Annotated in this window: 49 protein-coding genes and 1 tRNA gene (2 of these 50 only partly in view); 19 read left to right on the plus strand and 31 right to left on the minus strand. The window is 68.0% G+C overall.

Features of this window, described 5'->3' with window-relative positions:
* From tmk to AUCHE_RS02880, 6 genes are all read right to left on the minus strand, one after another.
* A protein-coding gene (gene tmk / locus AUCHE_RS02855; protein ID WP_006501761.1) for a dTMP kinase crosses the window boundary here: on the minus strand, positions 1–576 show its 5' portion. The gene continues 129 nt to the left of window position 1, outside the view; 576 of the gene's 705 nt are visible here — the first part of the coding sequence; it begins with the start codon at positions 574–576; its stop codon lies off the left edge, out of view.
* 45 nt (positions 577–621) lie between these two features.
* Positions 622–813 carry a putative motility protein gene (locus tag AUCHE_RS02860; RefSeq protein ID WP_006501762.1) on the minus strand — a complete coding sequence of 64 codons (192 nt, stop codon included), beginning with the start codon at positions 811–813 and terminating at the stop codon, positions 622–624.
* A 118-nt stretch (positions 814–931) separates the two neighbouring features.
* Positions 932–3,745 (minus strand): type I DNA topoisomerase, encoded by a 2,814-nt coding sequence (gene topA, locus AUCHE_RS02865; protein ID WP_040321351.1) that lies wholly within the window; start codon positions 3,743–3,745, stop codon positions 932–934.
* A gap of 478 nt (positions 3,746–4,223) precedes the next feature.
* A complete protein-coding gene (locus AUCHE_RS02870) occupies positions 4,224–5,738 on the minus strand; it encodes a DUF7059 domain-containing protein (RefSeq protein WP_006501764.1) in 1,515 nt (504 codons plus the stop codon).
* Positions 5,739–5,832: 94 nt separating this feature from the next.
* Positions 5,833–6,639, minus strand: coding sequence for a sigma-70 family RNA polymerase sigma factor (locus AUCHE_RS02875; RefSeq protein WP_006501766.1), 807 nt, complete (start codon positions 6,637–6,639; stop codon positions 5,833–5,835).
* 170 nt (positions 6,640–6,809) lie between these two features.
* Complete coding sequence (locus AUCHE_RS02880) at positions 6,810–7,169, minus strand: STAS domain-containing protein (RefSeq protein ID WP_006501767.1); 360 nt, start codon at positions 7,167–7,169, stop codon at positions 6,810–6,812.
* Positions 7,170–7,319: 150 nt separating this feature from the next.
* Here AUCHE_RS02880 and AUCHE_RS02885 point away from each other — a divergent pair, with 150 nt between their 5' ends.
* A complete protein-coding gene (locus AUCHE_RS02885) occupies positions 7,320–9,137 on the plus strand; it encodes a DEAD/DEAH box helicase (protein WP_006501768.1) in 1,818 nt (605 codons plus the stop codon).
* Between the two features lie 192 nt (positions 9,138–9,329).
* The gene (locus AUCHE_RS17235; protein ID WP_245706898.1) at positions 9,330–9,668 is read left to right on the plus strand and encodes a Zn-binding domain-containing protein; all 339 of its coding nucleotides are present in this window, start codon (positions 9,330–9,332) and stop codon (positions 9,666–9,668) included.
* On the opposite strand, the gene AUCHE_RS02890 is transcribed toward AUCHE_RS17235, so the two are convergent.
* The 13 genes from AUCHE_RS02890 to AUCHE_RS02955 all read right to left on the minus strand — a co-directional run bounded on the left by AUCHE_RS02890 (position 9,623) and on the right by AUCHE_RS02955 (position 22,547).
* The gene (locus AUCHE_RS02890; protein WP_006501770.1) at positions 9,623–10,090 is read right to left on the minus strand and encodes an Rv3654c family TadE-like protein; all 468 of its coding nucleotides are present in this window, start codon (positions 10,088–10,090) and stop codon (positions 9,623–9,625) included. The genes AUCHE_RS17235 and AUCHE_RS02890 overlap by 46 nt on opposite strands.
* Positions 10,087–10,494: a TadE family type IV pilus minor pilin gene (locus AUCHE_RS02895; RefSeq protein WP_006501771.1), complete on the minus strand. Its 408-nt coding sequence runs from the start codon at positions 10,492–10,494 to the stop codon at positions 10,087–10,089. The genes AUCHE_RS02890 and AUCHE_RS02895 overlap by 4 nt, the downstream gene beginning before the upstream one ends.
* Positions 10,491–10,706, minus strand: a complete 216-nt coding sequence (locus tag AUCHE_RS02900; RefSeq protein WP_006501772.1) for a DUF4244 domain-containing protein — start codon at positions 10,704–10,706, stop codon at positions 10,491–10,493. The genes AUCHE_RS02895 and AUCHE_RS02900 overlap by 4 nt, the downstream gene beginning before the upstream one ends.
* Before the next feature lie 154 nt (positions 10,707–10,860).
* A complete protein-coding gene (locus AUCHE_RS02905) occupies positions 10,861–11,913 on the minus strand; it encodes a YdcF family protein (protein WP_006501773.1) in 1,053 nt (350 codons plus the stop codon).
* Between the two features lie 59 nt (positions 11,914–11,972).
* Positions 11,973–12,650: a TetR/AcrR family transcriptional regulator gene (locus tag AUCHE_RS02910; RefSeq protein ID WP_006501774.1), complete on the minus strand. Its 678-nt coding sequence runs from the start codon at positions 12,648–12,650 to the stop codon at positions 11,973–11,975.
* 34 nt (positions 12,651–12,684) lie between these two features.
* Positions 12,685–14,454: an ABC transporter ATP-binding protein gene (locus AUCHE_RS02915; RefSeq protein ID WP_006501775.1), complete on the minus strand. Its 1,770-nt coding sequence runs from the start codon at positions 14,452–14,454 to the stop codon at positions 12,685–12,687.
* On the minus strand, positions 14,451–16,301 hold the full coding sequence (locus AUCHE_RS02920; protein WP_143115136.1) for an ABC transporter ATP-binding protein: 1,851 nt from the start codon (positions 16,299–16,301) through the stop codon (positions 14,451–14,453). Before AUCHE_RS02920 ends, AUCHE_RS02915 begins: the two co-directional genes overlap by 4 nt.
* An 84-nt stretch (positions 16,302–16,385) precedes the next feature.
* On the minus strand, positions 16,386–17,030 hold the full coding sequence (locus tag AUCHE_RS02925) for a type II secretion system F family protein (RefSeq protein WP_006501777.1): 645 nt from the start codon (positions 17,028–17,030) through the stop codon (positions 16,386–16,388).
* The gene (locus AUCHE_RS15455; protein WP_006501778.1) at positions 17,027–17,749 is read right to left on the minus strand and encodes a type II secretion system F family protein; all 723 of its coding nucleotides are present in this window, start codon (positions 17,747–17,749) and stop codon (positions 17,027–17,029) included. Before AUCHE_RS15455 ends, AUCHE_RS02925 begins: the two co-directional genes overlap by 4 nt.
* Positions 17,746–18,918, minus strand: a complete 1,173-nt coding sequence (locus tag AUCHE_RS02940) for a TadA family conjugal transfer-associated ATPase (RefSeq protein WP_006501779.1) — start codon at positions 18,916–18,918, stop codon at positions 17,746–17,748. Before AUCHE_RS02940 ends, AUCHE_RS15455 begins: the two co-directional genes overlap by 4 nt.
* Positions 18,915–19,694 (minus strand): hypothetical protein, encoded by a 780-nt coding sequence (locus AUCHE_RS15460; protein WP_052024784.1) that lies wholly within the window; start codon positions 19,692–19,694, stop codon positions 18,915–18,917. Before AUCHE_RS15460 ends, AUCHE_RS02940 begins: the two co-directional genes overlap by 4 nt.
* A gap of 116 nt (positions 19,695–19,810) precedes the next feature.
* A complete protein-coding gene (locus tag AUCHE_RS02950; RefSeq protein WP_006501781.1) occupies positions 19,811–21,049 on the minus strand; it encodes an alpha-amylase family protein in 1,239 nt (412 codons plus the stop codon).
* A gap of 646 nt (positions 21,050–21,695) precedes the next feature.
* Positions 21,696–22,547 (minus strand): Fic family protein, encoded by an 852-nt coding sequence (locus AUCHE_RS02955; protein ID WP_006501782.1) that lies wholly within the window; start codon positions 22,545–22,547, stop codon positions 21,696–21,698.
* 23 nt (positions 22,548–22,570) lie between these two features.
* Here AUCHE_RS02955 and AUCHE_RS02960 point away from each other — a divergent pair, with 23 nt between their 5' ends.
* The 6 genes from AUCHE_RS02960 (at position 22,571) to acs (ending at position 30,144) form a co-directional block, all read left to right on the plus strand.
* A complete protein-coding gene (locus tag AUCHE_RS02960; RefSeq protein ID WP_006501783.1) occupies positions 22,571–23,794 on the plus strand; it encodes a histidine kinase in 1,224 nt (407 codons plus the stop codon).
* A 25-nt stretch (positions 23,795–23,819) separates the two neighbouring features.
* Positions 23,820–24,593, plus strand: a complete 774-nt coding sequence (locus AUCHE_RS02965) for a LytR/AlgR family response regulator transcription factor (protein ID WP_006501784.1) — start codon at positions 23,820–23,822, stop codon at positions 24,591–24,593.
* A gap of 53 nt (positions 24,594–24,646) precedes the next feature.
* Positions 24,647–25,012, plus strand: coding sequence for a hypothetical protein (locus tag AUCHE_RS02970; RefSeq protein ID WP_217994340.1), 366 nt, complete (start codon positions 24,647–24,649; stop codon positions 25,010–25,012).
* The gene (locus AUCHE_RS02975; protein ID WP_006501786.1) at positions 25,009–26,547 is read left to right on the plus strand and encodes a sodium/solute symporter; all 1,539 of its coding nucleotides are present in this window, start codon (positions 25,009–25,011) and stop codon (positions 26,545–26,547) included. Before AUCHE_RS02970 ends, AUCHE_RS02975 begins: the two co-directional genes overlap by 4 nt.
* A gap of 563 nt (positions 26,548–27,110) precedes the next feature.
* Entirely contained in the window at positions 27,111–28,028 is a 918-nt protein-coding gene (locus AUCHE_RS02980; protein WP_006501787.1) for a hypothetical protein, read from the plus strand.
* 157 nt (positions 28,029–28,185) lie between these two features.
* Positions 28,186–30,144, plus strand: a complete 1,959-nt coding sequence (acs, locus tag AUCHE_RS02985) for an acetate--CoA ligase (protein ID WP_006501788.1) — start codon at positions 28,186–28,188, stop codon at positions 30,142–30,144.
* Between the two features lie 45 nt (positions 30,145–30,189).
* Here acs and AUCHE_RS02990 read toward each other — a convergent pair whose 3' ends face one another.
* Positions 30,190–31,683, minus strand: coding sequence for a purine-cytosine permease family protein (locus tag AUCHE_RS02990; protein ID WP_006501789.1), 1,494 nt, complete (start codon positions 31,681–31,683; stop codon positions 30,190–30,192).
* 55 nt (positions 31,684–31,738) lie between these two features.
* Here AUCHE_RS02990 and AUCHE_RS02995 point away from each other — a divergent pair, with 55 nt between their 5' ends.
* The gene (locus tag AUCHE_RS02995; RefSeq protein WP_245706850.1) at positions 31,739–32,869 is read left to right on the plus strand and encodes an NADP-dependent oxidoreductase; all 1,131 of its coding nucleotides are present in this window, start codon (positions 31,739–31,741) and stop codon (positions 32,867–32,869) included.
* A gap of 97 nt (positions 32,870–32,966) precedes the next feature.
* Here the strand turns inward: AUCHE_RS02995 and AUCHE_RS03000 are convergent, their stop codons facing one another.
* Positions 32,967–34,706 (minus strand): hypothetical protein, encoded by a 1,740-nt coding sequence (locus AUCHE_RS03000; protein WP_006501791.1) that lies wholly within the window; start codon positions 34,704–34,706, stop codon positions 32,967–32,969.
* An 86-nt stretch (positions 34,707–34,792) separates the two neighbouring features.
* A complete protein-coding gene (locus AUCHE_RS03005; protein WP_006501792.1) occupies positions 34,793–37,141 on the minus strand; it encodes a 6-phosphofructokinase in 2,349 nt (782 codons plus the stop codon).
* Positions 37,142–37,472: 331 nt separating this feature from the next.
* Here AUCHE_RS03005 and AUCHE_RS03010 point away from each other — a divergent pair, with 331 nt between their 5' ends.
* Together AUCHE_RS03010 and AUCHE_RS03015 are read left to right on the plus strand one after the other, a co-directional pair.
* Positions 37,473–37,931 (plus strand): phage holin family protein, encoded by a 459-nt coding sequence (locus AUCHE_RS03010; protein ID WP_006501793.1) that lies wholly within the window; start codon positions 37,473–37,475, stop codon positions 37,929–37,931.
* A 43-nt stretch (positions 37,932–37,974) separates the two neighbouring features.
* Positions 37,975–38,940, plus strand: coding sequence for an alpha/beta fold hydrolase (locus tag AUCHE_RS03015; RefSeq protein ID WP_006501794.1), 966 nt, complete (start codon positions 37,975–37,977; stop codon positions 38,938–38,940).
* 28 nt (positions 38,941–38,968) lie between these two features.
* Here the strand turns inward: AUCHE_RS03015 and AUCHE_RS03020 are convergent, their stop codons facing one another.
* From AUCHE_RS03020 to nth, 3 genes are read right to left on the minus strand one after another with little or no spacing between them, the layout of a single operon-like run.
* Complete coding sequence (locus AUCHE_RS03020) at positions 38,969–40,174, minus strand: MarP family serine protease (protein WP_006501795.1); 1,206 nt, start codon at positions 40,172–40,174, stop codon at positions 38,969–38,971.
* Positions 40,171–40,860 (minus strand): NUDIX hydrolase, encoded by a 690-nt coding sequence (locus AUCHE_RS03025; RefSeq protein ID WP_006501796.1) that lies wholly within the window; start codon positions 40,858–40,860, stop codon positions 40,171–40,173. Before AUCHE_RS03025 ends, AUCHE_RS03020 begins: the two co-directional genes overlap by 4 nt.
* The gene (gene nth / locus AUCHE_RS03030) at positions 40,857–41,603 is read right to left on the minus strand and encodes an endonuclease III (protein WP_006501797.1); all 747 of its coding nucleotides are present in this window, start codon (positions 41,601–41,603) and stop codon (positions 40,857–40,859) included. The genes AUCHE_RS03025 and nth overlap by 4 nt, the downstream gene beginning before the upstream one ends.
* A gap of 249 nt (positions 41,604–41,852) precedes the next feature.
* On the opposite strand from nth, the gene AUCHE_RS03035 reads away from it, so the two are divergent.
* Positions 41,853–42,530 (plus strand): Crp/Fnr family transcriptional regulator, encoded by a 678-nt coding sequence (locus AUCHE_RS03035; protein WP_006501798.1) that lies wholly within the window; start codon positions 41,853–41,855, stop codon positions 42,528–42,530.
* An 85-nt stretch (positions 42,531–42,615) separates the two neighbouring features.
* On the opposite strand, the gene AUCHE_RS03040 is transcribed toward AUCHE_RS03035, so the two are convergent.
* The 4 genes from AUCHE_RS03040 to AUCHE_RS16465 are packed head-to-tail and all read right to left on the minus strand — an operon-like array spanning position 42,616 to position 45,005.
* Positions 42,616–43,452, minus strand: a complete 837-nt coding sequence (locus tag AUCHE_RS03040; protein WP_006501799.1) for an MBL fold metallo-hydrolase — start codon at positions 43,450–43,452, stop codon at positions 42,616–42,618.
* Positions 43,424–44,374 carry an NUDIX hydrolase gene (locus AUCHE_RS03045; protein WP_006501800.1) on the minus strand — a complete coding sequence of 317 codons (951 nt, stop codon included), beginning with the start codon at positions 44,372–44,374 and terminating at the stop codon, positions 43,424–43,426. The genes AUCHE_RS03040 and AUCHE_RS03045 overlap by 29 nt, the downstream gene beginning before the upstream one ends.
* A 4-nt stretch (positions 44,375–44,378) precedes the next feature.
* On the minus strand, positions 44,379–44,846 hold the full coding sequence (locus AUCHE_RS03050) for a RidA family protein (protein ID WP_006501801.1): 468 nt from the start codon (positions 44,844–44,846) through the stop codon (positions 44,379–44,381).
* A gap of 3 nt (positions 44,847–44,849) precedes the next feature.
* A complete protein-coding gene (locus tag AUCHE_RS16465; protein WP_006501802.1) occupies positions 44,850–45,005 on the minus strand; it encodes a DUF4177 domain-containing protein in 156 nt (51 codons plus the stop codon).
* Positions 45,006–45,124: 119 nt separating this feature from the next.
* On the opposite strand from AUCHE_RS16465, the gene AUCHE_RS03055 reads away from it, so the two are divergent.
* Both AUCHE_RS03055 and AUCHE_RS03060 read left to right on the plus strand, forming a co-directional pair.
* Positions 45,125–46,204 (plus strand): ArsA-related P-loop ATPase, encoded by a 1,080-nt coding sequence (locus AUCHE_RS03055; RefSeq protein ID WP_052024786.1) that lies wholly within the window; start codon positions 45,125–45,127, stop codon positions 46,202–46,204.
* A 16-nt stretch (positions 46,205–46,220) separates the two neighbouring features.
* The gene (locus tag AUCHE_RS03060) at positions 46,221–47,465 is read left to right on the plus strand and encodes an ArsA family ATPase (protein ID WP_081578110.1); all 1,245 of its coding nucleotides are present in this window, start codon (positions 46,221–46,223) and stop codon (positions 47,463–47,465) included.
* Positions 47,466–47,486: 21 nt separating this feature from the next.
* Here the strand turns inward: AUCHE_RS03060 and AUCHE_RS17380 are convergent, their stop codons facing one another.
* Positions 47,487–47,804, minus strand: a complete 318-nt coding sequence (locus tag AUCHE_RS17380) for a WhiB family transcriptional regulator (RefSeq protein ID WP_006501805.1) — start codon at positions 47,802–47,804, stop codon at positions 47,487–47,489.
* Between the two features lie 402 nt (positions 47,805–48,206).
* On the opposite strand from AUCHE_RS17380, the gene AUCHE_RS03070 reads away from it, so the two are divergent.
* The 3 genes from AUCHE_RS03070 to AUCHE_RS03080 all read left to right on the plus strand — a co-directional run bounded on the left by AUCHE_RS03070 (position 48,207) and on the right by AUCHE_RS03080 (position 51,956).
* Positions 48,207–50,702: a penicillin-binding protein gene (locus tag AUCHE_RS03070; protein ID WP_006501806.1), complete on the plus strand. Its 2,496-nt coding sequence runs from the start codon at positions 48,207–48,209 to the stop codon at positions 50,700–50,702.
* Positions 50,703–50,832: 130 nt separating this feature from the next.
* The gene (locus AUCHE_RS03075) at positions 50,833–51,762 is read left to right on the plus strand and encodes a metallophosphoesterase (RefSeq protein ID WP_006501807.1); all 930 of its coding nucleotides are present in this window, start codon (positions 50,833–50,835) and stop codon (positions 51,760–51,762) included.
* 117 nt (positions 51,763–51,879) lie between these two features.
* A tRNA-Pro gene (locus AUCHE_RS03080) sits at positions 51,880–51,956 on the plus strand.
* Between the two features lie 834 nt (positions 51,957–52,790).
* On the opposite strand, the gene AUCHE_RS03085 is transcribed toward AUCHE_RS03080, so the two are convergent.
* The gene (locus tag AUCHE_RS03085; RefSeq protein ID WP_006501808.1) at positions 52,791–54,332 is read right to left on the minus strand and encodes an ATP-dependent nuclease; all 1,542 of its coding nucleotides are present in this window, start codon (positions 54,330–54,332) and stop codon (positions 52,791–52,793) included.
* Positions 54,333–54,712: 380 nt separating this feature from the next.
* Between AUCHE_RS03085 and AUCHE_RS16470 the strand changes: the two genes are divergently transcribed.
* Together AUCHE_RS16470 and AUCHE_RS03095 are read left to right on the plus strand one after the other, a co-directional pair.
* Positions 54,713–55,375: a hypothetical protein gene (locus AUCHE_RS16470; RefSeq protein WP_006501809.1), complete on the plus strand. Its 663-nt coding sequence runs from the start codon at positions 54,713–54,715 to the stop codon at positions 55,373–55,375.
* A gap of 825 nt (positions 55,376–56,200) precedes the next feature.
* Positions 56,201–57,403 carry the 5' portion of an N-acetylmuramoyl-L-alanine amidase gene (locus AUCHE_RS03095; protein ID WP_040321373.1) on the plus strand. It continues 672 nt past the right edge of the window, so 1,203 of the gene's 1,875 nt are visible here — the first part of the coding sequence; it begins with the start codon at positions 56,201–56,203; its stop codon lies beyond the right edge, outside the window.

Genomic DNA, 57,403 nt, shown 5'->3' on the forward strand with positions numbered 1-57,403 from the left:
GAAGTGTCCGCGGACGGTCTCGTGGAAGCGGGTGGATTCGGCTTCCATCCGGTCGGGGGTGCGATGGCGGCGGGCCTGGGCGATGTCGACCGGGACGTCGAGGAGGACGGTGAGATCGGGCAGCAGTCCGCCGGTGGCCCACAGGGAGAGTTCTTTGACCTCTTGGGCGCCCAGGTCGCGTCCGGCGCCCTGGTAGGCGATGGAGGAGTCCATGAACCGGTCGGTGATGACGTCTTTGCCGGCGGTGAGCGCCGGTCGGATGACGGTGTCGACGTGGTGGGCGCGGTCGGCGGCGAAGAGGAGTGCTTCGGCGCGGGCGGAGACGGCTCCGCCGTGGAGGAGGACGTCCCGGACCTGGCGGCCGAGTTCGGTGCCGCCAGGTTCGCGGGTGACGACGAGTTCGCGCCCGCGGGCGTCGAGCCATCGGGTGAGCCGGGCTATCTGGGTGGATTTCCCGGCGCCGTCCCCGCCTTCGAAGGCGATGAGGACGCCTCGTGTGCGGGGGTCGGGCTGGTGGTCGGGCTGGTCCGCGTCGGTCACGTCGGCCAGCCTAGGGGAGCCTGCCGACATGTGCACGAAGTGTGGGGTGCGCGTGGTGGGTGTTCGCGCGGGTGGGCCGGGTCAGGCGTAGGTGTTGACGTTGCGGCCGAGGCTGCCCTCGGTGGCGAGGGGCAGGGCCAGGGCGTCGAGGAGTTTGGCCGCGGAGTGTTGTTCGGTGTTCAGTGCTTTCTTGAGCACGGATACCTGGGCGTCCTGGGTGGTGGCCTGGGTGCGTGCGTCGAGCACGGTGGCGGCCAGTGCGGCGACGTCCATGTCTTCTCCTGTTCCCCGATGGTCCGGGTGGCCGTTGGCGGCTCACCCGGTGTGCTCATCGGCCGGGGGTGGGACGGCCTTGAGCACACCGGTGAGAGTCGTTGCCGGCTTGTCGGGTTCAGGCGTCGCTGTCGGTTTTCTTGGTGGTGGTCTTCTTGGCGGCCGTCTTCTTCGTCGTGGTTTCCTTGGTGGTCGTTTTCCTGGCCGTGGTTTTCTTCGCCGTGGTCTTCTTGGTGGTGGTCTTCTTCGCGGCCCGTTTGCGGGTGCTGGGTCCCTTGGCCCGTTTCTCGGCGAGCAGTTCGTAGGCCCGTTCGGCGGTCAGGGTCTCGATGTCGTCGTCGCGGCGCAGCGTCGCATTGGTCTCGCCGTCGGTGACATAGGGGCCGAAGCGTCCGTCCTTGACGACGACGGGCTTGCCGCTGGCCGGGTCGGCGTCGAACTGGGCCAGCGGCGGTTTCGCGGCGGCTCGTCCTCGCTGTTTCGGCTGGGCGTAGATGGCCAGGGCCTCTTCGAGGGTGATCTCGAAGATCTGGTCCTCACCGGCGAGGGACCGGGAGTCGGTGCCCTTCTTCAGATAAGGGCCGTAGCGGCCGTTCTGGGCGGTGATCTCCACGCCTTCGGCATCGGTGCCGAGCACGCGGGGCAGGCTCATCAGCCGCAGCGCGGTGTCGAGGTCGACGGTCGCCAGGTCCATGCTCTTGAACAGGGAGGCGGTGCGCGGCTTCGGTTTGGCCTTGCCCTTGAGGGCCTCCTCCTCGGCGGTGAGCACCTCGGAGACATAGGGGCCGTACCGGCCGGCCTTGGCGACGACGGTGCGTCCGCTCTCCGGGTGGATGCCCAGTTCTCGGCCGTCGTCGGAGGCGACTTCCAACAGTTCCCGGGCCATGTCCGGGGTCATGTCCGCCGGTGGGACGTCGTCGTTGATGGTGGCCCGGCGGTTCTTCGCCGCCGCGCCCTCGCCCTCGGTGTCCTTCTCGGTCTCCGCCTCGGCCGGGTCCTGGCCGCCGCTCGGGGCGAGCTCTTCGACATAGGGGCCGTACCGGCCGACACGGACCACCATGCCGTCACCCAACGGGATGGTCGAGATCTCCCGGGCGTCGATCTCGCCCAGGTCGTCGACGAGATGACGCAGGCCTTCGGCGTGGGTGGCCTCGTCGCCGAAGTAGAAACGGTTCAACCAGTCGACCCGGCCCAACCCGCCGCCGGCGATCTCGTCGAGGTCGGCTTCCATCCGCGCGGTGAACTCGTAGTCGACCAGCACCGGGAAGTGCACTTCGAGCAGTTGGGTCACCGCGAAGGCCAGCCAGGTCGGGGCCAGGGCCGAGCCGCGTTTGGCGACATAGCCGCGGTCCTGGACGGTGGCGATGGTCGCCGCATAGGTCGAAGGCCGACCGATGCCCTTCTCCTCCATCGCCGCGACCAGCGAGGCCTCCGTGTACCGGGCAGGTGGAGTCGTCTCATGGCCTTCCGCGCGGCCGTCCTGCACCTGCGCGGTCACCCCGACGCCGACCTTCGGCAGGCGACGCTCCTGTTCCCGGCTCACCGCCCGGGCCGTCTCCTCCTCGTCGCGGCCCTCCTCGTAGGCGGCGAGGAAACCCCGGAAGGTGATGACGGTGCCGCTGACGCTGAACTCGGCCCGCGAGAACGGGGCCTCGGCCAGATCGACACCCAGACGGACCGTCGCCGTGGAACCGCGGGCGTCGGACATCTGGGAGGCCACGGTGCGTTTCCAGATCAGCTCGTACAGGTCGAACTCCTGGCCGCGCAGCTCCCCGGCGACCTGGGCGGGGGTGCGGAAACGGTCACCGGCCGGTCGGATCGCCTCGTGGGCCTCCTGGGCGTTCTTGACCTTCTTCTCGTAACGGCGGGGACTGTCCGGGACGTACTCGGCGCCGTACATGTCACGGGCCTGGGTGCGAGCCGCGGTGAGCGCCGACTCGGACAAGGTCGTGGAATCGGTACGCATATAGGTGATGAACCCGCCCTCGTAGAGGCGCTGGGCCACCGACATGCAGGTGCGGGCGGTCATCCGGAGCTTGCGCCCGGCCTCCTGCTGCAGGGTGGAGGTGGTGAACGGGGCGTACGGGCGGCGGGTGTACGGCTTCTCCGCGACCTCGGTGACCGTCGCGGACGAAGCGACCGCGGCCTGGGCCACCGCCGTCGCGGCCTGCTCGTCCAAGTGGACCAGGGCGGCATTCTTCACCTGGCCGAGATCGTCGAAATCACGTCCGCTGGCGACCCGGGCCCCGTCCAGGCTCGCCAGGCGGGCCTCGAAGACCTCCTTGCCGACGGCGAAGACCCCGTCGACATCCCAGTAGGACGCCGAACGGAAAGCCATCCGTTCGCGTTCACGTTCGACCACCATGCGGGTCACCACGGACTGCACCCGGCCGGCGCTCAGCCCCTGACGCACCTTGCGCCAGAGCACCGGGCTGACCTCGTAGCCATAGAGCCGGTCCAGGATCCGCCGGGTCTCCTGGGCGTCGACCAGGCGGGTGTCCAGATCGCGGGTCTCGTTGACGGCCCGCTGGATGGCCTCCTTGGTGATCTCGTGGAACACCATGCGCCGCACCGGGACCTTCGGCTTCAACACTTCCAGGAGATGCCAGGCGATGGCCTCGCCCTCCCGGTCCTCATCGGTGGCCAGGAGGAGTTCGTCCGACTCCTTCAACGCCTTCTTCAGCTCGCTGACCTGACGTTTCTTGTCGGCGTCGACGACATAGTAGGGGTCGAACCCGTTCTCGACGTCGACGGCGAAACGCCCGTAGGGGCCTTTCTTCATGTCGGCGGGCATCTCCGACGGATTGGGCAGGTCGCGGATATGACCGAAGGACGATTGGACCGTGTACCCCTCACCGAGGTACCCCGCGATCGACTTCACCTTGGTCGGCGACTCCACGATCACGAGCCGCCGAGCTGCACTACCTGCCACTGTGTATCCCTGTTCCTCTGCCACATAAGGCGGTTCGGCCCTCACCGCCGTGAGGGCCCCGGTCACGATATGACTCCGCGATCCGCGCCCGAGCGTAACGCTTCGTCGCATCACCCTTCGCACGCCGGCATGCAGGACATGACACGCTTCGAGGGCGATGCCGACAGCCTCATCGACGTGACGACCACGAACGTGACGTCCACCCGCCGGTGAACCGCTGTTCAGACCCTGTCAGGCGTTCATGTCTGCCAGTGCCATGAACGCACACCAACAGCGAAAAGGCCACCTGTGAAAAGCATCCGACGCCGAATTCGCCATCCACAGATGCACTGCGCCCACCATGACACATCCGCCCCGGCACCGACCCGCTGGCAGCACCGGGCCCACCCGGACGAACCGACCAGGAGTGACCTAACACACTCCCGCACGCCCGCCCCACGTCGGCGTGTCGCCCGGGGCACGCCCCGCCGGCACCGGCTCAGACCGGGAGCAACAAGCCGTCCAGGATCAACTGCTCCACCCCCGGCCACGTCCGATCGATCACCTCGTCCACCGGCAGATCCAACAACGCCGCGATGCCCCCCAACGCCTGACCGGCCGTCAGATCACCGTCACAGACCCCCACCAGGCCCGCCAACACCGTGTCCGCCCGCACCGAAACCCCCAGGCCGCCGCCCTGACGCAACAGGATCACACTCGGATCCGAAGCACCCGGACGCCCGTAACGCTCCTCGGTCACATCCGGGGCCATCCGCCACACCCGCGCCAACGCCTCCTCCCGGCTGTGCTGCTCCAACCACTCACGCGCGGCCAACCGCGCCAACACCGCCGGACCCATCGGCGCCGCCACCGGCCCGGCATGCTCCACCAGATCGACCCGCCCCGGCCGACCCGTCACCGGGCGACGCAAGGTGATCACCCCGAAACCGATCCGACCCACCCCACGCTGCCCGAAATCCTCCAACCAGGCACCCAACCAGGCGTCATGCTCCGGCGAACCCGGCCGAAGACCCGCATCCCGCGCCCACAACTCGGCATATTCCACCGGATCCTGCACATCACGCTGCACCACGAAGGCGTCCAAACCCGTCCCGGCCAGCCAGCCCTGCCACACCTCACGCCAGTCCTGCCCCGGCCGGGTCTCCCAGTTGCCCAACAGATGAGCCACCCCGCCAGGGGCCAGATGCTCCGCAGCCCCCCGCACCATCCGCGCGACGATCGCATCCCCCGCAGCACCCCCGTCGCGGTAATCGAACACCGGGACATCGGCGCCCCGCGGCGTGATCACGAACGGCGGATTGCTCACCACCAGGTCGAAGGACTCCCCCGCCAAGGGTTCCCACAGACTGCCCCGACGCACATCCCACGACAGACCGGCCAAGGCCGCATTGAACCGGGCATAGGCCAACGCCCGCTCCGAGACATCGGTCACCACCACCTCGTCGGCATGAGCCGACAGGTGCAGGGCCTGCACGCCGCACCCCGTCCCGATGTCCGCCGCCCGCGCCACCTTCGCCCGAGGAGTCCACGACGCCAAGGTCAACGACGCGCCACCGATCCCCAGGACGTGATCGGAACGCAACGGGCCACCGGTCACCATCCCGCCCAGATCAGAAGCCACCCACCAGGTGTGCTGCTCGTCGCCGTACGGACGCAGGTCGCAGCGGGCCCGCACCGCGTCCCCCTCCACCGGGGTCACCAGACCCAACCGGACCAGCCCCTCCACCCCCGTCCGGGTCAAAGCGCGACCGATCGACTCCGTCGACGTCCGCATCCCCACGGAGAACAGGCCCACCACGGCCGCCAACGGGTCACCGGCCAGCTCGGCGAGCCGCTGCCGGGCCGCGAACGGCTGCTCCCGGCCGAGGGCGTCCACGGCCTGAGCCCCCAGCAGGGCATCGACGGCGTCCACCCGGAAACCGATATCGGTCAAATCCTCCCGCAGGCGCAGGACGAGATCGGGGTCGTGCACAGGGGTGTCGCAGGTCGTCATGGGTCGAGTCTGCCCGAGATCACCGACGGACGTCTCGGCCGACCTGCACCATCACACCGCTGATCCGTCCGGAAAACTTGCGCCCCAAGATGATTCAGGCGACCGGCTCGTCCTTGAAGATGTCGGCGCGCAGATCCAGCAGGATCCGGTTCAACAACCGCGAGACCTGCATCTGACTGACCCCGATCTCCTGCCCGATCTGCTCCTGCGTCCACCCCCGGACGAAACGCAACAACAGGATCCGCCGATCCCGCTCACTGAGCCGCTGCAGAGCCGGACGCAGAGCCTCCATGTTCTCGACATGGTCGAAATGGTCCACCTCGTCGACCAACAGATCCGCCAACGCCGACACCGCGCCAGGACGTCCCGGCGAATCCAGACTCACCGCGCTGAAACACCCGTCCGCACGATCGGCCTCGTCGACCTCACCGCGAGCCACCCCCAGCCGGTCGGCCAGCTCCTCGGCTGTCGGCGGACGACCGTTCTCCTGCTGCAGATCCGACCGGGTCACCGCGACCTGACTACGCAGCTCCTGCAACCGGCGAGGAGGACGGACCACCCACCCGAAATCACGGAAATGACGTTTGATCTCCCCGGAGATCGTGGGCACCGCATAGGAGAGGAAAGACGGCCCCTCCCCCGACCGATACCCCTGCGACGCCTTCACCAACCCCAGATAGGCGACCTGCACCAGATCATCGGACTCGATACCCCGCTGGCGGTACCGCGCCGCGATCGACTCCGCGACCGGGCCGTTGAGCAGCACCACCTGGTCGAGATAGGCCTGCCGGTCGTCAGGGTCGTCGCAGTCGGCAGCGAGCGAGAGCAGTTCCTGACTGCGCTCGTCACGAGTAGTCGGCTCGAGATCGCCGATATGTCGGCCGTGAAGCCAGACCGGCAATTCGCCGGCTGCTTGAAAAAGACTGCGAGGCAAGCATTCACTCCCAAAGGCAGGTCACCGGAAGCTCAAAACCTGAGCCATTCCAGCACGCTAACCACCAACCGGGACGATGCGCAACGAAATAGCCACAATCATCCCATTACAGGTGAATCACGGGCCGTCCCGCGATATCAGGAAACATCCTCCGCAGGGAACGAACGCACGGCTTCCTCCACCGTCGCATACATCGGGAACACCGTATCCAGACCGGTGATCGACAACACCCGCAACATCCGCGGCTCCGCACACACCAGACGCATGGAACCACGCCGCGCCCGGACCACCTTCAACCGACCGATCAACACACCCAGACCGGTCGAATCCATGAACGGGACACCACTGAGATCAACGACCAGCCTCGACTGCCCGGTGACCAACACCTTGTCCAGTCCGTCGCGGAGCCGAACCGCATTGCTCACATCGACGTCCCCGGACACCGATACCACGGCAATGCCATCCTCTTCGCGGGTCGCTACTTCGAGATCCGCCATCCCGGCTCCTTCCGTCGGGGCACACGATATCCACTCCGGACAGGAGCGGGCGACGCCGTCGCACAGAACGGACCGGCAGAGAAAAATCCGCGACCGTCTTACGGACACAAGAACACACACCAGCACCCCGTGTCATACGTTGAGAAAATCATGACCGACGCCGGCCACCAGGACGGCCACCCCGGCGACCTGCTGGAGCTCCTCCTGACCTCCGCGCCGGGCTGCCTCCGCCACGTCCACCACCGACCCGCCCACCACGGCGACCACATCGCCCCACCCCACTGGGCCGATGCCGCCCTCGTCGACGCCCTCGCCCACCAAGGCATCACCACCCTGTGGCGGCACCAACACGAAACCGCCGACCTCCTCCACCACGGACGACACGTCGTCACCGCCACCGGCACCTCCTCCGGCAAGAGCCTGGGCTACCTCCTCCCCGCCCTGACCGCCATCACCCAAGGCGTACGCACCCTCGACCGGCGCGGAGCCACCGCCCTGTACCTCGCCCCCACCAAAGCCCTCACCGCCGACCAACAGACCCGGATCGACGCCCTCGACCTCCCCGGCATCCGCGCCGCCACCTACGACGGCGACACCCCCACCGAAGAACGCCGCCACCTACGCGCCCACACCAACTACCTCCTCACCAACCCCGACATGCTCCACCACACCCTGCTGCCCCGCCACGAGGAATGGGCACCCTTCCTCCGCGCACTGAACTACGTGATCATCGACGAATGCCACGTGTACCGAGGCATCTTCGGCACACACACCGCCGCCGTCCTACGACGACTACGCCGCCTCTGCGCCCGCTACGGCGCCGCCCCGACCTTCGCCCTCTCCTCGGCGACGGTCGCCGACCCCGCCGCCCAGGCCAGCACCCTCACCGGCCTCCCGGTCACCGCCGTCACCCGCGACGACACCCCCCGCGGAAGCCGACACATCCTGTTCTGGGAACCCCCCACGACACCCGGCGTCGACGGCACCCCCCGACGCCGCAGCACCCTCACCGAATCCGCCCGACTACTCACCGCCGCCGTCCGCACCGGCAAGCACACCGTCGCCTTCACCCGCTCCCGGGCCGCCGCCGAGATCCTGGCCGCCCAGGCCCGCCACCTCCTCACCCTGACCGACGGCCCCCACGCCGACACCCGAACCATCGCCGCCTACCGAGGCGGATATCTCCCCGAAGACAGACGCACCCTCGAACACGGCCTCCGCCACGGGACGATCCGCGGACTGGCCACCACCACCGCCCTCGAACTGGGGATCGACATCAGCGGACTCGACACCGTGATCGTCGCCGGCTGGCCCGGAACCCGCGCCTCCTGGTGGCAGCAGATCGGCCGCGCCGGACGCGACGGCACCCCCGCCCTCGGCATCTTCGTGGCCGACGACGACCCCCTGGACACCTACCTGCTGCACCACCCCGACGCCGTCCTCGGCGAACCCGTCGAAGCCGCCGTCCTCGACCCGGACAACCCCCACGTCCTCAGCCGACACCTCCTCGCCGCCGCCGCCGAAACCCCCCTGACCCCCGACGACAGCCACTACTTCGGCCCCGCGCTGCACCCCCTCGTCGACGCCCTCACAGAACACGGATCACTCCGACGACGCCCCCACGGCTGGTGCTGGACCGGACACGGACGCCCCACCGACCACTTCTCCCTACGCGGCACCACCCAGGTGGTACACATCACCGAACGGGACACCGGACGGGTGATCGGCACCGTCGACGCCGCCCGCGCCGATGCCACCGTGCACACCGGCGCCGTCCACCTCCACCAAGGAGAGACCTTCGTGGTCACCGACCTGGACCTCGACTCAGGAAGCGCACTGGTCGTCCCCGGCGACCCCGGATGGACCACCCAGGCACACACCCGCTCCACCTTCGACATCCGCACCGTCACCGCAGAACACCGCACCGGACCGGTCACCGTCGCCACCGGGGCCGTCGCCGTCCGTTGACAGGTCGTCTCCTTCCACCGCCGCACCCCCGCCGGAGAAACCCTCGGCCACCACCCCCTCGACCTGCCCGTACGCACCCTCGACACCCGAGGCGTCTGGTGGACGATCACCTCCGAAGCCCTCACCGCGGCCGGGATCACCCCGGCCCGGACAGCCGGCGCGACCCACGCCGTCGAACACGCCGCGATCGGACTGCTCCCCCTCGTCGCCACCGCGGATCGTTGGGACCTCGGCGGCGTCAGCACCGCCTGGCATCCGGACACCGGACTGCCCACGGTCATGGTGTACGACAGCCACCCCGGCGGCGCCGGATTCGCCGACCGCGGCTACCACCGGATCGACACCTGGCTGACGGCCACCCGCGACGCCGTCGCCGCATGTCCCTGCCCCCGCGGCTGCCCCCGCTGCGTCTACTCCCCCCGCTGCGGCAGTGGCAACCGCCCCCTGGACAAGTCCGGCGCGCACCTCCTCCTGGACCTGCTCCTTCACGCCCTCACCGGGCCGCCCCCGTCCCCTTCCGGCAACGGCTGATTCCCCCCGGACGGCTCCGGTGCCGGGCCGGCCTGCGCGCGCGCCCGTGCTTCGGGCAGCCCCGGCCAGGAGGGCGTCGACGTGGTCGTCACCGCCACGTCCTCGCCGACCACCGTGCAGGAGATCAGCCGGGCGGCGTTGGCGCGGGCGAGGGCGTCGGCCCGGGCGCAGGCGGTGCCGGCGTCCCCGGTGATCGCGTAGTTCGTCGCCCCGGCCAGCGCGGACAGGTCTGCTGCGGCGGCGGCACGGTGTCCGGCGGTCACCGCCGATGCCAGGGCTGCCGCGGCCGTCAACAGGACGACGAGGACTCCGATCAGCCCGAGTGCCAGCACACTCGCCGATCCTTCCTCACCCGGTGTCGCCGCGGCTGTCCCGGTGGGTGTCTCGCCAGGTGGTCGGGGCGGGGTGGGTGCTGTCGTCATCCGGTCGTCTCCGCGATGGCTTGTTCGTCCTCGGCCGTCGCGCTCGCCGACAGTCCGGGCAGTTCCGAGAGCGGCCACGGCCCGTGCGGTGTCGTGGTGACCCGTACGGTGATCACGCCGCCACCTCGGACGATCTCGACCTGTGCGCCGGTCGGGGCGCCGCGCTGTGTGATCTCCCCGACGGTGGCCGGGTTCTCCCCGCGGGCGGCGGCTCGGGCTCCGGCGCGTGCCGCGTCCACGCACCGGATCTGGTCGATGCCGTATCGGCCGGCGCCGAGGGTCACGGCGAGCACGAGGACGACGGCGGGCAGTGCGGTGGCGAATTCGGCGGTGACCATGCCTTCGTCGCCGGGGCGTCCGGGGCCGCCGCCGGCGAGGGGGGTTCGCCGGCGGCCGGCCTTCACTGGCCCAGGCCGAGTGCTCGCGTGATGATGCCGAGCAGGGCGGCCTTGATCTCCGGGGAGCGGACGACGGCGATGAGCAGGGCCGCGAAGGTGCAGGCGGCGACGGTGCCGATGGCGTACTCGGCGGTGGTCATCCCGGCTTCGCGTTCGCGTCGTCCGGGTCGGGATGTGGTGGGTGTCGATGTGCGGCGGCGCAGCAGACGTCGGGTCATGGTGGTCCTCGGCTTTCCTGAGGGGATGGGACCGGTCCAGCCTGCGTGGGGGGTGGTGATCCTGGGCGCCGGTGACGTCGTGCCTGTGGGTGGGCTTGTCGGGCGGGCAGGGTTGTGGACGTCCGCTGCGGGTGTCCGGTCTGCCGGGGCGGGGTCAGCTGAAGTAGAGGAGGAAGACGATCAGGGTGATCAGCGCGGACATCGTCAGGTGGCGTCGTCGGCGTTCGGCCAGCAGGGCGACGAATTCGCGGAGGAAGGCTGCCGGTCGGTAGTACCCGGCGGTGTGCGAGCCGACGACTTCCATGTCGGCTTTGAGTCGCCGGACGATGGCTGCGGTGCGTACGGCGTGGAAGTCGTTGGTGCAGACGACGACTTTCGCGTCTTCCAGTCCGTTCTCGTCGAGGACGAGGTAGGAGAATCTGATGTTCTCCTCCGTGGTCCGGGACAGGTCCTCCAGGAGGATCTTCTCCGGGGCGACTCCTCGTTCGTTCAGGTAGCGGCCCATGGCGACGGCTTCGCTGACGAGTTCGTCGGGTCCTTGTCCTCCGGAGGTCAACATGTAGACGGCTTCCGGGTCGGGGGTCAGGGCTCGTACGGCCAGGGCCTGGTCGAGTCGGGCGGCGAGCAGTGGGGTGACCCGGTCTCCGGCGAGTCCGGCGCCCAGGGCGATGACCACGTCGGCGTCGTTCGCGATGGGCAGGTTCGCGTGGGCCACCGCGTAGGCGATGTAGGCGAACAGGTGGGCGAGGATGTAGAACCCGATACAGAACAGGGCCACGGCGGGTACGGCGAGGGGCGCGAAGATCGATGTGGGGCTGCGGAGCACCGACCACACGGTGGCGACGGGCACGATGATCATCGCGGCGCCGAGGCTGAGTGGGAGGACCGTGGTCATCCCGATGCCTTCGCGGAACATGACCAGGACTCCGTTGGCGACGAGGACGCCGACCACGGCGAAGAAGATCAGGGGGATCGACAGGGCCATCAGGGCGACCACGATGGAGAAGGCGAGGCTTCCGCCGAGGAAGGCGGACCAGACAACGAGGGAGAAGGATCCGGTCCCGAGGGTGGCGATGAGGAGGAAGCCGTCGGTGACCCGTCCGGTGTCCTGGCGGAGCCGGTGGACGAAGGTCCAGGCCAGGACGACGGTGGCGATGGTGGGGGAGATCACGAAGCTCGCGATCAGCATGATCTGAATCTGATCCATCCGTGGTATCCCCGTCGAGCTCGTGCGTACGTTCATCCCCGGGGATGCCCAGGTGGTTTTCAGGTCAGACTACTCCCGGGTAGGTCGATCCGGGCGGTCAGCCCGGCAATGACGAATTCGACCTTTCGTTCGAGATCTCCCCGTGCCGTCCAGGATTCGTCGGGCGAGATGATCGTGGGCAGGCCGGTGCGGGCGGCTTCCTCGGCGAGCCGGTCCCGGGCGGCGTCCAGTCCGCTCTGTCCTTCCTGGTCGTGCCGGCGCATCGCGGTGACCCCGATGTGCGTGGCGATGACGGTGTCGCCGATGAAGTCGAGCGCGAACTCGGAGCGCTCACGGGACAGACCTGCGGCCTCCAGGTGTCGGAGGCAGGCGTGCAGGTTCTGTTGGATGTGGCTGTGCTGTCCGGGGGTGGTGAGCAGGACCAGCGCGACGCCGGGATATTCCTCGCAGAAACGCCATATGCCCTCGGCGTAGGAGCGCAACTGGTCGGGCCATCCGAGCTGGGGGTCGGGCCAGGCCAGGGTGCGGGCCGCGTACTCCAGGCAGGCGTGGACCAGGTCCTCCCGGGAGGGGAAGAGCCGGTAGAGCGCCGAGGTGCCCACTCCGACCCGTTCGGCGACACGGGCGAGAGTGAATTCGGCGATGCCGATGTCGAGTGCGGCGGTGACGACCTCGTCCCGGGTGAAGGAGGGTTTCGGCCCGGTCTTGCGGCCGAGTCGTCGGACGGGAGAGGGCATGCGCTCCATGGTACGAGTGGGCCGCGCCGGGGGTTCAGACCAGACGCCAGCCCACGGCACGGGTTCGTTCCTGCCAGAAGTCCCGGTACGGGCCGGGGGCGTCCACCAGTTCGGTGTGCGTGCCTTGTTGGGCGATGCGGCCCTCGGCGGTGAGCACGACGATGCGGTCTGCACGGCGGACGGTGTCGAGTCTGTGCGCGATGACCAGCAGGGTCGAACGGCAGCGCAGGTCCTCGATGGCGCGGACCACGTTGTCCTCGTTCTCGGGGTCGAGGGCCGAGGTGGCTTCGTCGAAAAGGACGATCGGGGCGTCCTTGAGCAGGGCGCGGGCGATGGACACGCGTTGCCGTTCGCCGCCGGAGAGCGCCCGACCGCCTTCACCGACCTGGGTGTGCCATCCGTCGGGGAGCCTGCGGACGATCTCGGTCACACCGGCGAGGTCGGCGGCCCGGTCGATCTCGGCGTCGGTGGCGTTCTCACGTCCGACGGCGATATTGGCGCGCAGGGTGTCGTCGAAGAGGTAGACGTCCTGGAAGACCAGGGACAACCGGGACATCAGGTCGGGGGTGGTGAGCTCACGGATGTCGGCGCCGTCGACGCGGACGGTTCCGCTGTCGACGTCGTGGAAGCGCCCGATCAGTCGGGTCACCGTGCTCTTCCCGCAACCGGAGGGTCCGACGAGGGCCGTCATGGTGCGGGCCGGGATCGTCAGGCTCAGGTCTTTCAGGACGGGCCGTTCCGGGAGGTAGCCGAAGGTCACCCGGTCCAGCTCGATGCTGCCGGGGGTGGGGGTCGGCGCCGAGGTGTCGGGTTCGGGCAGGGGTGAGGCGTCGAGGATGTGATCGATGTGGCACAGGGTGTCGCGTTGGACTTCGGTACCGATGATCTGCCCGCTGAGGCTTTCCAGATTGCCGGTGAACTTCAGGCAGATCCCGATGATGGCTACGGCGGTGATCGGGTCCAGGGCCCCGTCGGCGGAGAGGATCCCGCTCAGGACGATCAGGCTCACGATGATGCCTTGGGTCATGCCGCCGAGGAGGAGGTTCGCGAGGACGGACCACCACAGGTGGCGGACGGCCGCGGTCGCATTGGCCTGTTGGGCGGCGATCAGGGGCGCGTGGTCGGCGGAGCGGCCGGCCGCACGCAGAGCCCCCTGGCAACGTGCGAATTCAACGATCCGGTCGGCGAGTTCGACCTCGGTGGGGTCGAGGATCCGTTGACCCCGGTTGGAGCAGCGCCGGGCGACGGCCCCGATGAGCAGATAGACGGGCACCGACGTCGTGAGTGCTGCGCCGAGCAGCGGGTGCCAGGCCCAGGCGCCGATCAGCAGCACGGCGGAGACGGTCACGTCGATGGCGAGGACGGGGACGATGTGGGCCAAGGTCCCGGCGAGCATCATCATGCCTTCGGTGACCAGTCGAGAGGCATGGGCGGCGAAGGTGGAGGGGAACCAGCCCAACGGCAGGGTGGCGATCTGGGCGCCGAGTCCGTGGTGGACGGCACGCATGGCGTCGACGGCGCCGTGGTAGCTGTTCATCGCCAGGGCGTATCGGGCGACGAAGCTGACGACGGCGAGCCCGGCGAGGACGGTCAACCAGTGCTCGAGGCCCAACCCCCAGGAGGTGTCGCCGGTGGCCAGGGTGGTGGCGGCGGGCATCAGGGCCACCATCGCGGCGCCTTCGACGAGCCCGACCAGGAGGCAGAGCTGCAGGGCTCGCCGCATCCGGGTGCTGCCCTGCCAGGAGGTGACGCGCCGGTAGCCGGCGTAGAGGGTGCGGACAGTGGTCGGTGCGGCATCGCTCATGCCGGGTCTCCTGAGGTCGACGCCGGTTTCTTCCCCCACAGCGCGGCGTAGTGTTCCTGGCCGTCGAGATCGGTGTGGTTTCCTTCGGCGATGATCCGTCCCCGGTCGAGGACGACGATACGGTCTGCTCCGACGATGCTGTGCGGCCGATGGGCGATGACCAGCACGGTGCGTCCGACGACCAGGGCGTCCAGTGCCTGTTGGATCCGGGTGGTCGATTCGGGGTCGGTCAGCGCGGTGGCTTCGTCGAGGATCAGGACGGGGGCGTCGGCCAGGAGTGCTCGTGCGATGGCGATGCGTTGGCGTTGCCCGCCGGACAGGTCGGTGTATCCGCCCAGGACGGTGTCATAGCCGTCGGGCAGTGCGGTGATCTCCTCGTGGATGCAGGCGGCGACGGCGGCGGCTCTGACCTGTTCGTCGGTGGCTTCCGGGCGGGCGAGCGCGATGTTCTCCCGGACGGTGAGTCGGAGCAGTTGGGGGTCCTGCAGGACGAAGGCGACCTGACGGTAGAGCTGGGTGCTGCCGATCTCTCGCAGGTCGACACCGCCGAGTCGGATCGTGCCTTCGTCGGGGTCGGCGAAGCGGGCCACCAGGGTCGCCAGGGTGGATTTCCCCGACCCGGAGGGGCCGATGAGTGCGGTGACCGTGCCGGGTTCCAGGGTCAGGGTGACGTCGTCGACGGCGAGGGTCCGACCGTAGGAGTAGCTGACGTGGTCGATCTCGACCCGGTGGCCTTGCAGTGTCACCGGTTGTCCGGGTTCGGGCAGGGTCGGTTCCTGGGTGGCTTCGATGATCCGCAGGGCGGCGGCACCTGCCCGTTGGTGGTTCCACTGTCCGACGGCGAGGGTCTCGATGGAGGCCGGGAGGACGAGGGCGATGAGGGTGGTGGCCAGGACGTCTGCGACCCCGACCTGGCCGGCGTGGATCAGCAGGGATCCGACGCCGAGGTTGATCAGTAGCAGCAGGCCTGGCGCCACGGTGGATGTGCCGATCGCTCCGGCTCTCATCAACGGTCCGCACCAGGCGAGGTAGAAGTCGTGGAAGTCCTCGGCGGCGGTGGTGTACTGCTCGTGGGCGCGGCGGGTGTGTCCGAAGGTCTTGACGACGAGGAGTCCGGAGACGAATTCGATCATCCGGGCGGAGACGTCCGCCAGTCGTCGTTCCATCTCCGCGGTTTTGGCTCCCATGTCCTTGGTCTGGACGGCCATGAGGATCAGGTAGGCCGGGAAGGTCGCGATGCTCGTGAGTCCGAGCCGCCAGTCCACGACGAAGGCGTAGATCAGCAGGGCGGCGGGGGTGACGATGGCGGCGGTGGTCTCGACGGGGGCGTGGGCGACGAGGTTGTGCAGGGCGAGGGTGTCGTCCTGGACGGCTTTGCGGATGCGCCCGGAGGCGGTGGAGGTGAAGTGTGACAGCGGCATCGTTCCCAGGCAGTTCAGGATCCGGGAACGCAGGTGGTGGCGCAGGCGCAGGTCGGCGAGGTGCATCACGGTGAGGGCGAGGAAGTGCAGGCCCAGTCGTGCGGTGAAGGTGCCGGCCAGGACGAGGACGACGGTGGTGACCTGTTCTCTGTCGGGGCGTGCACCGTGGGAGTGTGCGGTGAGGAGGATCTCGCCGAGGTGGACCAGGGCGATGTAGGGGGCGACGGCCAGCACTGCGGACAGTGCGGCGAGCATTTTGGCGAGGGTGATCGTCGTGGCGACGGGGCGGAGGAGGTCCCGCAGCGCGGCTTGTCCGCGTTCGTTCTGCCCGGCGTGTCGGTGTGTGATGTCGGTGCGGGTCGTCGCGGTGGGCTCGTCCTGGAGGAGCGCGGTGGGCATCGGGGGTCCTGGGGTCTGGTGGGCCATGGGTCACCACCACCTTTGTTAGGCAACCCTAAGTCAATCCAGATGGTAATTCAGAATTAACGATCCAACAAGGGGCTCCCCCGATCAGGGCTGGGACAACCGCGCCGCCAACGCCAGGACCACCGGAACCACCGAGGTCAACACGAAAGCCGGCAGGAAACACAGACCCAACGGGAGGACGATCCTCACCCGAAGACGAGCCGTGGCCACCTCCAACCGATGGGTCCGCCCCACCCGCAGATCCGCAGCCGCCTGCCGGAGCGGACCCGACGGCGGGACACCCGCCGCCTCCGCCAGATGCAGGGCGCGCACCAACGGCGCCCACCGCTCCCCCGGGAAAGCCCAGACCTGCTCTTCCGGCAGACCCCAACGCCGACCGGCGACCACGGCCGCCAGCGCGCCCCGCACCTGCGGCGGAGCATCCCGGGCCACGGCCTCCAGGGCGTCACCGACCCCCGCCCCCGCCGACAGGGCCAGAGCGACCAGCTCACAGGTGGTGGCGACATCCTCCGAAGAAGGAGCTGACGACACCGAGGACGCCCGCCGCCACCGACGCGCCCGCCCCACCCCGGACCCGCCGGTCCGGTCGTCATGACCCGGATCCCCGTCGGGATCCTCACCGACTCCTCGTCCGGCACGTCCCGGACGGGTCGATTCCGGCCCCGCCGTCGGCCAACTCAGCAGAGCCCCGACGATCAGCAGGGCACACAGCACCGGATACCAGTTCATCGAAGTCCTCCTTCGTCGGCGACCGCCCCCACGAGCCGGTTCATCCACTGACGGCCGAGCACCAGCAGCACACCCCCGACAGCCACCGCGACGAGCGCCGGCGCCGACCGATAGAGCTGCCCCGGCGGAATCCCCACGGCGAGCGCGAACAGCGGCCCGGTCAACGGAAGGGCGATCAGGACGCGCACGGTGGTGCGGGCTTCGGTGACGGCGGTCTCCACCTGGCGGCGGGCGGCGCGGCGGGCGCGGAGGAGTTCGGCGACGGTCCGGGTGGTCCGGGCCAGCGGGGTGCCCAGCTGGTCGGCCAGGGCCCACGAGCGGGCCAGCAGGTCGGCGCCTTCGACGGTGCAGCCTTCGCCGGTGCGGCTGTCGAGCAGTTCACCCGGTGCTACGCCGTGCGCGGCGTGGGCGGCGACATCGGCGAAGAGTTCCTGCACGGTGGGTTCGGTGGCCGACCGTCCGGCCTCGGCCAGGGCCCAGGCCGGGGGCAGTCCGGCTTCGAGTGCCGGGGCGAGGGCGTCGATGACGGCCAGGAGCGATTCCTCCTGGCGGTCGCGGCGGCGACGGGTGGCCGGTGGCCGGGGTAGGCGGAGCCGCCGGCGCGGGCCGGCGGTGGGTGAGGAGCGGCGGACGCGTCCGGGGCCTTCGACGGTCGTGGGCCGGCGGGTCGGCCAGAGGAGGACGGCGGCGCAGATCAGGGCCGGCAGGGCGAGGTTCATGGCGTGTCGGCGGTTCCGGGCGCGGGGGATCCCGGCCGTCCGATCCGTTCGGCGAGCAGTGGCCAGCCCGGGCCGGGGAGTTCGCTGTCGGCGTGGAGTGCCGGGGTGACCTGCAGGTCGCTGCCCCGCCCGGTGAGGACGGCGATCGAGTCGAGTCGGCGGCCGGTGGCGGTGCGGCGCAGGTGCAGGGCGACTTCGACGGCGCTGGAGAGTTGGGCGCGGGTGGCTTCCGGGGTCATTCCGGCGAGGGCGCCGAGTGCTTCGAAGCGGGCGATGACGTCGCCGGCCCGGTTGGCGTGCAGGGTGCCTGCGCCGCCTTCGTGGCCGGTGTTCAGGGCGGTGAGCAGTTCGCGGACCTCGCCGCCGCGGACTTCACCGACGACGAGCCGGTCGGGGCGCATCCGTAACGATTGGCGGACCAGTGCCACGAGGTCGACGCCGCCGCGGCCCTCGACATTGGGAGCGCGGGCTTCGAGGCGCACGGTGTGAGGGTGGTCGACGGCGAGTTCACGGACGTCTTCGACGACGACGATGCGCTCGTCGGCGGGGACGGCGCCCAGGAGCGCGGCCAGCAGGGTGGTCTTGCCGCTGCCGGTGCCGCCGGTGACGACATAGGACAGTCGGTGGGTGACCACGGCGTGCAGGATCCCGGCCCAGGACGGGGGGATGCTCCCCCAGGTGACGAGGTCTTCCAGGGTGGGGGCGTGTCGGCGGGGGATGCGCAGGCTGATGTGGGCGGAGCCGTCGACGAGGGGTGGGAGGAGGGCGTGGAGTCGGATCCCGCCGGGGAGGCAGCCGTCGACATAGGGGCTGGCGTCGTCGAGGCGGCGTCCGGCTTGTCCGGCGAGGCGGACGGCGAGGCGGCGTAGCGCGGTGTCGTCGCCGAGGTCGCAGGGGATGCGGCGGAGGCCGTCGCCGTCGTCGATCCAGACGCCGCGGGTGCCGTTGACGAGGATGTCGGTGAGTCCGGGGAGGTCGAGCAGTGGTTGGAGGGGGCCGAGGCCGAGTGCTTGGGCGGTGAGTCGACGGCGGGCGTCCTGGAGTCCTTCGTCGCCGAGGAGGGGGGCGTGGGCGCTCAGGACGTGGTCGACGCCGTCGTGGGTGGGATGCCGTCCGTCGCGGGCGAGGGCGTGGATGCGGTCGTGGTAGAGGTGGTCGGGGTGGTTCATGCGGCGCGGGCCTGGTCGTGGAGGCGGTCGAGGATACGGTCGGCTGCGCGGGTGAGTCGGCTGCGGCGGCTTCCTGGGGTGATGCCGCGTCCCAGCGCATTGTCCAGGCCCGGGTCGTCGATGATCCCGGTGATGAGGGGCAGGTCGAGGTGGGTGGCGATCTCTTCGGGGAGGTCTGCGCGGCCGCGGGGTGCGCGTTGGGCCAGCCAGGTCCGGGTGGGGTCGTCGGTGGCGAGTCCGCGTTCGAGGGTGTCGGCGGCGTGGGCTGCGCGGGCGAGCGCGGGCACGGAGCAGCCGACGAGCAGGATGATGTCGTCGCAGAGTGCGGTGGCCTGTGGCGCGGGGTGGCCGACGACCCCCAGGTCGAGGACGAGGAGGTCGAGGTCTGTCCGGAGCGCGGTGAGGGTGGCGGCGATCGTCTCGGGGGCGATGTCGTGGGGGTCGCCGCCGGAGGAGAGCAGGAGGACGCCTTCGTCGGAGCGGGGCAGGAGCCGGGCGAGGGCGTCGCCGTCGAGTCGTCCGCGGGCGTGGACGAGGTCGGGCCAGCGGATGCCGGGGCGTCGTTCGCGGTCGAAGAGGACGTCGATGCCGCCTCGGTGGGGGTCGGCGTCGAGGCAGGCCACCCGGTGGTCCGTGGCGGCCCGGGTGGCGAGGGCTGCGGCCAGGCAGGAGGTGCCGATGCCGCCGGAGGCTCCGGCGATGCCGACGACCTGGGCTCGGCGCGGGGGGTGGCCGAGCCCGAGGTCGTGTGCCCAGGTGGGGGTGTTCGCGTCCATGGTTCCCACGGTGGCGGTCCGTGGCCGGTTCCGGGCGGTGGCGTGCGGCGGACTGTGGACGGTCGTCCGCCGTGGGGACGGTTGTGGACCGGGGCGGGCGGGGGGGTGCGTCGGGGTCAGTGCATGATGCGCAGCGGTGGTTCCCCATCGACGGTGACGGTGGCTCGCGGGTTCTCCTCCAGGGTGAGGTCGACGCGGAGCCGCTGCCCGTCCGTCCCGAGGGATTCGTAGGAGTACGAACGGTTCTCCAGGTGGATGCTGCGGGTCTTGGCGGTGGTGAGCCAGGGGTGGCGTCGCCGTAGTCCGATGAGGTCCTGGTGGAGTCGGAGCATCCATTCCCCGAGGGTGGACAGGTCGGCGGGGTTCTGCGGGTAGGGCGGGCGTATCTCGTCGTCTCCGCCGATCCGTTCGGTCTTCTCCCCGCGGAAGGCTTGTTCGTCGCCGTAGTACACGGCGGGGATCCCGCCGACGGTGAACAGGACGACTGCGGCGAGGGCGGCTTTGCTCTCTCCGACCCGGGTGGCGATCCGGGTGACGTCATGGTTGCCGACGAAGGTGTGCGGGACGAAGGTGTCGAGCAGTTCGCCGTGGCGGGTGAGGCTCCAGTCCAGTTCGTAGAAGTTCTCGTCGTGCAGGGAGCTCCAGACGGCTTTCCACAGTTCGTACTGGGTGAGGGAGTCCATGCCGGAGGTGGCGACGATCTGCGGGTAGTCGCCGTGGATGACTTCGCCCATGATCCACAGGTCGGGGTGTGTCTTCCGGACGGCGGGCAGGACCCGGGTCCAGAAGTGGGGCGGGACGGCGTAGGCGGCGTCGAGGCGCCAGGCGGTGACTCCGCGGTCGGACCAGTGGGTCATGACGTCGGTGACCAGGGTGGCGACGGCGTCCTCGGCGTGGTTGAGGCGGGCCAGGGAGCGGTGGCCTTCGAAGTCGGCGTAGCGGGGTCCGTCGGGGCCGTGGTCGATGTCGAAGTAGGGGTTGCCGTCGGGATGTTCCAGGGCTTGTCGGAAGAGCGGGTGGTCGGTGCCGACGTGGTTGAAGACGCCGTCCAGCATGAGGGCGATGCCCCGGTCGTGGCAGGCGGCGGCGAGGCGGTCGAAGTCGGCGTGGTCGCCCAGGCGGGGGTCGATGGTGAAGTGGTCGACGGTGTCGTACCCGTGGCTGGTGGCGGAGAAGATCGGCCCGAGAGCCAGTCCGTTGGCGCCCAGTTCGATCAGGTAGTCGAGCCAGGGAGTGATCCGGTCCAACCGTGATCGTCTTTCCTGCTCTTTTTCTGTCGGGCGGATGGGTGCATCGCAGAAACCGAGCGGATATATCTGCCACCAGATGGCATGGTCGGCCCAAGAAGAAGTCATTCCGGTCCTTGTCGATCGATGGCACTCACCGGGACGCCGGCGAGTCTACCCAGCGCTGTAGGGAACTCATCCGGCGTGAAGACCAGGGGAAAAACCCGGCTCGCTGCCGTGGAGAAGAAAAGCCCCGAAAAACGGGGCAGCCCCCGTTGGGGGGACAACGGGGGCTGCCAACGCGCCTAACTCCGGGGGGGAGGAGTCGGTGCGCCACGCTCAACCCGAAGGGAGCGCTGGGGAACAGTCTGCCTCGTCCAAGGGCTTGTGGCAAACCCGTTAAGCCTCGTCTTGCGATAACTCAGGGAGGTGATTTGAACGAACGACCACGACCAGGAATGACGCAAGAACATCTCACTTCGGCAACATCGTTCCCGCCGAGAGTTCTCCCCGCTTCCGCACTCCGCCCGACATGACGGTGGCACCTCGAATTCGAGGTGCCACCGAGGCGTGGAACGCCCGGGTTAACAAGCGTGCACCATCACCCCGACCAGGACGTACGTCCGAACGGAGATCCGTCCATCAGTGGACTGCCCGCGAGTGGGTACCCGTTTGCCCCACGTCGGGCGAAGCCCTTCGGGCATCGCCGTCACTTCCAGGTCTACCCCCCACCACATGAACAGACCAGAGCATCCGGGCGTTGCCAAGATCACACTTAAGATGAAACGGATTTATTCAACTTTCCCACCCGTACTTCGTCGGCGATTCGAACCCCTTCGGCCACAGCAACCGACATCGAATTGCTCCAATGAGCGAGCCACACTTCGAGCCCTTCCCGCGTCCCGGTGGCATAAGCGGCCGCAGCCCCCAGGTAAGCGGCATGACCGCCGTGCCCCTGCCCCAGCTCACACACCGCCACCCCCGTCGGATCCAATCCGCTCTCCTGCAGGTAAGCCCGCTCCAGAGCCCGCGCCACCAGACCGTTCCCCCTGACGAACGGACGAAGATGCAGGATCTCGGCGTGGATCAACGCCCCCGCCACGAAGGCCGGCGCCCCGGCCGCCGTCAACAACTCCCCGACCTGGTGCAAACGCACCGACAACTCCTCCGCCGCCGGCACCGGCCCCAGGTCCACCAACTCGTGGACCTCCTCCCCCGGCCGCCGCGGACGCCCCACCTGCTCCGGCGAGAGCAGACCGGCCGCCGCCGCCACGTGCAACCGGCCCAAGGCCTGCGCCGGGGAACGCCGCAGGAGCCGGGTGACGTACTCACTCTCCGCAGTGACCTGCACCGCCCCCTGCACGACCGCCGCGGACGCATCCTCACGGGTGCTCTCACCGGCCAGACCGCACCACCTCAACCGCACCGTGGCCGCGTCGATCCGGACCCCCTCCAGCTCGGCACTCGCCCAGGCGCCACGCACCCGGGACTCCGAAGCGGACTCGGGGATACGCCGACGCAGAGCCGGATGCCAACGCAACGCGGTACAGGCCTCACGGACCTCATCCATCGACGAGGCCACGGCAGGCCAACGGGCTATCAACTGCAGATCCGCCACCAAGGTCACCCCGCCAGCCTAGAGTTCTCGACGTGAGCGCAGTGTCGCCTTCGTCAGCTTTCGTCACGGTCGACGGACTCCCCGGATGGGTCCTGGTGGTGGCGATGTCGACGGCCGCCCTCCTCATCGTGATGGTGATCACGTACGTGCTGCGGCACCGCGGACGCCTCAGCTCCCCCGAGGCCCAGGCCACCTATCAGGCCCTGCACGTCGCCTCGGAAGCGGCACGACACCTCCGGGACGGGCTGACCCCGAAGGCGGCCGGACGAGCCGCCCGGAACCTGCGACCGCTGCTGCAGGTGTCCGCGGTCTCCCTGTGCGATCCCACGGACGTCCTCGCCTGGGAAGGCGCCGGGGAGCACCACCGGGACCAGGTCTTCGAACTCAGCCGGGCCGTCCTCGACAAGGGCATCACCGTCCGCTTGGGTGCGAAGGACCTGGAGTGCGCCGACCCGACCTGCCCGATCCGCAACGCGATCCTCGCCCCGGTCGTCAACGACGACCGCACCGTGGCGGTCCTCGCCTCCTATCACGACACCGTCAGCGCAGACCTGGTACGCGCCACCGAAGCGGTCGCCGACTGGATCTCCACCCAACTGGACCTGGCCGAGCTGTCCGTCGAACGCGAACGGGTCATGGAAGCCGAACTCCGGGCCCTCCGCGCCCAGATCAGTCCGCATTTCATCTACAACTCGTTGGCCGCCATCGCCAGTTTCGTCCGCACCGATCCGCCGCGGGCCCGGGAACTGCTCCTGGAATTCGCCGACTTCACCCGTTACGCACTGCGTAAATCCGGGCCGATGGCCACACTCTCCGAAGAATTGGAGAACATCCAGCGCTATCTGACCTTGGAGGAGGCCAGATTCGGCGATCGAATGGAAGTGAGCCTGATGTTGGCCCCCGAGGTGTTGGCCGTCCAGGTGCCCACATTGACGATTCAGCCCCTGGTCGAGAACGCCGTCAAACACGGCATCGAAACCTCGACCGGCGTCGGACATATCTCGATCACCGCACGCGACATGGGTGCCGATGCGGAGATCGCGATCGAGGACGACGGAGTGGGCGCCGACCCCGAGGAGATCAGGGCCATGTTGGCCGGACAACGCGGTGATCATGTGGGGTTGACCAATGTCGACGCCCGGCTACGGCAGACCTTCGGCGACGAATACGGTTTGGTCGTGGAGACCGCAATCGGCGCCGGCGCAAAGGTCTCTTTCCGAGTTCCGAAGTACGCGCGTCGAGTTCAGGACCGTTGAGCGCACCTGGCGGTACGCTCAACGCATGACTACGGAAGCCACCCGGACCGGAAAGGACGGCCTGTCGGTTCTCGTCGTCGACGACGAGATGCCGGCGCTGAATGAACTGGCGTGGCTGTTGAATCAAGACGAACGGATAGCCGACGTACGCACGGCACAAAGTGGCGCCGATGCTTTACGCGCCCTCGACGCAGCCACCGCAGACGTCGTTTTCTGCGATATCAGCATGCCCGGATTGGACGGGCTCGAACTGGCCCGCGTCCTCGGCCGTTTCGCCGAAAAACCACAAGTGGTCTTCGTCACCGCCTACGAGAAGCACGCCGTCGACGCCTTCGAGGTGTCCGCGACCGACTACCTGGTCAAACCGATCCGGGAAGAACGTCTCTCCGAAGCCGTACGCCGGGTCGTCGCCGCCCGGAGCAATGGCACCTCCTCCTCGTCCGTGCCGGCGCCCGAGGACGAGACCATCCCGGTCGAACTGGGCGGGGTCACCACCTTCGTCCAACGCAGCGACATCATCTACGTCCAGGCCCAGGGCGACTACGCCCGCCTGCACACGCGCACCACCAGCCACCTCATCCGCGTCTCCCTCACGACCCTGGAGGAACGGTGGGCCGCGGCAGGTTTCGTCCGCATCCACCGCAGCACCCTGGTCTCCCTGCCCGCCGTCACCCAGGTCCGTACCGAACGAGGACGCTGCGTCGTCGTCCTCGACGGCATCGAACTCCAGGTGAGCCGCCGGCACACCCGTGAACTGCGCGAGCGCCTGCTGCGCCTGCCCGGTCAGGAACGCCCCTGACCCCGCACTCGAGGGGTGGCCCCCGGCCGACGCACCAACTGTCCCGCGGGGATGTGTCCCGGCGGGTGCGGGTCACCTCGCCCCGCAGTCAGGCCCGTCGGCGCGCGCCGCGTCGTTCGTTGAGCAGCGAGATCGGTGAGCAGACCGACCTGGGTGAGGTCTATGTCACCTCGTTGGTGCGGGCGCAGCTGAGGCTGTCCCTGGTGGTGCTCGGTGGGGTGGTGGTCGCGGTGGGCATCCTGCCCGCGTTGCTGGCTCTCCTGCCGGGGCTCGCGCAGGTGCAGATCGGGCCGGTGCCCTTGCGTTGGGTGTTGGTCGGTGGGGTGCTCTACCCCTTCCTGCTGATGGTGGCCCGCTCGTACACCCGGGCTGCGGAGCGGGTCGAACAGGACTTCCACGATCTGGTGCGACGGCGGTGACCGGTTCGCTGTCGGTGGTGGCGGTCGTCGCGGTCTGTGTGGTGACCGTGGCGGTGGGGGGTTTCGGTCTGCGCTGGTCGCGGACCACCAGTGACTTCTATGTCGCCGGGCGGGCGGTGTCGAGTTCGTGGAATGCCGCCGCCATCGGCGGTGAGTATCTTTCCGCGGCATCTTTCCTGGGTGTGGCCGGGTTGGTCTTCCTGACCGGTCTGGACATGCTGTGGGTCCCGGTGGGGTACACGCTGGGCTTCTTGATGTTGTTGATCTTCGTGGCGGCCCCCTTGCGGCGCTCCGGGGCGTACACCCTGCCCGATTTCGCGGAGATCAGGTTGGGCAGTGCCCGGTTGCGTGCCCTGTGCACCGCGCTCGTGGTGATCACCGGTTGGGTCTATCTGTTGCCGCAGCTCCAGGGGGCGGGGCTGGCGTTACGGGCGTTGACCGGTGCCCCGGCGTGGTGCGGGGGCGCGGTGGTGTCGGTGGTGGTGGCGGCGAACGTGATGGCCGGGGGGATGCGTTCGTTGACCCTCATCCAGGCGGTGCACTACTGGGTGAAGTTGGTGGCCATCGCGGTGCCTGCGGTGGTCGTGGTGTGGCTGTGGATGCGGGGCGGTCAGCCGACCCCGCCGATGGGTTGGTCCTTCCAGGGGCGGATGCCGGGCCATCCCGATTCCACGGTGTCCTCCCTGTACCTGACGTACAGCAGTTTGTTGGCCCTATGTCTGGGGACGATGGGTCTGCCGCACATCGTGGTGCGTTTCTACACCAATCCCGACGGGCGTCAGGCGCGGCGGACGACCGTCGCGGTGATCGCGCTGTTGTCGGTCTTCTACCTGTTCCCTCCGATCTACGGGATGGTGGGGAGGATCCATCTGCCGACGTCCTCTGGGGAGTTCGTCTCCGACACGGTGGTGCTCCTGTTGCCCCAGGCGGCGGTGCCCGGCGCGGTGGGCGAGTTGTTGACGGCGGTGGTCGCCGCCGGTGCCTTCGCGGCTTTCCTGTCGACGGCGTCCGGGCTGACCCTGGCGGTGGCGGGGGTGCTCGACCAGGACGTGGTCCGTCCTCTGTTGGGGGTGCGTCATGGTGCGGAGGACGACGGGATCACGAGTTTCCGGTTGTCGACGCTCCTGGCGACGGCGATCCCCTGTCTGCTCCTGTTGGGCACCGAGGGTGCTTCCCTGGCGACCACGGTGGGTCTGGCCTTCGCGTTGACGGCGTCGACCTTCTGTCCGTTGCTGGTGTTGGGGGTGTGGTGGCGGGGTGCGACCGCGGCCGGGGTGGGTGTGGGGATGACGGTGGGTGCGGTGACCTCGTTGACGGCGGCGGTGGTGACCGTCTCGGGGGTCGGCCTGTCCGGGTGGCCGCTCCTGCTGGCCGCGCAGCCCGCGGCGTGGACGGTCCCGTCGGCCTTCGTCACGGCTGTCGTGGTGTCCTGGGTGACGAGGGCACAGGTCCCGGCGGACGTGATGCGTGTCTTCGTGCGTCTGCATGCTCCGGAGTCCTTGAACCTGGCTCGGGGGGACGACGACCGGATGTGAGGGCGGGGCCCTGCCCGAGGACGGGGCCCGTCCGGCCCTGAGAGCGGGTTCGCCTCGGGCGCAAGTGGTCCGCCGGGGTATTGTCGTCGATCCAGTGTGCTGACCCACCGACATCGAAGTTGGACGGTCGGCTATGGTCGGGGGGTGCCCTTTTTCTTCCCGCGCTCGACGGTCGTTCCGGTGTCCGGCTATTCGCCGCCGCTGATATCCGTGGGGTAGGAGAGGAAGAGGCTCGGCAGCGCGGTCGCGGCTGTGTCGGATCACTCACCGGTCTGCCCGCAGCGGCCACTGCCCGTCCGTGGCGAGATACTCGTCCGCCCGTCCGTGCGGAACGGAACGGCGGCCGATTCCCTGAACGCCACGGATGTCACGAGGAAGACCAGCAGAAAGCGCAGCGCCACCAGTGAAGTCTTCGTCCATGTCGATCGTGGATGACCGGTGCGCGCCCGGCCGACCCGACCAGGAGTCGCCCGGATGATCTCCCGACGAGATCGACAGCACCATTTTGATGACGGAGCCCGCCGACCCGGCACGACCCGGGACACCCACGCAGGAGGACCCCGATGAGCGATCCGACACGTCGCCACGACTACTTCGACTCTGATGCCGACGGGGTTGCCGATACGCCCGACCCGGAGCAGGCCCAGGACGAGTACCGTTACGCACCGATCGTGTTGATCGGTGCCGCGGTGATGCTCGTCCTGGCGATCGGGACCTCCACCTGGACCTTGCACAATGCGACCCGAGGCACCAGTTCCAGCGCGGTGGCCGCCAAGGCCGGCCACACCTCCAGCGCCTCGCCCGCCGGCGCAGGCCAGACGTCCAAGCCCGGCGGGAACACCGACGGTCGTTCCCCGGGTGCGAAACCCGAGGAGAAGTCGGCGACGGCACCGGCCGGGGAGCCCAAGCCGGCCGAGAAGGGGCAGGACGACAAGGCCGCCGACAAGGACGTCGAGAAGCCCGGCGAGGACAAGGCCGGACAGGAGACGGCCAAGGGCGCAGAACCCGGCGCCGACCGTACCCCGGCCGGGGTGGCAGCGCCATCGACGCCCAAACCGACGTCCAAGGAGACCGGCGCCCCTGCGGAGACTCCCGCTCCCGGTGAGGAAGGCACCCTGTCCGTGTTGAGCAAGCTCAGCACCTCCGATGCCGCAGGTGTCCCTGCGCAGGGTCGTCCGATGGCCTATCTGCAGATCCGTTGGGTGGGCGCCCAGGACAACTTCGTCACCCCGCCGTCCGGTTCCAAGACGTGGACCGCCGCTGACATCCTGGCCGCGCACAAGGCCCACCAGGCGACCTTCCCCAGCGCGAAGTTGATGTCCTGGACGGAGAAGGGCGGCCGCCAGGTGTGGTCGACGGTCGTCACCAACCCCGAGTGGAAGACCCGGCAGGACGCCGTGAAGTGGTGCCAGGACACGTACAGCTCCTACGGCCCGTACGAGAAGAGCACCGCGCTGCGCAGCCGCTGCTACGTTCCCTGATCATCCGGCTGGGGCGTCGATCCGGTCCGGTGACGGGCCCGTTCAACGCCCCAGCCGTCTGTTCCGTCGCCTGCCTGCGGGGTGCACCGGCGTTCATGTCCTCCCCTCCGGGAAAGATCGAGATGTCCGATGACGTACGTCTTCCCAGGAGGCTCCGGTGGCCGAAGAGACCCTGTCCCATCTTCTCCACGAGGACCGACGTTTTCCGCCCGACGAGGACGTGGCCGCCTTCGCCAACGGCCGACGTGAACTCCTCACCCAGGCCGAGAACGACCTGGAGACCTTCTGGGCCGACCGCGGCCGTGAGTACGTCACCTGGGCGAAGGATTTCGAGCAGGTCCTCGACTGGTCGCAGGCGCCGTTCGCGAAATGGTTCGTCGGCGGCGAACTGAACGCGTCGTACAACTGCGTCGACCGCCACGTGGAGGCCGGCCACGGCGACCGGGTCGCCATCCATTTCGTGGGAGAACCGGGCGACACCCGTGACATCACCTATGCCGAGCTCCAGGCCGAGGTCGCCCGGTGTGCCAACGCCTTGACCGACCTGGGGGTCGGCAAGGGCGATGTGGTGATGATCTACCTGCCGATGATCCCGGAGGCGGCCGTCACGATGCTGGCCTGCGCCCGGCTCGGGGCCCCGCACTCGGTGGTCTTCGGTGGTTTCTCCGCGGACGCCTTGCGGAGCCGCATCGCCGACGCCCAGGCGAAGGTCGTGGTCACCGCGGATGCCGGTTTCCGGCGGGGCAGACCGTCCCCCTTGAAGCCGGCGGTGGACCAGGCCGTCGCGGCGGAGGATTCACCGGTGCACAAGGTGCTGGTCGTCGACCGTTGCGGCACCCAGGTGGCCTGGGACGAGGGCCGCGACGTCTGGTGGCACGAGGCCGTGGCCGCGGCGTCCCCCGAATGCCCCCCGCGGACGGTGGACGCCGAACATCCGCTGTTCATCCTCTACACCTCCGGGACGACGGGAAAACCGAAGGGCATCCTGCACACCACCGGGGGGTACCTGGTGCAGTCGGCGTACACCCACCGGGTCGTGCACGACCTCCACCCCGAGACCGATGTGTACTGGTGCACGGCCGACATCGGCTGGGTCACCGGGCACAGTTATGTCGTCTACGGGCCGATGGCCAACGGGGCGACCCAGGTCATGTACGAGGGCACCCCCGACTCCCCGCACCAGGGACGGTGGTGGGAGATCTGCCAGCAGTACGGCGTGACCATCCTCTACACGGCGCCGACCGCGATCCGCACCTTCATGAAATGGGGTGCGGACATCCCGGCGCAGTACGACCTGAACCGGATCCGCATCCTCGGATCGGTGGGTGAACCCATCAATCCCGAGGCCTGGATGTGGTACCGGGAGCACATCGGAGGCGGGCGGGCGCCCATCGTGGACACGTGGTGGCAGACCGAGACCGGGGCGATCATGATCTCTCCCCTGCCGGGGCTCACCACCTTGTGCCCGGGGTCCGCGCAGACCGCCGTCCCGGGGATCGTCGCGGAGGTCGTCGACGACGACGCCCGCCCCGTCGGCAACGGCGAAGGCGGTTATCTGGTCATCACCGAGCCGTGGCCGGCGATGCTCCGCGGCATCTGGGGCGACCCGCAACGCTACCGGGACACCTACTGGTCCAGATGGGAACACCTCTACTTCGCCGGTGACGGCGCGAAGAAGGACGAGGACGGCAATATCTGGGTACTCGGCCGGGTCGACGACGTGATGAATGTCTCCGGCCACCGACTGTCCACCTCCGAGATCGAATCAGCACTGGTCAGCCACCCGAAGGTCGCCGAGGCCGCGGTGGTCGGAGCGAGCGACGACATGACCGGTCAGGCCGTGGTCGCTTTCGTGATCCTGCGGGGCGATGCGACGGGCGGCGACGAGGAGGCCCTGGTCGCAGAGCTGAAGGCGCATGTCGGCCAGGAGATCGGAGCGATCGCCAAACCGCGGTCGATCATGGTCGTCTCCGAACTGCCCAAGACCCGGTCGGGCAAGATCATGCGCCGTCTGCTGCGCGATGTCGCGGAGAACCGTGAGATCGGGGATGTGACCACCCTCGCCGATGCCACGGTGATGGATTTCATCAAGAACAATCTGCAGGCCAAGGCCTGAACCCGGCGGGGGCGGCAGCTGACCCGCCGCCCCCGCCGTCCCCGTTCAGGGCCGGGCGTCCTGCCCCTCGCCGACCTTCTCGACGGGGATGGCACCGTCCGGTGCGGCGTCACCGACCGGCGACTCGGCCGGGCCGAGCCCCGAACCGGCCGGGAAGATCATCGTCTCCGGGACGTCCTGGGTGCGTTTCGCCACCGGGTAGTAGACGACCGCGGTCAACACCAGACCCACGATCCAGGAGATGTCGGTGCCGCCGAGCATCTTCGTCAACGGACCGGTGTACATGGTCTGGGCGAGGAAGGGGATCTGCGCGAGCACACCGAGCAGATAGATCGCCAACGTCGGCCAGTTCCACGCACCGTACCGGCCCTTCGGGTCGTACAGGGCGGGGATGTCCACCCGTTCGCGGCTGACCAGGTAGTAGTCGACCAGGTTGATGGCGCTCCACGGGGTGAAGACCATCAACAGCACCAGGACGAAGTTCTTGAAGTTGTTGAGGAAGTCCGCGCTGGCCAACAGGGCCACCAGCACCGAAGCCACGATGAACACGCAGATCCAGACCGCCCGCCACATCGCCGGGATCACGGCCGAACGTTGGAAGGCCGACACCGTGGTCAACATCGTCATCGAACCGCCGTACGCGTTCAGGGTGTTGACGGTGAGCTTGCCGATCACGATGACCAGGTAGAGCACGATCGCGATGGCGCCCCCGCCGGAGAGATCCCCGAGGAAACCGACCTGGTTCTTCAGGAAACCCGACCCGGGCACCGAGGCGATCAGCACACCCAGGGCCATCGACCACGACGACCCCAGCACGCTGCCGGAGAAAGTCGCCCAGAAGGTCACCCGGTCCGGGGTGTCCTGCGGCAGATAACGCGAATAGTCCGCCACATAAGGGCCGTACGTGAGCTGCCAGCCGGCGCCCAAGGAGATCGCCAGCAGGAAGGTCACGATGTCGAACGAGGGCGCCGTGAAGAAGGAGGCCACGTCGTGGGAGGTGAACAGCTTGTACGCCAGCCACAGCCACCCGGCGATACCGGTGACGGTCGCCACCCGGCCCAGGGCGTGGATCCACCGGTATCCGACGATGGCCACCACCGCGGTGATCACCCCGAAGACCACGATGCCGAAGGCCGGCGAGCTGGCCCCGACCATCCGGTTGATGGCCTGCCCAGAGAGCACCGTCCCGGTGGACGCGAAACCCAGGTACATCAGGACCACCAGGACCAGAGGCACGATCGCCCCGACCACCCCGAACTGGGCCCGGCTCGAGATCATCTGCGGCAGACCCAACCTCGGCCCCTGCGCCGAATGCAGGGCCATCACCGCGCCGCCGAGCATATTCCCCAGGGTCAACCCGATGATGGCCCACAGCGCGTCGGCACCGAAGACCACGGCCAAGGCGCCGTCGACCAACGCGGTGATCTGCATATTCGCGCCGAACCACAGGGTGAACTGACTCATCGGCCGACCATGTCGTTCACCAGCGGGGATGACGTCGATGCTGCGGCGTTCCACGCCGGAGGGGGCGGCCTTCATGGGTCCTCCTGAAGGTGAACAGAGGCGACGGGCCCAACGGTCCCGGGTGACGTCCATGTCGTCGGTCACTGACGTAGTGTGCACGCTGCCGCGACGAATCGCATACGACGACCAGGAACGATCCGGCCGTTCCGATTCCTCCCGCATCGTCCGGGCGCCCCGCCGCCCGTGGACCGCCCGCACCGGGACACCCCGCGACGCCGGACGCCGCCGGCCCGGGCCGCCCTGGCAGACTGCGGACATGCGCGCCGTAGCCATCGACCGTTTCGGGTCGCCCGAAGAGATGCACATCGTCGACCTGCCCGTGGCGGACCCCGGCCCCGGAGAGGTCCGGGTCCGGGTCACCGCCGCCGGGGTGAACCCGCTGGACTACAAGATCCGGGACGGGTCCTCCGGCCTGGTGAAGGATTTCGGACCGGACGACTTCCCCCTGGTCCTCGGCCGTGAATGCTGCGGCGTCGTGGACGCCGCCGGACCGGACAGCGACCTCGCCGTCGGCACCCGCGTCTTCGGGATGGCCCCGCTACGGCATCGAGCCGGCTGCTACGCCGACTACGTCGTCCTCCCCGCCGACTGCCTGGCCCCCGCCCCCGAGGGCGTCGACGACCACCTCCTCGCCGGGACGGCCCTGGCCGGGCTGACCGCGTGGACCGCCGTCCACGACCTGGCGAAGATCACCGCCGGTGACACCGTGCTGGTGCACGGGGGCGCAGGCGGCGTCGGCCAGTTCGTCGTCCAACTGGCCGTCGAAGCCGGAGCCACCGTCTACGCCACCGCGAGCGCAGGCAAGAGCGACCTGATCGAGTCGTGGGGGGCGGTGCATGTCGACTACACCGGTGCCGACTTCACGACGGCGACCCCTCACCCGGATGTCATCGTCGACGGGGTCTACTTCGGCACGTACGGGCCGTCGATGGACCACCTCAAGGAGGGCGGAAGGTTGGTGATCCTGCCGTCGCTGGCCGACCTGGACCCGGCTCGCCGGCGTGGGATCGACGTGTCCGTGCCCGCGATCGTCCCGGATCGTTCCCGGTTGGTGGCCTTGGCCGAGCGGGTGGCCGACGGGCGGCTCACCGTCGAGGTGGGGCATGCCCTGCCGTTGGCGGAGGCTGCCGAGGCGCACCGGATCGTGGAGGACGGTCACGCGCGCGGCAAGGTGGTCCTGAGCGTCACGACCGGCGGCTGAGAGGATCTCGCCCCGGCTGGCCGTCGGGCCTCGCGTCACCCGGTGCGAGGCCCCGCGCCACCTCAGCTCGACGGCGGCGCAGGCAGAGCCGGTTCCGTCAGACGACCGGCTCGGACACCTCCGGGGTGCGGTGCGTCGCGGGCCGTTCGGCGGTGTCGCGCCACCACGCCCATCCCGCGAGACCTGCGATCACGATGAACGACCAGCCCGGTGGGATCACCCCGAATGTCGAACCCATCGCGGCCCCGTCCGCGCCGATATTCAGCTGGCCCGCAGCCGCGGCGACACCCGCTCCCGTGACCGCGAACGCCAGGACCCGGCGGGGCCGTGGCACCGCGACGATCACCCCGGCGAGCACGAGACAGGCCACCGCCCCCAGGAAGCCGAACGGGTCGACATTGCCGGGGACGGTGCGTCCGCCGAGCATGAAGGTGATCAGGCCGTGGAGAAGCGCGGTCACGGCCGCGCCCCGAAGCATCACCGTACGGGCCGTGGCACCGCCGTCCCGGACCACCTGCACGACGCGCGTGAAGCAGAGCAGGAGCACCGAGACGGTCGGTATGACCAGACCGATGACGAAGATCCCTTCTCGGTCGGTTGATGTCCCGCCGCGGGGATCGAGCACGCGAGCGGTGAGCGTGAGCACCGTCAGCGCCCCCCATTGGAGCAAACTGGCGGAGGCGTGCGTCATGACCGCACCCCAGCCCAGCGCCAGCCGCGCGCGCCAGGCGATCGCGACGATGATCAGGACCACTGCACTCGGGATGAACATGATCACGGCCATGACGGCACCGCCGCCGCCACCCATGGCCACGGCCAGGATGACCATCATGATCAGCGCCTGGGTACGGGCCAGGATCAGCACCGCGGCTGCGGTGCGCAGCAGCCGCCGCTGCAGCCGGACGTCCGACGACGGCTCGGGGGCCGTCGCGGACCCGTCATCGCCCGTGGCCGCCGTCTCCTGAACGACGCCTCCCGGGGGTGCCGGCTCGGCGGGTCCGGTCTCGCTCCCGTGCGGGGCTGCCACCGGAGAGTCCGCGGAGCGGTACACCAGCAGGATTGTCCAGGCGGCGGCCAGCAGCCCACCGATGATCGTCGGCCCCAGCTTCGAGAACGTGCCGAGCTGCTGCGCCGCCAGGACCGACCGCAGCAGCGGCAGGATCGTCGCCAGGGCGCCGAGTGCGGCGGTGATCTGCCATGGACCGCCGCGGCGGTGAATCGCCATGGCGAAGCCTGCGGGAAGGACCGCCAGGCCGTGCAGCAGAGACGGCGGCACCGCGGCATTGGACTGGGCGGCCGAGTACAGCAGGGTTTGGAGCAGAGCGTGCGCTGTCACCCAGCCCAGCCCACCCCAGGCGACCTCCCACGACCACCGCCCGGCGTCGTGGAGCAGGCCTTCCCGAAGTCTCGGGTGCAGCAGGAGTGCGAGAGCGACGACGTACAGGGCCAGGGAGACCGCATCAGGCAACACCCACCGACCGGGCGCTTTAGAGCCGCCGAAGGGCAGGAAGAGCAACCACAGGATCTGATAGGTCGCATGGGTCACGACAGCGGTGGCGAGCGCTCCCCATCCGAGGCGGGCCCATCCGGGCCGTAGCAGCAGCACCGCGGAAGCGACCGACACGGCAAGCCCGGCCAGGGCCGGCGGGAGCCACGCGCTCACCAGGTACGCCGGGTTCGCGAGGGAGCTCATCTGGACAAAGTCGGATCCGGCACGACACAGTTCCGCGAGCACCACCAAGACGGCGACGGCCCAGCTGAGACCGGTCATCGCCGGTGGCCGGGTCGACGGCTGACTCTCCCCCGCCCTCTCGTACGCATCGTTTCCGCTGCTCATGCTGCCCCCCTCTGGTGCGTCGCGCCGACGCTGGCGCCAGGACAGTGTGTCACGACAAATGTCGAGAGAGTGAAGTTTTCAGTCATTCACCCCTGGTCGGCAGGCAGGATCGGCAGGCGTTCCTCGTCGGGACTGGCGAACGGCTCGGCGACGGCGGCCACGGCAGGTTTCAGGTCGAGCCACCATTGTTCGCGGGGGCGGCGGTTCGCCCGGTCGACGTCCTCGTCGAAATGGGCCAGTGGCCGACGTTCGGTCTCCCCGACCATGTAACCCAGATAGCGGCCCTCGGCCGTCCCGGCTTCCAACTGGCCGGACAGGTCGTCGATCGCCTCCTGGACGAGCCGGGTCGCCAGGAGCCGGTCGAAGGCCGAGGGGCTGCCGCCCTGTTGAAGATGTCCGAGCACGGCCTGGCGGACGTCGAACAGGTCGGCGCCCTCCTGTTCGAACAGGCGGGCGAGGAAGTCGGTGGTGTACATCTCCGAGGCCTCCTCGTTGCGCACGGCCAGGAAGAGTCGCCGCCCGTCGCGGAAGGCATCCAACATCCGGTCGACGTCGCTCTGCAGATCGGACAGGGTGATGCCCTCCTCGTGGAGGTAGACCCGTTCGGCGCCGCCGGCCAGGCCGGACATGAGCGCCAGGTAACCGCACCGGCGCCCCATCGTCTCCACGACGAAGCAGCGCCGCGCCGCCGAGGCGGACTGTTTGATGCGGTCCATCGCCCAGACGATGTTGTTCAGTGCCGTGTCCGCGCCGATGGACAGTTCCGCGCCGGGGCAGTTGTTGTCGATGGTGGCCGGGACGCAGACGATGGGGATCGCGAAGGCCGGATAGCGTTCGCGTTCGCGGACCAGCAGTGCGGCGGCCTCGTAGGCGTCATATCCGCCGATGAGCAGCAGGGCGTCGATCTCGTGTTTTTCGATGGCCCGCCCGATGGAGTACAGGTGTTCGATGCCGGGCACGGTGCGGCGGGTTCCCAGTTCGGCGCCGCCGTCGCCGACCCATCCTTCGGCGTCTCCCCAGCTCAGCGGGCGGATATCTCCGTCGAGGAGTCCTTTGAAGGAGCCGTGCACCCCGACCATGTCGAGCCCGGCGTCGATGCCCAGGCGGACGGCGGCCCGGGCTGCGGTGTTCATGCCCGGGGCGAGCCCGCCGACGTGCATGATCGCCACCCTCTTGGCGCCGTGGTGGGCGCGGGCGGTGTCCTCGTCGGTGGGTGGGCGGCTCATGGTGGCGAAGACGTCGACCATCCGTCGGAAGCTCCCGCCGCGGGCCGCCATCGCTTTCTCGTAGTCACCGGCGGCGATGTGGTCGGCCACGGCTCTGGTCGCGGCGACCGATTCGACCAGGGGGATCCGGGCGAGCCGGTTGTGCCGCACCCCGAGCACGTGGGCGGTGGACTCGGCGGTGGCCTCGAGGACCTCGTGGACGGCGGCGTAACCCAGCAGGGTCGACATCCACCGGTCGTAGGCGCTGGGGCTTCCACCGCGTTGGACGTGTCCGAGGATGGTGACCCTGGTGTCCTCGCCGAGTCGTTCGGCCAGGATCTCCTTGACCTGTTCGGCTTTGATGGGATTCCCGTGGCGGTCCTGTGCCCCCTCGGCGACCAGCACCATCGAGTCGCGTCGGCCGGCGGCACGTCCGGCCCGGAGTTTGACGCACAGGTCGTCCTCCCATCCGTCCTCGGGCGGATTCTCCGGGATGAAGACGTAGTCGCAGCCGCCGGCGATCGCCGCCATCAACGGCAGGTATCCGCAGTGACGCCCCATCACCTCGATGACGAAGCTGCGCTGGTGGGAGGCCGCGGTGGAGGAGATCGCGTCGATGGCGTCGACGATGCGGTGCAGCGCGGAATCAGCGCCGATGGTCATGTCGGTGCCGACCATGTCGTTGTCGATGGAGCCGACCAGCCCGGCGATCATCAGGGACGGATGTGCCGCGGCGGTCTCCGGGGTGATCTCACCGCGGGCGACCAGTTCCTCGACGAGTCCGGGCCAGTTGCGGCGGAACTCGTTCGTCCCGGTGAGCGAGCCGTCGCCTCCGATGACGACCAGCCGGTCGATGCCGTGGGCGAGGAGATGGCGGGCTGCCCTGAGCTGTCCTTCCCGTTCGCGGAAGGCCTGGCAGCGGGCCGTCCCGATGAGCGTCCCCCCGCTGTTGAGGATGTTGCTGACGTCCTCCCACCCCATCGGGCGGATCCCGTCGCCGCCGTCGACCGCGCCCTGCCAGCCTTCGGTGATGGCGTAGACCTCGACGCCCAGGTGGATACCGGTCCGCACCACGGCGCGCACGGCCGCATTCATGCCCTGGGCATCTCCGCCGCTCGTCAACACGCCGATCCGGGGCGGGGCGTCCTGCGCGGCACGGTTGCCCGCCGCGATGTCCTCCCCTGGCCCGGCCGGCCCTTCCGCGGAGGCCGGTACGGTCTGCTCGGACATGCGGAACCCTCCTGGTGTGCTCACGTCGTCGTCCAGCGCGCATCCGGTGCGATGCCGTTCCGTCCATCATGCCCCGAGGGAGCCGTCCGGGGCCTGCCGACCCAGGATCGAAGCAGCTTCAAGGACCTTGGGGGATAACGAAGTAGCTACAGAGGCGGGAGAATGGTCCTCGGCTGGGTAACTTCTGATCGAAGGATCGGACCAGAAGCGCAGATCCGGTCTGGCGGCCAGCGAATCGCAGCACGGGGGAGGCCCCGGAGCACTGCACTCGCTATCGTCATGAACGAACATATTCGCCGGGCCGTACGGGCCCGTGAGGAGGGAACAATCCATGGCGATCGCCAACCCTGAGGGACGAACCCCTGCGCATGAATCCTCCTCGGCTGCCGGGCGGGTCGCCGCCAGGGAGTACGAACCGACCATCGGGGCGCTCGTCCACGATGTCCTGGAGGACGTGTCCATCCTCATCCGCAAGGAGATCCAGCTGGCCAAGTCGGAGGTGACGGCCGACGCCAAGAAGGGCGGAATGGGTGCCGCCTTCTTCGTGGTCGCCGGGGTCTTCGCCTTCCTCGGCCTGATCTTCCTGCTGCACTCCTTCGCCCGGACGATCGCGGTGTGGCTGCCGGTCTGGGCGGGGTACCTGATCGTCGCGGTGATCCTCTTCGCCGGGGCGGCCGTGGCTGCTCTGATCGGGAAGAACCAGTTGAGCAAGGTGAAGGGCAAGCCGGAGCGCACGATCGTCACCTCCAAGGAGACGGTCGAGGTCGTGAAGAAGGCAGCCCAGGGCTGAACCGGTCTCACCGGGGCCGGGGGTGCGCGGGGAAGGAATCGCGATGAGCAGAGATCCCTCCCTCGTCCTGTTGCCCGGTCCCTGGGAGCACCGCTATGTGGCCGCCAACGGGGCCCGTTTCCATGTCGCTTCGGCCGGGGACGGGCCCCTGGTGCTCTTCCTGCACGGCCTGCCCCAGTTCTGGTGGGCCTGGCGGCATCAACTGACCGGCCTGGCCGAGGCCGGATATCGGGCGGTCGCTCTGGACCTGCGCGGGTACGGCGCCTCCGACAAACCTCCGACGGGATACGACGGGTACACCCTGGCCGCCGATGTCGCCGGGGTGGTGCGCTCCCTCGGGGAGACCGACGCGGTGATCGTGGGCCACGGGTTGGGCGCCTGGCTGGCCTGGACGATGCCGTCGTTGCAGCCCGAGTCGGTGCGCGGTCTGGTCGTGCTCTCCGCCCCGCATCCGGCGGAGTTCTCCTGCGGGTTGAGCCTGCTGCGTCACCGGGTCGCGCATCGGACGGTGAACCGTTTGGAGCGTGGTTTCCCCTCCGAGCGGACGTCCCCCCGGGGCCCGGCCCGGGTCCAGGAACTGTTGACCTCGTGGCGGGGGGACGACCGGTCCTGGCCCACGGTCGAGGAATGCGCCCGGTACTCAGAAGCGATGTCCATCCCGTTCGTGGCCTCGTCCGCGGCGGAAGGTTACCGGTGGGTGCTGCGTTCTCGGGTCCGTCTGTCGGCGCGGGCCTACCGTCGCGCGGTCTACCGGCCGGTCCCGGTGCCGGTGCTCCAGTTCCACGGCACCCAGGACAGGGTCTGTTCCCCGGAGTGGGCTGCGCGCAGCCGTCGTTGGGTGGACGGCCGGTATCTGTGGCGGCCGGTGGACGGGGCCGGGCACGCCCCGCACGAACAGGCGCCGGAGGTGGTCACCGAGGAGATCCGGCGTTGGTTGGACCGGGCGATGTCCGCCCGGGAGGACGGCCAGGACGGGGGCCCCGACGGGAACGGCCCGGTCCGGCCCTGATCCGCCGGGCGGTCCGCTCCGTCGGCCCTCAGCCCCCGGTTTTCGTGCAGTTCCCGGTGCTGACCTCCGGGGAGTTCCGGTTCACGCTCTTCAGCACGGGCCGGGCCTCGTCCAGGGTCAAGGCGTAACCGGTCTCCTTGTCGTCCAGTGATCGGGCGAAGACGACCCCGGTGACGCTGCCGTCCGGGGCTAGCAGGGGCCCGCCGGAGTTCCCGGGCCGAACGGTCGCCAGCAAGGAGTACACCTGCCGTTGGACGGGGCTGCTGCCGTAGATGTCGTCCCCGTGGGCTTCGAGGATCTCGCGGATCCGGGCGGCGTCGACCTTCAACGGGCCGCCCAGGGGGTAGCCGGCGACCACCGCCGATTCCCCGTTCTCCAGCGAACGCCCCAGCGGGAGCGGCTGGTTGCGCAGATTGTTGACCGACAGGACGGCCAGGTCACGTTTGGCGTCGAAGGCCACCACCTTGGCCGGCAGCGAACTGTTGCCGGTCCGGACCCGCACATTCTTCGACCCGGCGACGACGTGCGCATTGGTCACGACCATGCCCGGGGAGTAGACCCAGCCGGTGCCTTCCTGGGAGCGGGCACAGGCCGGGGCCGAGGCGTCGATCCGCAGCACCGAGTTCACCGCCTTCTGGATCGCCGGGGAGGTCGCGACGGTCGGGTCGACCCCGGCCACCGGCCGGATCGGTTCGGCACCGATGGTGGAGAACACCCGGGGGAATCCGTAGGCGTCGAGCGTCGTCTTGACCTCGCCGAGGACCTGCTCGCTGGTGGCGGGCATCGCCGAGTCGATGGCGGCGACCACCCGGGACTGTCCGATCCCCTTGGCCAGGTCGCCCGGGACGACGACCCGCAGCACCCCGACGGTGAACCAGGCCGTGGCCGAGGTGACGGCGACGGTGAGCACCGCCCCCAGCACGGAGTCGACGACCCCCAGCCCGGAACGGTCCAGGCCGTGGGCGAGCTGCGCGACGACCCGGACGAACAACCCTTGGACCACCAGGGCCAGGAAGAGCGTCCCCCCGACCAGGACGGCCGGTCGGAAGGCCGCCGGCGAGTCGGGCACCCACAGGGCCACGTATCCCGGCAGCAGCCACAGCCCGATGGCGGCCCCGACCAGGAAGCCCGCGGCGGACACGAAGGTCACCAGCAGGCCCCGTCGATAACCGGCCAGGGCCCCCGAGGCGAGCAGGAGCAACAACAGGATGTCCACCATGACGCCGACGTTCACCGGGTCTCCTCCGTGGTCCGGGTGCGATCGGTCGGCAGCGGTGGCCCCGGCCGGGGCACCTCACGTTCGACCGTGGGATCCCACCCGCCGGGGTCGATCCCGGCCAGGTCGAGGGTCGCGGTCAGCAGGGCCGCGGTGAATCCCCAGATGAACAGGCCGTCGACCGTGTAGGCGGGCGAGCGGTAACCGCTCGGGTGGACGGCGGTGAACCGGTTCCGGGGGGTGGTGAGTTCCGCGACAGGCACCCGCACCACCCGTTCTACCTCCTCCGCGCTGTGCGCGTACACCGGTGTGGGCCGTTCCCACCATCCCAGCACCGGGGTCACCGAGGAGTTCGAGGCGGACAGGAAGAGTTCGGGCAGCTCGCCGAGGATCTCCACCCCGGAGGGGTCCAAGCCGATCTCCTCGTGGGCCTCCCGCAGCGCCGCGCCGACGGGGCCGTCGTCGTCCGGGTCGATCCGCCCGCCGGGGAAGGAGACCTGTCCGGCGTGGCTGCGCAGGTGGGCGGTGCGCTGGGTCAGGACGACGTCCTCCCCGCCTGCGGGGTGGGGGCCGTAGAGCATCAGCACTGCCGCTCTCCTCCCTCGATGCCGGGGCGGGGGCATATGTCTGGAGAAATAGTCCGATTCCTTTGCTCGTACGGCGAGGAGGACGTCGTCCATCCAGGACGGTGGTCCGCCGGTCACGCCGGGGCACCGGTGGCGACCGGCCCCGGTTTCACGAGCGCGGCGGCTCTCGCCGGGTCGGTCTCTCCGATGCCGTGGGAAGGGCACAGGGACGCCACCGTGCAGGCGCCACAGGCCGGACGACGGGCATGACAGGTGCGTCGTCCGTGGAAGATCAGCGTGTGCGAGAGCATGGTCCACTCCTTGCGGGGGAAGAGCGCCCCCACCTCGGTCTCGACCACGACCGGGTCCTCGGCCGTGGTCCATCCGAACCGGCGGGCCAGTCGTCCGACGTGGGTGTCGACGGTGATACCGGGGACGCCGAAGGCATTCCCCAGGACGACATTGGCGGTCTTGCGTCCGACGCCGGAGAGCGCGACGAGCTCTTTCAGACGACCCGGCACCCGTCCGTCGTGTCGGGCGAGGAGTTCCGCCGACAGTTTCAGCAGGGCGTCGGCCTTGTTCCGGTGGAAACCGATGGGCCGGATGATCTCTTCCAGCTCCGTCCGGTCGGCAGCGGCCAGTGCGGTGGCATCAGGATATGCGGCGAAGAGTGTCGGTGTGACGCTGTTGACCCGGACGTCCGTGGTCTGGGCGGACAGGACGGTCGCGACCAGCAGTTGGAAGGGGTCTGCGAAATCCAGTTCGCAGTGGGCCTCCGGATAACGCTCCTGCAGGAGACGGTGGATCCGACGTGCCCGACGCACCCGGGCCTGCGGGCTCGGCTCCCCTGTGCGTCCGGTGACCGCCGTACCGGCTGTCATCGTGTTCTCCCCCTTGTTTTTCCCCCGGTCGTCCCTTGCGCGGCTTCTACGGCTTTCGAGACCTTGCTCCCCGCCATGGGGAAAGGCTACGCCGACGGCCTGAACGGGACCTATCCGTCCGCTGGGTGTCCTCCGGCGGGGCCGGGGTGCGTCGGCGCATCCGTACCGACGACATATTCGGACAGATGTCTTGACGAGTTCCGGCGGGACCCACGTGATCTGGCGCACAGCTGTGGCAGAGTAGGGGTCGTGGACAACGCTGTGGTGAGACGCTCCCCCCTCTTTGCCGCCCTGAACGACGACGACGTCGAGGCCCTGCGCACCACGATGTCGGAGACCAGCCTCCAACGAGGCGACGTCCTCTTCCGCGAGGGGCAGCGCGGAGACAGTCTGTACGTCATCGTGTCGGGGAAGATCAAGCTCGGACGCTCCAGCACCGACGGCCGGGAGAACCTCATGGCGATCCTCGGCCCCGGTGAGATGTTCGGCGAGCTCAGCCTGTTCGACCCGGGACCGCGCACGGCCACGGCCACGGCCGTCGCCGACACCGAACTCATCGGCATGGGCAACGAGTCCCTCCACGAGTACCTGAAGGACCGTCCCGCGGTCTCCCTGACCTTGTTGGCCTCCCTGGCCCGCCGGTTGCGCCGCACCAACGACTCGGTCGCCGACCTGGTCTTCACCGATGTCCCGGGGCGGGTCGCCAAGGCTCTGCTGGATCTCGCGAACCGGTTCGGTCAGCCTGCCGACGAGGGTGTCCTCGTCGCCCACGACCTCACCCAGGAGGAGCTGGCCCAACTGGTGGGCGCTTCCCGGGAGACGGTCAACAAGGCTCTGGCCGATTTCGCCTCCCGCGGCTGGTTGCGTCTGGAGGCGCGCGCGGTGGTCCTGCTCGACGTCGACCGTCTGTACCGTCGTTCTCGTTGATCCTTCGTTGCCGTCGATCCGTCGGGCCGGGTGTCCGGCCAGGTGGGTGGACCGTCGGTGTGCTGGCCGGTTCTCGGCGGGGCGGTCATCCGAGGTCCTCGACCCCCAGGTAGGCGAGCTGGGCGCGGACGGAACGGGCTGCGGCGGGGCGTAGCGCCGGGTCGATGTCGGTGTAGACGCGGTCGACGACCTGGTCGACGCCGGTCGCTCCCTGTTCGAGGGCGGTGCGGATCTGTTCGAGGCGATCGAGGCGGTGGCGCCGGTAGGCGTGGACGACCTCCGCGGCGTGGGCGATGGGTCCGCCGTGGCCGGGGAGGAGGTCGGTGACCTGGCCGTCGTCGACGAGTCCGGCGATCTTCTCCAGGCTGAGGAGATATTCGGCGAGGCTTCCGTCCGGCCAGTCCACGACGCTGGTTCCCCAGCCCAGGACGGTGTCCCCGGTGAGCAGGGCGCGGTCGTCGGCCAGGAGGTAGCTGACGGAGTCGCCGCTGTGTCCCGGGGTGGCCACGACGTGCAGTTCGAGTCCGCATTCGCGCAGGACGTCGCCGTCGGCGAGGTCGTGGCGTCCGTCGCCGATGGCCTGAACGTGGCAGTGGGCGAGGTCAGCGAATCGGTGTGCTCCGGCGGCGTGGTCGTGGTGCCGGTGGGTGAGCAGCACCCGGGAGACGTGGCGTTCCCCGATGCGGGCGAAGACCTGTCGGAGGTGTTCTTCGTCGAGCGGTCCGGGGTCGACGACGAGGCAGTTCTCGTCGTCGGGGGCGGCGAGGATCCAGGTGTTGGTGCCTTCGAGGGTCATCGCGGAGGGGTTGGGGCAGACGATGCAGTCGACCCGGTCGCTCCAGCGGCCGCCGGTCCAGGTGCCGTGGGCCCAGCGGGGTGGTCGGGCGACGAGTTCACCGGTCGGTCGGTCCGGTCCGGTCATGGTGTTCTCCCGTTCTGCGGGTGGGTGGGGTGGGGTCGGCCGGGGTGACGCGGTGGGCGACGATCTCGTATCCGTCGGCGGTCGGGGTCGGGACGGCCAGGACGGCGGGGACGACGGCGGTGGGGTCTTGGTGCCGCCACCATTCGGCGGCGGTCCGGGCGGGACCGTCGAGCAGGGCGTCGAGGCGGGCCCGGGTGGGTGGGAGGATCTGTGCCTGGCCGGCGTGGACTTCGGCGAGGAGGTCGGCCGGGCGGACCCAGCGGGCGTCGTCGGCTTCGGTGCAGTTGCCGTCGGGTCGTTGGCCTGCGGGCAGGAGGGCGGCGAAGAAGCGGGTGCTGTAGCGGCGGGGTTCGTATTCGGGGGTGATCCAGTGGTCGACGGCGCGCAGCAGGTCGGTGCGCAGGACGAGGTCGTTCTCGGCGAGCAGGTCGGGGAAGGTGCGTCGGTGGGCGACGAGTTCTTCACGGGCGGTGGCCCACCGGGGGGTGTCGAGGTCGGCGACGACGTGTTCGGGGTCGGGCCCGGCGAGGAGGACTCCGCATTCTTCGAAGAGTTCGCGGGCCGCGGCGACGACGAGTGCTGCCGCGGCGTCGGGGTCGGGCAGGTCGAGGATGTGTGCCCAGGTCGGCGGGTCGGGTCCGTGCCAGGCTGGCGGCGGGTGGTGGTCGGCGGGGTCGACTCCGCCGCCGGGGAAGACGTAGGTGCTGGGCGCGAAGAGCATGGTGGCGGCTCGGCGGATCATGAAGACCTCGAGTCCGCCGGAGGTCCGGTCGGTGCCGGTGTGGTCCGGGACGGTCCGGTCGCGCAGGAGGACGACGGTGGCGGCGTCGCGGGGGTGGACGGCGGTGGCGCCGCTGTTCTCCCAGGAGCGGACCTGGTCGGTCCGTTCGCCCGGCAGGGGGTAGCGGCGGCCACCGTTCATCGGGTCACTCCTCGGTGAGGGCGACGATCATCTCCACCTCGACGGGTGCGTTCAGCGGGAGGGCTGCCACGCCGACGGCGCTGCGGGCGTGGGCTCCTTTGTCTCCGAAGGCTTGGGCGAGCAGTTCGGAGGCCCCGTTGATCACGACGGGTTGGCCGGTGAACCCGGGGGCGCTGGCCACGAAGCCGACGACCTTGATCACCTGGGCGACCTTGTCCAGGTCGCCGATCACCGATTTCACTGCGGCGATGGCGTTGAGGGCGCAGGTGCGGGCGAGTTCCTGGGCCTGTTCGGCGGACAGGTCGGCGCCGACCAGGCCGGCACCGGCGAGTTCACCGGCGACCAGCGGGAGCTGACCGGAGGTGTAGACGCGCCGTCCGTCCTGGATCGCCGGGACGTAGGCGGCTACGGGTGCGGCCACCTCGGGGACGGTCAGGCCCATCGCGGCGAGGCGTTCTTCCACCTGGCTCATGGATCAGTTCTCCTTCGGACGTTTGAAGTAGGCCACGAGGTTGCCCTCGGCCATGGTCACTACCTGAACCAGTTCCCATCCGTCCTCGCCCCAGGTGTTGAGGATGGCCTGGGTGTTGTGGATCAGGACCGGCGTTGTTGCGTACTCCCACCTCGTCATATCTGTCAGCCTACTGGGCGGCACCGGGCCGGGGGTGGAGCGGCGGGTGCTGTCGGCCGCGTCGATCGTTGTGAGCTGCAGCGCAGGACGTGTGGGGGTGGCTCTCCTAGACTTCAGTCATGCCGGACATCGCTGGGACGCCTGGTGGACGGGGCCCGACGTCGGACTGGCCCGGTGTGCGCCTGCACGTCGTGACGGGGAAGGGCGGCACCGGGAAGACGACGGTGGCGGCCGCGTTGGCCCTGGCGTTGGCCAGTCTGGGGCGCCGGGTGCTTCTGGCGGAGGTGGAGGGGCGTCAGGGGTTCAGCCAGGCGTTGGACGTGCCGCCGTTGCCGTGCACCGAGCGGTTGATGTTGAAGGTGTCCGGTGGTGGGGAGATGTGGGGGTTGGCGGTCGACGCGAAGGCAGCCCTGGTGGAGTACCTGGAGCTCTTCTACCACCTGGGTCGGGCGGGTCGGGCCTTGGAGAAGGTGGGGGCCATCGATTTCGCGACGACGATCGCGCCGGGGGTCCGGGACGTCCTGTTGATCGGGAAGGTCTACGAGGCGGCGCGGCGGCGGGCTGATCGGCCGTTGCCGGACGGTTCGCCGGACTGGCATTACGACGCGGTCGTTCTGGATGCCCCGCCGACGGGGCGGGTGGGGCGTTTCCTGGGGGTGAACCAGGAGGTTGCCGATCTGGCGAAGGTGGGTCCGATCCGTAGTCAGGCCGATTCGATCACGAAGTTGTTGCGTTCGGGGTCGTGTGCGGTGCATCTGGTGACTCTGTTGGAGGAGATGCCGGTGCAGGAGGCGGTGGATGCGGTCGCCGAGCTGCGGGCCGCGGGGCTTCCGTTGGGGGCGGTGGTGGTGAATCAGGCCCGTGATCCGTTGTTGGCGCCGCAGGAGTTGGCGCAGTTGTCCGAGGGGCGGGTCGACCGGGAGGCCTTGTCCCGGGTGTTGTCGGCGTCGTCGGCGTGGCCGGGCCCGTTGCCCGGTGAGTCGGTCGACGGGGTGGAGGGGTGGTCGGCCGGTTCGATGGAGGCGCTGGTGGCGCAGGGTGTGGCTCATGCGGACCGGATGCGTCTGGAGAACGAGCAGTTCGCCGTGGTGGAGTCCTTGGGGCGTCCGGTCTATGTGTTGCCTCCGCTGCGGGAGGGGATGGACGCGACGGGTATCCGGGTGCTTGCGCAGGAACTGGCTGATCAGGCGTCCTGGTGAGAGAGGTGGTGGGGTGATGGTGTCCGGGTCGCGGGTCGCGGATCATGGGGCGGCGCGTCCCGGTCATCGGGGCGGCCGGTCGGGTCGGGCCGGGGAGTCGTCGCCGGCTTTGGACGTCGATGCCCTGTTGGACGACCGGGGGACGCGGATCATCGTGTGCTGTGGGGCCGGTGGTGTGGGGAAGACGACGACGGCGGCGGCTTTGGGCTTGCGGGCCGCGGAGCGGGGGCGTCGCGCGGTGGTGTTGACGATCGATCCGGCGCGGCGGTTGGCGCAGTCCTTGGGTCTGGCCGAGTTGGACAACAGTCCGCGGGTGGTGCCGGGGGTCGACCGGTCGTCGGGTGGGTCCCTGGACGCGATGATGTTGGACATGAAGCGGACCTTCGACGAGGTCGTGCAGGCGCATGCGAAGCCGGAGAAGGCCGAGCAGATCCTCGCGAATCCCTTCTACCAGGCGTTGTCGAGTTCGTTCGCGGGGACGCAGGAGTACATGGCGATGGAGAAGTTGGGGCAGCTCCACGACCGGCGGGACGAGGCGGGTAGGCCGTTCTGGGATCTGGTGGTGGTGGATACTCCGCCGAGTCGGTCGGCCCTGGATTTCCTGGATGCTCCGGAGCGGTTGGGCAGTTTCCTGGACGGGCGGTTCATCCGGTTGATGATGGCTCCGGCGAAGGCCGGTGGCCGGGCTTACCTGCGGTTCGTGCAGGCGGGGATGTCGGCGACGGCGAGTGCGTTGTCGAAGATCCTGGGTGCGCAGATGTTGCATGACGTGCAGACGTTGGTGGCGGCTCTGGACACGGTTTTCGGGGGTTTCCGGGAGCGGGCGACGCACACCTATGCCTTGTTGCAGGACGAGGGGACGGCTTTCGTGGTGGTGGCTTCGCCGGAGCGGGATGCGTTGCGGGAGGCCGGTTATTTCATCGATCGGTTGGCGGCCGACGGGATGCCTTTGGCGGGGGTGGTGGTGAATCGGATGGCTCGGGTGGAGGTGTCCTTGTCCGCGGATGCCGCTGATCGGGCGGCGGATCGGTTGGAGGCGGTTCCGGAGTCGGACGAGGTCCGTCGGTTGGCTGCGGCGTTGTTGCGTCTGCAGGCGATGCAGGACGAGGTGACGACGCGGCAGCAGGCGGCGACCCGTCATCTGGCGGAGGGGCATCCGGGGGTGCCGATGGTGCAGGTGCCTTCGGCTGCGGTGGATGTCCACGATCTGGGTGCGCTGCGGCGGATCGGGGTGGATCTGGCGGCGGGGGCTGGGGCGTGACGGTCCGGGGTGTGCGGAGGGTCAGGCGGTGGCGCGGTTCTGCCGGTCGGCTTCGAAGAGCATCCGGAAGGAGGGGATGTTGGGGTGTCGACGCAGCATGGCTCGGCGTTCTCGTTCGGTCATGCCGCCCCAGACCCCGAATTCGGTGCGGTTGTCGAGGGCGTCCGCGAGGCATTCGGCGATGACGGGGCACCGTTGGCAGATCTGTTTGGCCTGCTGTTGGGCTGCCCCTTGCACGAAGAGTGCGTCGGGTGCTGATGCCCGGCAGGCTGCCAGGGGTGTCCACTCGACTATCCAGTTGGTCTGTGGCGTGTGCTGTTCTTGGGCGACTGTGCTCACCGTTTGCCTACCCTTGCCCGGGCCTGCTCTGGTCAGGCCGCCGACATGATGACAATTTGCACAGTAGGAACCCTGATGTGCCGTGCCCATCCCCCTAAAGAACCTACCCTTGTGGTCATAAAGAACTAGTCACTCGATGTAATCGGTTCCATCCTTCGGTGGAATCCTTTGCGGTTAACTGGCCGAGAACGCTTGTTGATCATGGATACTCAACGGGCGACGCGCATACTGGCCCACTGTGCCCCATGTCGGCCCGCCTCCACGCGTTGACATGGGGCACAGTTGGGACTACTTCGGGCAAAGTCTTTCCGGCCTGCGGGGCCCAGAAGGTACGCGATTCGTTACCCGCCCGGAAGGGGTCTCCTGCGTTCCCGCCTCCCCCACCCACGTACCCTTGACCATATGCAGCGCCGTGCCACCCGGTTCACCAACGTCCTCAATCTCATGGGCGCTTTCCTCGCCGCGTCAGTGGTCATGGGGTTCCTAGCCGCCGGCTTGGCGATCCCTCTGGTCGGCGGAGCCGGCGCCACGACCAAACTGGCCATCGGCACCTTCGAAGCACTGCCCAGCCAACTGACCACACCCGCCATCGCCCAGCAGACCCGCATCCTGGCCGCCGACGGCACCGAGCTGGCCACCCTCTTCAACGAGAACCGCTCCGTGGTCCCCCTGTCCCAGGTCTCCCCGATGATGCACAAGGCACAGGTCGCCATCGAGGACGAACGTTTCTACGAGCACGGCGGCGTCGACGTCCGCGGACTCATGCGCGCCTTCGTCTCGACGATGCGCGGCGACAAACAGGGCGCCTCCACCATCACCCAGCAGTACGTACGGCAGTCCTTGATCACGAATGCGCTGCGCAATGACAACCACGACGCCGCGGCCGCCGCCGAGCAGCGCAACGGCGTCTCCGGCATCATCCGCAAGCTCAAAGAGGCGAAGTACGCCATCGAGATCGAGAAGAAGATGAGCAAGGAACAGATCCTCGAGGGGTATCTGAACCTGGTCTTCTACGGCGCGAACTCCTACGGCGTGGAGGCCGCCGCCCAGCGCTACTTCAGCATCCCGGCGAAAAACCTCACCCTGGCCCAGTCCGCGATGATCGCCGGAATGGCCCAGCAGCCCACCGCGTACAACCCGCTGATCTACCCCCAGGCGGCCCTGAACCGCCGCAACGCCGTGCTGGACCGCATGGCCGCCGGGAACTTCGTCACCAAGGACGAGGCCGCCGAGGCCAAGGAGTCCCCGCTGGGGCTCAAGCCGCAGGACATCAAGACCTCCTGCGAATCGGCCGTCGACAAGTGGGTCTGCCTCTACGTGAAGTCCTGGTTGAAGAAGAATGTGCCCGCCCTGGGCGCCAACGAGGCCGAGCGGGAGAGCCGGCTGATGCACGGCGGGCTGACCATCCAGACCACCTTCGACATGAAACTCCTCAAGGAGAGCCGCCGCATCCTGACCGAATGGGTCCCGCCCAGCCAGGACAAGGAGGTCGGCAGCGCCTCCGCCGTCGTCGAACCGGGCACCGGGAAGGTGCTCGCCATCTCGCAGAGTTCGCAGCCCGGCAAGGAACTCATCTGGTCGGTCGACCATGAGTACGGCTCCTCCAGTGGCTTCCAGATCGGTTCGACCGCGAAGATGTACGCCGTCGTCGAAGCACTCAAGCAGGGAATGACCGCGAGCTCCTCGGTGAACTCCGCACCCAGCGGGACGGTGTACAACCAGGCCCGTTTCCGCGCCGCCGAGTGCAAGGCCATGGGTGGCCCCTGGCCGGTGCACAACGTGGAGGGTTCGGCCAGCGGAAATATGTCCATCCGGGCGGCGACCGTCGCCTCGGTGAACACCGCCTTCGCCGACCTGGCCACCAAGATCGGGGTGTGCAAGCAGAAGGCCACCATGAAGGACATGGGCCTGCACACCGGCAACGGCAAGCCCTACGGTGACTTCTCCCCCAGCATCATCCTGGGCGCGAACAATGCCTCCCCGCTGACGATGGCGGCCTCCTATGCCACCCTCGCCGCGAACGGCAAGTACTGCGAGCCCTACCCGGTCGAGTCGGTCACCCAGCACGACGGCAAGAAGCTCCCCCTGCGGATCGGTCAGTGCCGTGACTCCGGAGTGAGCGCCAAGGTCGCCCAGGACACCACCGACATCCTCAAGGGCGTCGTCTCCCCGAACAACCTCTCCGAGGGCCGGGATTCCGCCGCCAAGACCGGAACCTCCGACGGCAACGCCCAGACCTGGATGGTGGGTTACACCCCGCAGCGCTCCGCCGCGGTGTGGACCGGCCGTCCCAACAACAACAAGTCCATGCAGGGCATCCGCATCGGCAGCCGCTACTGGGGCAACCCGTACGGTGGCACGCTCTCGGGGCCCTCGTGGAAGAAGATCATGGACGCCGCCCACGTCGGACTTCCCAAAGCCCAGTTCAGCGGTTCGGCAGCCCATTCGAACAACCGGGTGGCGGTGCCCACCGTGACCGGGTCCTCCGAGGAGGACGCGAAGAAGACCCTCGAGGCAGCCGGCTTCAAGGTCACGGTCTCCTCCCAGAAGGAGACCACCACCGAGGTCGAACCGGGCACCGTGGCCCGCACCGATCCGCCGGCCGGCACCCAGATCAACAAGGGTGAGACGGTGAGCATCATCCTCGCCGCCGGCGGGGCACCGAAGCCGTCGGCCAGCGCCTCGGCCCGTCCGGGAGCGCCGGGAGCCCGTCCCGACGGCGCCGCCGGTGGCGGTGCGGCCGGTGGCGGTGCGGCCGGTGCCCCGGGCGCTCCTGGAGCTCCCGGAGGCGGCGGACGGGCCGGTATCGCCGGGGTTCCGCCCGGTGGCGCGGCCCCTGTGCCGGGGAGGCCGGCAGCTCCTGCGGCTCCGCCGCCCCCGCCGGTTCCGGTTCGCTGACCGGGCGGAGAGTCCTTCATCACGCCGGTGGCCCTGACGGATATGTCGTCCGTCAGGGCCACCGGTATGTCGGCGACCGTAGGGCGGGCGGGTCACCTTGTTCCTGGCTTCTCTGGGAGGATATGAGGCGATGAACACCTTGACGAAGACGGCCCTGTCCGTGGTGGGCGCAGGCGTCTCCTGCCTGGCCTATGCCTCACTCATCGAACGCAATGCCTTTGTGGTGCGCGAACGTTCGGCTCCGGTGCTTCCGCCCGGCGCCCGACCACTACGGATCCTCCAGGTGTCCGACATCCACCTGATGCCCGGGCAGCGCCGGAAGATCGCCTGGATCAAGGAACTGGCCCGACTACGCCCCGACATGGTGGTGAACACCGGCGACAACCTGTCCCATCCGCAGTCGGTCGAGCCGCTCCTGGAGGCGATGGCGCCCTTCCTCGACCTGCCCGGGGCCTTCGTCCTGGGGTCGAACGACTACTTCGCCCCGCGGCCGAAGAACCCGGCGATCTACCTGCGCCACCGATTGCGCATGCCCACCACCGCGCGGCTGCCCACCGACGAATTGGTCGCCGGGTTGCGTTCCCAGGGGTGGCTGGATCTCAACAATGTGCGCAGCCGGGTGGAGATCGCCGGGCTCGACCTGGAGCTGATCGGGGTCGACGACCCGCACATCCAGCTCGACCGCTACGACCGGGTGGCCGGGCCGGCCGACCCGTCGGCCGATCTGACCATCGGGGTGGTGCACGCCCCGTACCAGCGTGTTCTCAACGCGATGACCCGGGACGGCGCGGGGATGATCATCGCCGGGCACACCCACGGCGGGCAGATCGCGATGCCTTTCCTGGGGGCATTGGTCACCAACTGCGATCTCGACCGTCGTCGGGCCAAGGGGATGTCGCGGTGGTGGCCCGGGGCGAACGGGGCGCCCGACCGTGAGGCCCCGGAGAGCGCCGCCTGGATGCACGTCTCCGCAGGTTTGGGCACATCTCCTTATGCGCCAGCAAGATTCGCCTGCCGACCTGAGGCGACCCTGCTGACCTTGACTCCCCGCGACCGCTGAGGAGCGATCTGGACGCCCGCTCATCCCCGATTCGGAAGATCAATGCCTGATCGGCTAACATGAGTCGTCGCCGGTTCCTCCTAGGGTCAACCTGGGTCAGCACCCGGCGACCAGCCACGGGGTGTGGCGCAGCTTGGTAGCGCGCTTCGTTCGGGACGAAGAGGCCGCAGGTTCAAATCCTGTCACCCCGACCACCATTTTCCCAGGTCAAGTCGCTCTAACCGAGCAGTCACCCTCGGGCTCTGGACCGAAGTACAGCAGTAGCCAAGCGGCTCATCAGTCCAACGCCTCCCCCAGCCGACGACGCGCATCCCTCGTGGCATTCGAGGATGCCTTGGCATAGACCTCCATCGTGACAGCAATTGGTATGCCGCAGGACCCACATGATGGCTCGGGGGTGGACGTCGAAGTCGACCAAGAGCGTCGCGCGTGTACGCCGGGCGTCGTGGACATTCACGTTCCGCGCGCCCGGCCGCCGAACAGCGAGCGGTAAAGGCCCGGTTGAGCGAGCGGGAGTCGATCGGCGTTCCGTACTGTCCGGTGAACACGAGCGACGGGCCACGGGGCTTGCCCCGCCAGGCGATCCCGGCATCGCGGCGCTCCTCCTGCAGCAATCTCCGAGCCTCCAGCAGGCGGGCGACGATATCTGGGCAGAGACGAGTCCGAGACTTCGATCTTGGTCTCGCACCAGAGCAGTTCGCAGTCCACCCGCTGCAGCTGCCGCTCGATCACCGGCCCCCGAGTCGAGGTCGATGGCCTCCCACGTCAGCCCGAGCATCTCGCCCTGCTGGCCACAGCCATCGCCTGCGCTCTCATCTCAGCTTCCCTCCTATCGGCTAGCTATCCCTCAGACGCTAAGGCAGCCGCCAACGTAGGCGTGGCATTTCTACGCTATGCGACCGCACCCAGTCATGCCTAGTGTTACGTCGAGCAGGCGTCGGATGTCGGGCCTCGTCATTCATGAAGCAGCCACCGCGTACTCCGCATCCAACAAAGTAATTTTCGCGCTAGCGACGGCCTAGCCATACTCAGGATGGCAGCAACCCTAATGCGGGCCCCCACAAATCGTCTACCTTCTCAGGAAAAACATCGCACCACAAAGAAATGAAAGCTCGAGCCACAGTAGTTTCAGGCAGTAAGTCAAGATCCTCCCCCACTTGAGCGAAAATCAAATGGGGATCCCTATTAGTATTACTCCTATTCATGATAGAGGCACGCACTTTCGACTGGAAATGGGTGTCGAGCATTAGTCTTTGCGTCAGCTTTCCCAGCAAGTTCATACCATCTTCTAAGTTATTAGAGATGTCAAAAAAGATTGCCGACTCCGGATGGAAATCACCCGGACCGAAAGTCAAATCCGCACCCACCCTGTCGCCAAACGACACCTGTTTCGACTCGAAATTAGGCTGGACTCGCTTGTCGCCGTCGACAAGGGCAATAGCAGGAAAAGTTGATGTTGGATTCGCATTATGGAAGCGCGTGTGCTCCTTAGCGGAATCCGCACCACCCACCTTATGAATTTCGATCGATTGCAGCCTCACACCCTTTCTAGAAACCAGACTCCGCAAAGTGACCTCCGCCAAGAGCTCATCGAAACTATCTTCGGTAAAGACCGCCGCTTCGCAGGAAACCTCACCTGTCAATGTCCGAAGTGCCTCCACATCAAGCTTCCCCTGCGTGATTTTCCCTCGATAGCAGGACCAAATCGCATCGCCAGGAAGTGGTTCAAGTGCCGCATTCGAATGCGTCGTAAAAATCACCTGACTTGACTTACGCTTAGCTACTTCAATCAAGTATTCTACAAGTCGTCTGACCGCAACGGGATGGAGTCCATTCTCAATCTCCTCTATCAACATAAGGCAATCGTTCGGTGCCGCCTCAATCTGGCCCACGATTCTAATAATACTCGCCTCCCCCGCGCCGAAATGGAACTCTGAGTACCCAAGGTCAGGCTTTCCCTCGTCGCGCATAGCAAAAATCTCGGCAATTCCAGAATTAGCACTCACAGTCAGATACTTATCCGCCGGCTTCCCCAGAATTTTCTGAACGGCATCGATTACTGGCTGCTCAAAGACTTTCTCACTGTCGCTCTGAAAATCTGCGCCAACAAATTTACGAAGATCCTTGCGCTCGCTTGCCGGCAAGGTTCTATTTATCCCAATAACCACGACCGAACGCTTGAGTGCATCCCGATTCCATTTCGCCTTGAGATAGCTCGCCGTTCTATTTACCTGCGTACCGAGCTGAGATGACTGCCCCTGAGAGTCAAGAACAGAATATTCGATCTTCCAGTCACACATCGACTCGTCATATCGACCGCTTTTTGCAAAAAATCGCCGCGGGAGGACGTCTTTATAAATGAGGCCAGCCGCACCCAGGATTGTGGTCTTGCCTGCCCCATTGGGTCCGATGAGCGCAGTTACTGGGAAATCAAAACGAATGGACGCCTCAGTGAAGCTTCGTATCTTTACGAGTCGCATCGACTTAAGATATTTCGAATACTGCTCCTTACGCACCCGCTCAAGGAGCGCATTAATCGTGGACCCGCGTATTTCAGAACTACTGCTCATAGCCCACCCTCTCAGTCGTCTGTCCACACTCCACCCCTCCCACAGAGAGACATACGGCCCTCGCATCAGAGGATCCAGCCTGGAAATGCGCTGACACCACCTCAAATATTCTCCCTTAACCGCTGGATAATTTCTCTCTTGCGACTCACAAACTTCAACTCGACGCGAAGCTCCGGTTCAACAGCTTCGCCAACCGTCGCCATCCGGGAGCAATACCCGTACGCCGAGGGCAGGACGCACGCTTCACGCTGCTGGATTCGCCTTCATCCTTCGCGTATCCCACCGCCGTGTAAGAGATTCAAGTCACAGGCATCCACCGAGCGATCTGCGACACAGGGGCGGATCCTGGGAGAAATCTAGCTCAGATCTGGAGGAAACCAATGAGACTCGCTAAAGCAGCAGTGTTTCTCGTCGTTGTCCTGCTTACCGGGTGCGGAAACGTGACTTCCAGCCCTGCGCCCACCAGCGCCACTTCCACAACCACCCCGAAGGCCGCGACCCGTCGCCTGACTCAACAAGAGCTCGAAGCTACTCTTCTAGCGATCAAAGATCTCCCAAGCGGCTGGAGTCGAGAGACTAAGACGAACAGCACCACCACATCCTCCACCAACAAGCCAGGTCTCTGCGGAGCCGTTCCTCAATCAACCACATCGAAGGAGAAGGCGGACCGGTCATTCATGCGAGGAGGTGGCCTCACCGTCAACTACGCCAACGTCCAGATCGCCCAGTTTGAGTCGCCAGAAGCTGCGAAGTCCGCATGGGATCCCGCCGTGCGACCCATCGCTGACTGCACGTCATGGACCGACGATCAAGGCACCAATTGGACCGTCGCAGAAATGTCTGCTCCCAAACTCGGCGACGACAGCATGGGAGTCCGTATGCAGCAGAAGAGCGGGACTGCCATCGTCTACCTTTCCCGGACAGGACCAGCGATCGTCATGGTCACCGGGGCGGGGCTGACGGATGTCCCCACCGCCGAGTTGGAGATGCTTTTAAAGGCACAGGTCACCAGCTACCAGGCTTCCCTCGCTAAGCAGCAATAGTCAGGTTCGCCGACGGAGCCCGCCGTTGAGCATTCGCAACGCCCGCGGGCCACATGTACAACGGCGGCTCCTTCGTCGCTCCGCGATGGCCTGCAGCCGCCCTTAACACAGCCACTTCGCTGCGCTCTCGTGCTCCACAATGAGTCGGCGGTTCGTTCTCTCCACCCCTCCACGCGAGCGCCCGGCGCACAGTGCAGAAGCAGAGCCCCCGTCATGGACACATGAAGATCCATGCTGACCAGCAGAGTCAAGAACGGAGAGGCCGTAGGTTCAAATCCTGACACCCCGACCACTACTTGAAGCAGAGAACGACAAGGTCCTTGACTCCACCGGGGCGAAGCGCCTTTTCGTTGCCCTCCGCCCATACCTTCCGTCCGTCCTTTGGATCATCCCTCCCGGCAGCCCCGCGCCGACCCCACGCGCCCGGTGGCGCACCGCGCCCAGGCCGCAGCCCTACTGCGCCTCTGTATTCACCATTCACTTCCGTAAATAGCCAGGCCAAAGCTTTCATAAGCAGAGTTCACCCATTCTTGCCAGGCCGGTTGCCCCCACATCATCGGAGCTCCCCGACCGAAATAATTCACGACATTTAAACCAAAGTGCGCAGATCAACATCCCCGATCTCTTGCAGGAAAAACCCAGCCCCCCTCCTTAGAGTGCCGATCAGCAGAGGGACATCCCGCTATCCCACAACCAAGATCACCGTCTTTATTTCAACAAGATTTCCCGATCAGAAGATCTGTGATACAAAGAGCCCGGCATCTCGGGGGGACTGTCCGGAATGCCCTTATCAACAAGGTGAGGAGCTTTGAACGAATGGTCCATATGGGGAGACGTTCCTTCATCGTCATGTCCGGTGCGGCCGCCCTGGGGATAGGGCTAGGTGCCAGCACCAGCCACGCAGCAGAAGAAAAAAGTAAAGAAACAAAGATCTACGAGGACGCCTCCAACAAACGAGGCATCCCGGTGACCGTCCTCGCCGCCTTCGCCCACTGCCAGAGCCGCTGGCAGGACCACGGCGGACGCCCCAGCGTCGGCAACGGCTTCGGACCGATGCACCTGATCGACGCCGCCGAACGCCAACGCGGACTCGAACGGGCAGGTAAGCACATCGCCGCCTTCGAGGACACCCTGGAGAATGCCACCAAGATCAGCGGGATCCCCGCCGACAAGATCCGGAACGACGCCGCCTCGAACGTCGAAGCAGGCGCCGCACTCCTGGCCCACCTCCAGAAGAAGGGCGGCCACCCCGTCGGCGCCGACACCAAACCCGAAGCCTGGTACCTCGCCGTCGCCAGAGCCAGCGGAATGTCGACGATCGAAGCCCAGAGCACCTTCGCCGACCGCGTCATGAAGACCGTCGCCTCAGGGCAAAAAGAAAAAATGGCAGACGGCCGCTACCTCGTGCTGGAGAAGAGCGAGGTCGGCTCCGTGGAAGCCCAGAAAGAAGTCCTGCTCCAATCACGAGTCGACGAAAAACCCGCACCCCCACCTGCGGAAAAGAAAAAAGTCGAGATCATCCCCTCGCCCTACGAAAAATATGGCGAATCCGAGAAAGACTACGGAAACCACGACCGGGCATTCCGCCCCAAAGCGCCGGCCATCAACTACATCATCATCCATGACACCGAATGCTCATGGGATGTCGCGATCAAGATGGTCAAGGACCCGAAGTTCGTCTCCTGGAACTACACCATCCGCTCGAACGACGGCCACGTCGCCCAACACCTCAAACACCAGGACATCGGCTGGCACTGCGGCAGCTGGTGGTTCAACATGCACTCCATCGGCATCGAACACGAAGGCCACGCCGCCCGCGGACACCGCTGGTACACCGAACCGATGTACGCCTCCTCCGCAGAACTCGTGAAGAACCTCTGCGAAGAACTCAAGGTCCCGATGGACCGCTCACACATCATCGGCCACGACCAGATCCCCGGTGAGAAGACCGAACAGATCCCCAAGATGCACTGGGACCCGGGCCCCTTCTGGGACTGGGAGCACTTCTTCGAACTCCTCGGCGCACCC

Origin of the sequence: Austwickia chelonae NBRC 105200, assembly GCF_000298175.1 — a bacterium.
GTDB classification, from domain to species: Bacteria; Actinomycetota; Actinomycetes; order Actinomycetales; family Dermatophilaceae; genus Austwickia; species Austwickia chelonae.

What these genes read in the sequence shown, in the direction of transcription:
- AUCHE_RS02860 (WP_006501762.1), bottom strand. Translation starts at nt 813, where the DNA reads ATGGACGTCGCCGCACTGGCCGCCACCGTGCTCGACGCACGCACCCAG.
- AUCHE_RS02870 (WP_006501764.1), bottom strand. Translation starts at nt 5,738, where the DNA reads ATGACGACCTGCGACACCCCTGTGCACGACCCCGATCTCGTCCTGCGC.
- AUCHE_RS02880 (WP_006501767.1), bottom strand. Translation starts at nt 7,169, where the DNA reads ATGGCGGATCTCGAAGTAGCGACCCGCGAAGAGGATGGCATTGCCGTG.
- AUCHE_RS02885 (WP_006501768.1), top strand. Translation starts at nt 7,320, where the DNA reads ATGACCGACGCCGGCCACCAGGACGGCCACCCCGGCGACCTGCTGGAG.
- AUCHE_RS02890 (WP_006501770.1), bottom strand. Translation starts at nt 10,090, where the DNA reads ATGACGACAGCACCCACCCCGCCCCGACCACCTGGCGAGACACCCACC.
- AUCHE_RS02900 (WP_006501772.1), bottom strand. Translation starts at nt 10,706, where the DNA reads ATGACCCGACGTCTGCTGCGCCGCCGCACATCGACACCCACCACATCC.
- AUCHE_RS02905 (WP_006501773.1), bottom strand. Translation starts at nt 11,913, where the DNA reads ATGGATCAGATTCAGATCATGCTGATCGCGAGCTTCGTGATCTCCCCC.
- AUCHE_RS02910 (WP_006501774.1), bottom strand. Translation starts at nt 12,650, where the DNA reads ATGCCCTCTCCCGTCCGACGACTCGGCCGCAAGACCGGGCCGAAACCC.
- AUCHE_RS02915 (WP_006501775.1), bottom strand. Translation starts at nt 14,454, where the DNA reads ATGAGCGATGCCGCACCGACCACTGTCCGCACCCTCTACGCCGGCTAC.
- AUCHE_RS02920 (WP_143115136.1), bottom strand. Translation starts at nt 16,301, where the DNA reads ATGGCCCACCAGACCCCAGGACCCCCGATGCCCACCGCGCTCCTCCAG.
- AUCHE_RS02925 (WP_006501777.1), bottom strand. Translation starts at nt 17,030, where the DNA reads ATGAACTGGTATCCGGTGCTGTGTGCCCTGCTGATCGTCGGGGCTCTG.
- AUCHE_RS15455 (WP_006501778.1), bottom strand. Translation starts at nt 17,749, where the DNA reads ATGAACCTCGCCCTGCCGGCCCTGATCTGCGCCGCCGTCCTCCTCTGG.
- AUCHE_RS02940 (WP_006501779.1), bottom strand. Translation starts at nt 18,918, where the DNA reads ATGAACCACCCCGACCACCTCTACCACGACCGCATCCACGCCCTCGCC.
- AUCHE_RS15460 (WP_052024784.1), bottom strand. Translation starts at nt 19,694, where the DNA reads ATGGACGCGAACACCCCCACCTGGGCACACGACCTCGGGCTCGGCCAC.
- AUCHE_RS02950 (WP_006501781.1), bottom strand. Translation starts at nt 21,049, where the DNA reads ATGACTTCTTCTTGGGCCGACCATGCCATCTGGTGGCAGATATATCCG.
- AUCHE_RS02965 (WP_006501784.1), top strand. Translation starts at nt 23,820, where the DNA reads ATGACTACGGAAGCCACCCGGACCGGAAAGGACGGCCTGTCGGTTCTC.
- AUCHE_RS02980 (WP_006501787.1), top strand. Translation starts at nt 27,111, where the DNA reads ATGAGCGATCCGACACGTCGCCACGACTACTTCGACTCTGATGCCGAC.
- AUCHE_RS02990 (WP_006501789.1), bottom strand. Translation starts at nt 31,683, where the DNA reads ATGAAGGCCGCCCCCTCCGGCGTGGAACGCCGCAGCATCGACGTCATC.
- AUCHE_RS02995 (WP_245706850.1), top strand. Translation starts at nt 31,739, where the DNA reads ATGTCGTCGGTCACTGACGTAGTGTGCACGCTGCCGCGACGAATCGCA.
- AUCHE_RS03000 (WP_006501791.1), bottom strand. Translation starts at nt 34,706, where the DNA reads ATGAGCAGCGGAAACGATGCGTACGAGAGGGCGGGGGAGAGTCAGCCG.
- AUCHE_RS03005 (WP_006501792.1), bottom strand. Translation starts at nt 37,141, where the DNA reads ATGTCCGAGCAGACCGTACCGGCCTCCGCGGAAGGGCCGGCCGGGCCA.
- AUCHE_RS03010 (WP_006501793.1), top strand. Translation starts at nt 37,473, where the DNA reads ATGGCGATCGCCAACCCTGAGGGACGAACCCCTGCGCATGAATCCTCC.
- AUCHE_RS03015 (WP_006501794.1), top strand. Translation starts at nt 37,975, where the DNA reads ATGAGCAGAGATCCCTCCCTCGTCCTGTTGCCCGGTCCCTGGGAGCAC.
- nth (WP_006501797.1), bottom strand. Translation starts at nt 41,603, where the DNA reads ATGACAGCCGGTACGGCGGTCACCGGACGCACAGGGGAGCCGAGCCCG.
- AUCHE_RS03040 (WP_006501799.1), bottom strand. Translation starts at nt 43,452, where the DNA reads ATGACCGGACCGGACCGACCGACCGGTGAACTCGTCGCCCGACCACCC.
- AUCHE_RS03045 (WP_006501800.1), bottom strand. Translation starts at nt 44,374, where the DNA reads ATGAACGGTGGCCGCCGCTACCCCCTGCCGGGCGAACGGACCGACCAG.
- AUCHE_RS03050 (WP_006501801.1), bottom strand. Translation starts at nt 44,846, where the DNA reads ATGAGCCAGGTGGAAGAACGCCTCGCCGCGATGGGCCTGACCGTCCCC.
- AUCHE_RS16465 (WP_006501802.1), bottom strand. Translation starts at nt 45,005, where the DNA reads ATGACGAGGTGGGAGTACGCAACAACGCCGGTCCTGATCCACAACACC.
- AUCHE_RS03055 (WP_052024786.1), top strand. Translation starts at nt 45,125, where the DNA reads ATGCCGGACATCGCTGGGACGCCTGGTGGACGGGGCCCGACGTCGGAC.
- AUCHE_RS03060 (WP_081578110.1), top strand. Translation starts at nt 46,221, where the DNA reads ATGGTGTCCGGGTCGCGGGTCGCGGATCATGGGGCGGCGCGTCCCGGT.
- AUCHE_RS03070 (WP_006501806.1), top strand. Translation starts at nt 48,207, where the DNA reads ATGCAGCGCCGTGCCACCCGGTTCACCAACGTCCTCAATCTCATGGGC.
- AUCHE_RS03075 (WP_006501807.1), top strand. Translation starts at nt 50,833, where the DNA reads ATGAACACCTTGACGAAGACGGCCCTGTCCGTGGTGGGCGCAGGCGTC.
- AUCHE_RS03085 (WP_006501808.1), bottom strand. Translation starts at nt 54,332, where the DNA reads ATGAGCAGTAGTTCTGAAATACGCGGGTCCACGATTAATGCGCTCCTT.
- AUCHE_RS16470 (WP_006501809.1), top strand. Translation starts at nt 54,713, where the DNA reads ATGAGACTCGCTAAAGCAGCAGTGTTTCTCGTCGTTGTCCTGCTTACC.